Source organism: Halovibrio variabilis (genome assembly GCF_007991175.1).
In the GTDB taxonomy this organism is placed as follows: domain Bacteria; phylum Pseudomonadota; class Gammaproteobacteria; order Pseudomonadales; family Halomonadaceae; genus Vreelandella; species Vreelandella variabilis.
The window spans coordinates 1-40,678 of sequence record NZ_BJXV01000025.1; the positions used below are offsets into that span (position 1 = coordinate 1).

Below are 40,678 nucleotides of genomic sequence, written 5' to 3' on the forward strand. Positions count from 1 at the left end.
TGAGCCGCTGGCAACCAGGACAGCTGTTGATTTAAGAATCATTGCCCGTTTGCTGTCATGGTTTCTCCCTCTCATTGCTAGTCACGGTCTTTTTGCCGCTCCATTGGAGCGGCTTTCTTTTTTTCTGCTCCCCGTTAATTCCCCCCAGTTTGCGCAAGCGGCCCGTTGGCTGGCGTAGCGATATTGCCGATGTGCGTTTTGGCGTCTACGTTTGATAAGGGATGCCTAAAGGCGTTTCTTGACATGCCTAACTAACGGAGGAGTTTGCCATGAGCGATTACCAAGATCTTTTCCCCACTCGTTTGGAACGCAAGCTAGGAATGTTCGAGCGCATCGACCCAGTGGTGTACGGGGATGAGTCCCAACTGGCCAATGGCCCATTGGATAGGTCGCAAATTGAGGAGTACGAGCGGAAGGGCTTCCTCTCGTTTGAAGGATTTTATGACGCCGACGATATGCAGGTTTTTCTTCAAGAGCTGCGGGAGTATGAGGATGATGCCGACCTTAAACTTTCCGAAGGCACTATTCTTGAACCGGGGCGTGAAGAAATACGCACCATTTTCGGTATCCACGATGTGTCAAAGCGCTTTCAGCGCCTGACCCGGGATCCCAGGCTATTGGCGATGGTTAAGCAACTGCTGGGCAGCGATGTGTATATCCATCAGTCGCGGATTAACTATAAGCCAGGCTTTAAAGGCAAAGGGTTTGAGTGGCACTCCGATTTTGAAACATGGCATAGCGAAGACGGCATGCCGCGTATGCGTGCGCTCAGTTGCTCTATCGTGCTCACCGACAACGGTGAGTTTAACGGGCCACTGATGCTGATTCCCGGTTCGCACCGTTACTTTATCCCCTGCGTGGGGCGCACGCCGGAAGACAACTATAAAGAGTCGCTTAAAAGCCAGGATGTAGGGGTGCCGCCAGCCAGCAGCCTCCGTGAGCTAATGTTGGAAAACGATATTGAAGCGCCGAAGGGTCCCGCTGGCTCGCTGGTGATTTTTGAATGCAATACCATGCATGGCTCCAACATCAATATGTCCTGCTGGCCGAGAAGCAATCTGTTTTTTGTTTACAACAGCGTTGAAAACACGCTCCACGACCCCTACTGCGGTAACCGGCCTAGGCCCGAGTTTCTGGCTAACCGTTCCGACTGGGAGCCCCTTGAGCCGATTGAGGAGTAACGAGAATGCGCATCGCCGTGTTTAGCGCTAAGCCTTATGATCGCACTTTTCTGACCCGCGCCAACGCGGCAGAGCGCCACTCGATCAGCTTCTTCGATGCGCGGCTAACCGTGGATACGGCGCCTTTGGCTAAGGGCTTTGACGGTGTATGCGCCTTCGTTAACGATAACCTTGAGGCGGCCGTCTTGCATCAGTTGCATGGCCATGGCACAACGCTAGTCGCGCTGCGTTCGGCGGGCTTTAATCATGTGGATTTGGCTGCTGCCGAGCGCTTGGGCATGACGGTGGTGCGAGTGCCCGCCTATTCACCCCATGCGGTGGCCGAGCATGCAGTGGCGCTGTTGCTAAGCCTTAATCGCCTGACCTATCGCGCTTACAACCGGGTGCGCGAGGGTAACTTCGCCCTGGATGGCCTGCTGGGCTTCGACCTTTACGGCAAAACCGTGGGCGTTATCGGCACCGGGCATATTGGGCTGATATTTGCCGATATTATGCACGGCTTTGGCTGCCAAATAGTCGCAAGCGACCCCTTTCCCAGTCCGGACGCTAAATCCTTTGTGGAGTACGTGCCGCTAGAGACATTGTATGCCCAGGCGGATATTATCTCGCTGCACTGTCCGTTGACCTCAGACACCGATCACTTGATTGATGCCCATGCCATCGCGCAAATGAAGCCGGGCGTGATGCTAATCAACACCGGCCGCGGGCGAGTGGTCGATACCCAAGCGGTCATTGCGGGTCTGAAAAGCGGCAAAATCGGCCGCTTAGGGTTAGATGTCTACGAAGAGGAAGAACAGCTGTTTTTCGAAGACCTCTCCCAGGGCGTGATCGACGATGATCAATTCATGCGCCTAACCACCTTCCACAACGTGCTAATCACCGGCCATCAAGCCTTCTTTACCGCCGAGGCGCTGACCAATATTGCCGAAACCACCCTGGCTAATATTGATGCTTTTGATCGTGGAGAAGGAACCATGCATCGTGTCGTTAACGCGACGCTGGACTAGTCGTCAGTCGCTTAGCACTCGTTTAACCTTATGGTGAGACCGCCATGCAGCTCTATTTAAATGCCTCTTCCCCCTATGCGCGCGTTGTCCGCGTGTGCCTGTATGAAAAGCATCTTATCGAGCGTACCGAGCTTTGCTGGTGCGACCCTTGGGCGGCGGATAGCGAGCTTTTACAGATTACCCCGCTAAGCCGCGTGCCGACACTGGTGACCGATGACGGTGAGGTGCTGACGGAGTCGCTTCTGATTGCCCACTATTTGGATGCCGTGGGTGAGGGGCCGTCTCTGATACCCAGTCAGACATTAGCGGAAACCCTAGCGCTGGCAGGGCTGGGGCAGGGCTTGATGGACGCCGCGTTCAACGTGGTGATTGGCCGCAAGCATGGCGGTAATGAAGTGGATACGACGCTGTTGGGGCAGCGCCGTTTAAAAGCCATCGAACGTTCTCTAGCCACACTCACTGCCCACCCCCGCGTGCTGGCGGGCAGTGCCCAGCGCACCCTGGGAGCGATTACCGTTGCCGTTGCGCTGGCTTATATCAGTTTTCGGCTACCGGCTTTTGACTGGCAAAACCGCTACCCAACGCTACATGAGTGGCAGGCGAAAGTGGTAGAGGGCGAAAGCTTTGCGATGACTGAATTTGAGTAGTGCCGGTTAATCGCTTCGCTGGTAAATCAAGTCCCAAACCCCATGGCCGAGTTTTTCGCCACGCGCTTCAAACTTGGTCAGCGGGCGAAACGCCGGGCGCGGCACGAACGGGGCGGTATCGGCGCTAGCGGTATTGGCATAACCAGGAGCGGCTTCCATAGTTTCTGCCATCCATTCGGCGTAGGCTTCCCAGTCGGTCGCGAGGTGGAAAGTGCCGCCGGGTTTTAAGCGCGTACGAATCAGCTCAACAAACGCGGGCTGCACGATGCGCCGCTTATGGTGCTTCTTCTTCGGCCAGGGGTCGGGGAAGAACAGCTGCAGCGTGGTCAGCGAGCCTTCGGGAAGGCAGTGCTCAAGTACGGCAAGCGCGTCTTCACGGTAAACGCGCAGGTTAGTCAGGCCGCGTTTATCGACTTCATCTAATAGCTTACCAACGCCAGGCGCGTGGACCTCGATGCCGATGAAGTCGGTATCCGGGTGGGTTTCAGCCTGCTCAATCAGCGAGTTGCCCATGCCAAAGCCAATCTCAACCACCCGCGGCGCCTGGCGGCCAAACAGGTCGTCCAGGTCTTGACGACCGTCGGCGATGGTGAGGCCAAAACGCGGCCAAACGTCTTCCAATCCACGGTTTTGGGCCGGGGTCATACGCCCTGCGCGAATCACATAGCTTTTAATCCCGCGGCGGTGCAGCGGTGCATCCTTCTCTTCGGGGCCGGTAGCGCTGCTTTCGGGCGCGTCGTGGCTTGCGGTTACGGCATCATTGGGTTCAGTCATGGGGTCTCGACTCAATTAACCGTTAATACGGCCAGCGAAAGGTGAAGAGGGGTCGGCCCCCTGGCGGCGTTGCATGCGGCCGGCCAAAAAGGCGTCGCGACCCGCCTCAACGGCGAGCTTCATGGCGTTGGCCATGCGTAGCGGGTCGCGGGCGTGGGCAATGGCGGTATTGAGCAGCACACCATCGCAGCCCAGTTCCATGGCCATGGCCGCGTCTGACGCCGTGCCAATGCCTGCATCCACCAGTACCGGTACGTTGCTCTGCTCAACAATGAGTCGAATATTGTAGGGGTTCTGAATGCCGTGGCCGGAGCCAATCAGCGAACCTAGCGGCATGATGGCGCAGCAACCCATGGCGTCTAATTCACGTGCCACAATAGGGTCGTCGCTAGTGTACACCATGACGTCAAAGCCGTCGGCGAGCAGCGTTTCGGCGGCTTTTAGCGTTTCCACCACGTTGGGGTAGAGCGTTGCTTCGTCGCCGAGTACTTCCAGCTTGACTAAGTTGTGGCCATCAAGCAGTTCGCGGGCCAAGCGACAAGTACGCACGGCGTCTTTAGCGGTATAGCAGCCGGCGGTATTGGGCAGCAGTGTATAGCGCTCGGGGGAGATGGCGTCGAGTAGATTGGGCGCCTCGGCGTCCTGACCTAAATTAGTCCGCCGTACCGCGAACGTCACGATGTCGGCACCGCTTTGGGCAATGGCGGCACCGGTTTCAGCAAAATCTTTGTACTTGCCTGTGCCAACCAGCAGGCGCGAGTGAAAGTCGCGTCCGGCAATGGTTAGCGGTGTATCGGCTAGCGGTACATGGGTTTGTTGGGTCATAGTGTTTCCTCTAGCCGCCGCCAATCGCGTGGACGACTTCCACGTGGTCGCCATCGACCAAGCGGGTGTCGGCGTGTTGGCTGCGGGGAACGATCTCTTCGTTTATCTCAACGGCAATACGGCGGCCGCTAAGGCCGAGCTGTTCAACCAAGTCAGCAACGGTGTGACCCGCCGTCAACGTATGCGGATCGCCGTTGAGGCGTATTTGTGTCGAGCCAGTTTGAGTAGACGTAGCTTGAGTAGAATTAGCTTGAATAGACATAGATAGCAGCGTCTCATTAATCGAGGCAATGTATATTCTATTATTGTAGCGGTTTCGCGCCTTTCAAGGTACGCCGTAGGCGTAAACAGTCCAACAGATGAAAGGCAATCGGGATCAGGAGAGCAGCGTGCAACGAACAGATAAAGTCTGGTGGTGTATCGCGGCGCTGTCGGGCGCCGTTATGGTGATGCTGGGGGCTTATGCCGCCCACGGTATGGCCGCGCGCGCAGCCGAGGCCATGGTGAGTGCCGTTGAAACCGGCGTGCGCTATCAGGCGTGGCACACGCTGGCTATCATGACCGTGCTGGTATGGCGACAAGTTCAGCCACTTGCCGGCCAGCGTTGGGTGCTGGCGCTATGGGCGCTCGGCATGGCGTGCTTCTCCGGTTCGCTCTACTTAATGGCGTTGGCGGGGCTGAGCCTGGGTATTGTCACGCCGATCGGCGGTGTATTGCTGATGGCCGGATGGTTGGCGCTGGGGGCAGTGGCACTTTTTGCGCGCTATCCGTCAAGCAACGTGGTCGGCGGATAGCGCTTTGACAAAGTCTAGCGCAGGCGCGGGGCGGTCAAACAGAAAACCCTGAAACAAGTGACAGCCCAGATTGACGAGCACTAGGCGCTGGTCGTCGGTTTCAACTCCTTCAGCAATAATCCCAAGCCCCAGGCTTTCGGCGAGCGCAATAATGGTGGCGGCGATGGGCTTGGCCTGCATGTCCAGGGTTAAATCGCGTACAAACGCGATGTCGATTTTGAGGGTGTCGAGGGGTAATAGTTTCAGGTAGGCAAGCGACGAGTAGCCGGTGCCGAAGTCATCAAGGGCAAAGCTAACGCCGAGATGGCGAAGCGTTTTCATCTTGTTGATGGTTCCCTCGGGGTCGCTGAGTAGTAGTGATTCGGTCAACTCCAGCGTTAAGCGCTCGGGCGGCGCGCCATACGCTGCCACTACCGTCATCACCTGGTCGGCAAAATCGGGTTGCTGAAACTGACGAACGCTGACGTTCAATGAAAGCTTCACATGCTGCAGCCGCGGGTCTTGGCGCCATTCGCCCAGCAGTCGGCAGCCTTCCTTCAAAACCCAGTCCCCCAGCGGGAGAATCAGTCCGGTTTGTTCGGCGAGGGGGATAAAGTGCCCCGGCGAAATCATGCCCCGCTCCGGATGTTGCCAGCGAACCAGCGCTTCGGCGCCAATTGTATTGCCTGCCTCGTTTACCTGCGCCTGGAGGTAGAGGCGCAGTTCATCATGGTCAATTGCGTGACGTAATTCGCGTTCGAGCGTTAAGCGCTCTTCTAGCTCATCTTCCTGGGCTTGTTGAAAGAACTGGGGGCGGCCATCGCCTAGCCGCTTGGCTTCCAGCAGGGCAAGATCGGCCCGTTTAAACAGCGGTGCGCTACTGTCATGTTCGCGGGGGCTGAATATCAACGCCCCCACGCTTAGCCGGCAGAGGTAGCGATGGCCTTGAAGCGAGTAGTCGGCGGTCAAGGCGGCTACTATCTTTTCGATAAGGGCGTGGGCTTCGTGCTGCGCGCTGGCTTCATGCGTGGATGAAAGCGTGCCCAGTAAGGCGAATTCGTTGCCGTCGAGCCGGGCGACATTGAGCCCGTTGGCTGCCCATTGCTGCAAGCGCTCGCCGAATTGGCGCAGAAGCTCATCGCCAATGTCTTGCCCCAGGCTGTCGTTAAGCACCTTAAAGCGGTCAATGTCCAACAGCGCCAATAGCGCCCGGTGCTGGTTGGCCTGGGGCGTTTGAGAGCAGGCGGCCAGGAGTTCCTGTAGGGCCTGCCGATTGGGAAGCCCCGTCAGTGTGTCATGGTAGGCCAAATAGCGGATCCGCTGTTGGGCTTGGTGCTCTTCGGAGCGGTCGCTGAGGAGCGCCACGTAATCGCGGACGTCGCTGTCGGCGTAGGTGACACGGCTAACGCTCAACCAGGCTGGAAACCCTTCGCCGTTGGCGCGTAGGGCGGTGATCATGCCGCGCCATTCGCCCTGTTTTGCCAATGCTTGGCGGATGTGCTGACTCAGTGCCTGGCTATCTTGAGCGTAGGCAAGCTGTGAAACCGACGTACCTATCAACGCCTCGCTGTTACTCCCCACTAGCCGCTCGAATGCCGCGTTACACAGGCGGATGCGTGCCCGGTCGTCGAGTAAAATCACGCAATCTTGTAGAGCGGAAACGACCTCAAGCAAACGGGTTTGGGTCATGTATTCATGGCGCTGGCTGTCATTCAGGCGGCGCTGTACCTGGGTCGCCACCAGGGCAAGCAGCGCTGTTAGCACAGCAACGCCGCCAATAGCAGCAATAAGCCAATGCGAGGCTGATGGTAAGGAAGACGTCGCGGCGCTGGGGTCAGGTACAAACCAGGCGGCTTGCATGGCAACGTAATGCATCCCACACACGGCGATGGAGACACACAGCGCGGCGATAAAGGCGCAGCTTCTAGATCGCTTTAGCCCCCATTCTTGCTGGCAGAGACGATAAGCATAAACACTGACAATACCTAAGCCAATCGCCCCCAATAGCGATACCCAAAAAAGCCCTAAGGCATGGTACAGCTCGGCGGGCATCCGCATCGCGGCCATGCCGCTGTAGTGCATTAGCCCAATGCCAGCCCCAAGGCTGACGCCCGCGAGCAGCAGCGCACGGTGGGAAGGCGTATCGCGGGAAAGCACCACCATGACGCTAAGGCTGCCTAAAATGGCGGGCACAATGGACAGCAAGGTAAGCAGCGGCGCATGGCTCACGGGAAAATCAAGCTGGTAGGCATGCATACCAATAAAGTGCATGCTCCAAACCCCCAGTCCCATTGAGCTGGCGCCCGCAAGCAGCCATACGCGACGCCACATCGGTCGCGACATCTTGCTGACCAGCTTGATGATATCCAAACCGGCGTAAGAAGCTGCTAGGGCCACTAGCCAGGAAACCAGCACCAGGGAGGCCTCATGCTCACCCTGAATGGCATTCAGGGTTTGGGGGTCGGGCAAAATATTGGATACGAGCATTAAAAATTGCCAGCCCTGATGGGAAGATGAGTAAACATTTTAGAATGGCGTTTAAAACGCTGACGATAACGCACCCAAAAATCCTAACACGGAAAACACTCCACTGGTGAAAATGTATTTTATCTATTTAAATCAATATCTTGTATATTTATTTAGGGTTTTTCTGGCAGCGCATAGCTAGAGGTGACATGCACCACGGGGCGCGTTGCGTCACTGGCTGAGAAGAGTTGTACTTCGCCCACGGCCATGCGACGGCCCAGCTTTATCAATTTGGCGTGGGCAATTATATCGTGATCGCCTGACGCTGCGCGTAGGAAATGGCAGTTGAAGTCGCTGGTCACGGCCATGGGTTCGGGGCCAATTTGCGCCAATATCGCCACATAAAGTGCCACATCCGCAAAGCCCATCATGGTAGGACCGGAAACCCGCGGGCCGGGGCGCAGGTGCTGGTGGCCGATAGCTAAGCGCAGGGTGGCGGTCATTTCCCCTATGCTTTCTATACTACCCATCCGCTGGGGAAAAACGTCGTCTAAAAAGTGCTCGATTTGCTCGGTGGTCATGACGGTCATGTTGTTATCCTATAAAAAAAGCCCCGAGGCAAAAGCCTCGAGGCTGATTAAACCATAAAATGAATTTGCTACGCCTTTTGCACCTTGGCCTTATGCACCTGGCGCCATTCGTGGAGTAGCGGCTCGGTGTAGCCGGAAGGCTGCACGCGGCCTTTGAAGATCAGGTCTGAGGCGGCTTTGAACGCGGTGGAGCCTGCAAAGTCGGCACTCATAGCGGTGTAGGTCGGGTCGCCTGCGTTCTGTTCATCAACCACTTTGGCCATGCGCTTGAGCGTTTCTTCCACCCGTGGGGCATCAACAATGCCGTGCAGCAGCCAGTTGGCAATGTGCTGGCTGGAGATACGCAGCGTGGCGCGGTCTTCCATCAAGCCCACGTCGTGGATGTCCGGCACTTTTGAGCAGCCCACGCCGTGCTCTACCCAGCGTACGACATAGCCCAAAATACCCTGGCAGTTGTTGTCCAGTTCCTGCTGCTTTTCGTCATCGGACCAGTTGGCGTTTTCCGCCACCGGCACGGTGAGTAGGTCGTCCAAAAAGTCAGGTTCGCCCAACTCTTCCAACTCACGCTGAACGTCCGTGACGTTAACTTGATGGTAGTGCAGTGCATGCAGCGCGGCGGCCGTCGGCGATGGTACCCAGGCGGTGTTGGCACCCGCTTTCGGGTGGCCGATTTTCTGCTCCAGCATGTTATGCATCAGGTCGGGCATGGCCCACATACCCTTGCCGATTTGCGCACGACCGCGCAGCCCGCAGGCAAGGCCCACCTGCACGTTGCTCTTCTCGTAGGCCTGAATCCACGCGGCGCTCTTCATATCCCCTTTACGCACCATGGGTCCCGCTTCCATCGCGGTATGCATTTCGTCGCCGGTGCGGTCGAGGAAGCCGGTATTGATAAACGCCACCCGTGAAGCCGCTTCGGCGATACACGCTTTGAGGTTAACGGTGGTGCGGCGCTCTTCGTCCATGATGCCCATTTTCAGGGTATCGCGGCTCATGCCCAGAATATCTTCAACACGGCTAAACAGTTCGTTGGCGAAGGCGACCTCTTTAGGTCCGTGCATCTTCGGCTTCACGATGTAAACAGAGCCGGTGCGCGAGTTGCGCGGCTGGTCAGCGTCTTTTTTCAGGTCGTGCAGCGCGAGTAGCGAGGTCACGACCGCATCCAGGATACCTTCCGGCAGCTCGTTTCCGCTTGCATCCAAGATCGCCGGTGTGGTCATTAAGTGACCTACATTACGCACGAACATCAGTGAACGACCGGGTAGCGTGACGCTGCTGCCATCGGTGGTTTGCCAGGTGCGGTCGGCGTTAAGTTGACGGGTAAACGTCTTGCCGCCTTTGTCGATCTTCTCTTCAAGATCACCTTTCATCAGGCCCAGCCAGTTGCTGTAAACACCGACCTTGTCTTCTGAATCAACGGCGGCAACCGAATCTTCGCAATCCATGATGGCGGTCAGCGCGGCCTCCACCACCACATCTTTAACGCCAGCCGGGTCGGTTTTACCGATGGAGTCGCTGGGGTCAATCTGGATTTCCAGGTGCAGGCCGTTGTTACCCAGAAGAATCGCTTCTGGTTTGGCGGCTTCGCCGCTAAAGCCAATCAGCTTGCCAGCATCCTGCAGGCCGGTTTCACGACCGCCTTCCAGGGTTACCACCAAATGCTCATCACGAATGGCGTAATTCACGGCATCACGGTGTGAACCAGTCGCCAGCGGCGCCGCGCGGTCAAGCACGCCACGGGCGTAGGCAATCACTTTGGCGCCGCGCTTCGGGTTGAAGCTGGTGCCTTTCTCGGCGCCATCGTCTTCGGAAATCGCATCGGTGCCATACAGGGCGTCATAAAGGCTGCCCCAGCGCGAGTTAGCCGCATTCAGCGCATAGCGGGCGTTACTCACCGGCACGACCAACTGAGGCCCCGCTTGAACGGCGACTTCGCGGTCAACGTTGGCAGTGGTCGCTTTGACGTTAGCCGGGGCTTCCGCCAGGTAGCCGATCTCTTTCAAGAAGCGGCGGTATCCCGGCATATCGGTGACCGGGCCAGGGTTTTCCCGGTGCCATACGTCGAGTTTTTCTTGCAGTGTGTCGCGTTCTTCTAGCAACTGGCGATTTTTGGGTGTCAAATCATGAAACAGGGCATCGACACCGGCCCAAAAGGTGTTTTCATCAATGCCCGTTCCCGGTAGCGCCTGCTCATTGATAAACCGATCTAAATCGCCTGCCACCTGTAGACGGTGGCGCGTGATACGCTCGCTCATGGGGTTTCTCCTGTGATGATGCTCGTGGGAAATAGAATTGCCGCGAGCCGAGTGAAATGTATTTATGGAAAATAATTCCACAGCTGGTCGGGCATGTAAACAGCGTAGACCCTAACGCGCTAAAATGCTCGACCAAATGACGAGTTAGGTGGTTGGGTACGCGACCCATCTGCCGCGTCTAGGTCAACGGAAAATGGCGTTACGGAGAAACTACGATGGGTGATTTCCAGCATCTGGAAGGCATATTCCGCCACGCCTCGGGCGAGAGCGCCCTAGTGAGGTTACTACCAGGTGATGCGCTGGCAGACGCCGTGCAAGGTTATTTCCGCCTCTATGGCCTAGAAGCGCTGTTCGTGGATACCCACGCCGTACACGCAGGTTTTATCGACACCGGGCGTTTTGCGTTGTGGTGCCAAGTGTGGAGCCCCCCACAGCCGCTAGGCACCGCCTTTGTGGTACACGGCTACTTTGATCACATGGGGTTATATCGCCACCTGCTCGAACGCTTGCTGGCCAAAGGCTGGCGGGTGGTGCTGTGGGATCTGCCTGGTCACGGTCTTTCCAGCGGGGCGCGTGCCGAAATAGACGATTTTGACGACTACCAGCACTGCCTTGCCCACCTACAGACAACCTTAAAGAGTGAAGGCATGGCGCCTGAGCCGTGGTTAGGGGTGGGACAGAGTACCGGCGGGGCGATTCTGGCCACCGATGCGCTCACCCGGCGCGAGGCGGCAGGCTGGTCAGGTTTGGTGTTGCTGGCGCCTCTGGTTCGCCCTTGGGGTTGGAGCCAAACAAGCTGGTTGCACCTGATCGCCAGTCCGTTTTTAAAGGAGTTACCGCGTAAATACCGGCCCAACTCGACTGATGAGCAGTTCAACACATTTTTACGTGAGGGCGACCCGCTGCAGCCTGAGCGCTTAAGCGTTGCCTGGGTGAGCGCAATGCGCCGCTGGATGCCGCGCCTGTTGGCGTTGCAACCCAACCCGCTAGCCACCTTGATCCTTCAGGGCGAAGAGGATCAGACCGTCGATTGGGAGTGGAATCTAGCCATTCTGGCCAAGAAGTTCCCCAACGCCGACATTCATCGCCACCCAGAAGCCCGCCACCACTTGGTCAACGAGGCCAGCCCTATCCGTGAAGAGTTGTTTGACGCGCTGGATAGGTTTGTCGATCAAATCAGTCAATCATCCAGCCCAGAATAGTAATAAAAATCCCCAGGCTTGATGATGCACCTCATCTAACGGCCCTCCCCGCTGCCTCTGAAAATCTCTATTTTCAAGTATAAGTTATTGAAAATATAAAGTATTTTACGGCGAATTAGCACGTAATTTATATATATTAACATTATGTAACTGAATGCTGGGCAAAATTCTGATCCCCGTTTGAAGGCTGCACGCCGCGTATTTTTTAGAAAATAAGATTTTTAAATACAGTATATTACGATCAATAGCTAATAAAAATTAGCCTTTATGGTGTTTTATCTATCCCTGCCCTGTGCGGCGTCTAATCGCCCAAAAGCTATCCTTTGGTAGCATGAAATCTACCTAGAGTGTTGCGAATCGTTTTATAAACGTGTAGAAAAGTAACTAGATTGTCTCGGCATAGAAATAAATTGCTTGTATACTGAGCTCATCAGCGAAAATTAATCTTTATTTATAATTATAAGCTACTGGTTATTAACGATTTATAGAGAAATTTTAGGCTACGCGAGTCCGCGTTCAGCAAGTTTGCAAATGTAATCTATTGTTAAGATTAAGTAAGCGTAAGCGGAATACGTCAGTGTAAGTGGAAATAGTGCATTAACGATTGGGTATTGGGCAGGTTCTAGGCAGGGTCAAAATGGGGAAGCCATCATGATGTTTTTTATCAAAACGTTATTCGGGTTAACAAGGCGCCACAAGCAGCTGATCCAGCTCTTTGTTGACACCTTGTTGATGGTGGGCAGCTTTATGTTGGCGATGCTGTTGCGATTAGATTCTCTAGCGTTTTTGGTAAATGATTCGGTGTGGTTGGCCTTGCCGGTGATGGTCCCCGTCAGCTTGTTCATTTTTATCCGCCTTGGTTTTTATCGTTCAATCGTGCGCTTCATGGATATTAAAGCATTGCAGGCGCTATCAGCAGGCGTTCTTGGGTCGGCATTAACGCTATATATCGTCAGCATGGTGTTGAGTCTCCCTGTACCAAGGTCAGTGCCTTTCATCTATGCAATGCTGGCCTTCATTACCATTGGCGGCATACGGCTGGCGCTACGGCTAATCTATCAGCGCGGCCAGCAGCTGCAAAAAACCCGGGTATTGATTTATGGCGCAGGTGCTGCCGGGCGTCAGTTGGTGGTTTCTCTGCGCCATGGGCGTGACTATGAACCGATAGGGTTTGTTGATTATGCGCCACTTTTGCAAGGTACTCATGTGCAGGGGTTAAGAGTTTACAGCCCTGAGGCGACACCAAAGCTAATTGAAAACTTTGGCGTAGAGAAGTTTCTGTTAGCTATTCCTGAGGCAACACGCGCAAGGCGACAAGAGGTCATCGAATCAATAGAACCGCTGTCGATACCGGTACAAACCATTCCCGATATGGCCGATATTGTTTCGGGCAAGGCCAAGTTCAATGAGCTGCGCGATGTGCGCGTTGAAGATTTACTCGGTCGTGATCCTGTCCCACCGGACCCAAAATTAATGGGTGCTAATATTACTCATAAAGCGGTCATGGTAACGGGGGCCGGTGGCTCAATTGGTAGCGAGCTCTGTCGACAGATTGTTCGGCTGCTTCCTGAACGGTTAATCATCGTTGATTCATCTGAATACTCTCTTTATAAGATCGATCAAGATCTTGCTCAATTGATTGAAAAGGACAAACTAAACGTTGAGGTTAAGCCTGCGTTGGTCTCAGTGCGCAATGGTGACGTTATATCCCGTCTGATTCGTACCTTTAAAATCGATACTATTTACCATGCTGCTGCTTATAAGCATGTACCTCTCGTTGAGTTTAATCCCGCAGAAGGAGTGCTTAATAACGTTTTTGGCACCCTGGCCGTCGCCAAGGCCGCGATAAAAGAAGGCGTTGAGTCTTTTGTGCTGGTCTCCACAGATAAGGCGGTTCGGCCAACGAATGTGATGGGAGCCAGCAAACGGATGGCCGAGCTGGTTTGCCAAGCCTGCGCAGATAAACAAACCGATACGCGTTTTTCGATGGTGCGTTTCGGCAACGTGCTGGGTTCCTCAGGCTCGGTGGTTCCTCTCTTTCGTCGGCAAATTGAGAAAGGGGGGCCTATCACCGTTACCCATCCTGATATTACCCGCTACTTCATGACCATTCCTGAAGCTGCACAATTGGTGATTCAAGCCGGTGGCATGGCAACAGGGGGGGATGTCTTTGTTCTGGATATGGGCAAGCCAGTTAAAATTGTAGAGCTTGCTACCCGGATGGTGAAACTGTCGGGATTGAGCTGTCGCTTTATGTCCGTTCCTACCGATGTAAAGACTATCGCCGTTCAAGCAAAAGAAATCCTTCTCGATAAAAAAGGCGAAATACTGATTCAATTCACCGGATTACGCCCAGGTGAAAAGTTATATGAGGAATTGTTAGCAACAGATAGTGCAACGCAAACGCGGCACCCCAGGATAATGACAGCGTCAGAAGGTTTTTTAGCATGGAGTGAGCTTGAGCCCGTGCTCTCTCATCTAGAGGCGGCATGCAAAAACCAGGATGCCGTGAAAATACGTGAACTACTGATTGCAGCGCCTACGGACTATCAGCCCCAGTCAGATATCGTGGATCATTTTTGGCTGTCTTCTCCCCTCCATCATTTAGCAAAAAAATCGTCTACTAATGCTTCTACTAATACTTCCGCTCATTCAAAAGACCTCGCTGACTGCGAGTTAAAAAGCACGGCAAGCCAGCCTGGAAAAATCAAGCTCTCTATGGAAGAGCTAGAGGCTATCCCGAAGGTGGGTTTAGTGATTGATAGTGTCAATGGCAGGCAAAGCTAGTGGACAGGCAATCGTTTTTTACGTGAGCAAGAACTGTGTGGCCGAGATAATCCAGCTGTGTCAGCAGGCAATGAATAAGTAACGTTAGATGGTTTTGGCGTCATCTGAGTGGATTAATAAATAACTGTTAATTTAGCCGGCCTCGAGGATGCGCCAATAATACCTCGGGGCGGTAGCGTGCCTAAAAATTATTAAGACAGCGTTATGAAGACAATGCTATTAAAACAATAAAAGGCGCCAAACGTACGGTAACAAACGACTGGGAATCGCCTCTTCAGAAAAGGAGCCGTCACGGTCTTTCGCTCAATTCACGCTCAGGTAGACGTTGTCATGAGAAAACAAACTATTTTCCGCTTACTGGTTGTAGCCTCACTTGCCTTACTGATAGCTGGGTGTTCAATAGCGCCGGGGGGGGATATTGACTACGATGCCCCAGAGCCACCTGACGTGATGCCGTTAGTGGATATCAAACCCATAACGCCTGAATTGATTTGGTCGCTGGAGGTTCAGCAAGACCAAGAGCGTGGAGTACACCCAGTTACCGATAAGTTGCGCAACGAAATTACCGATTACGAATATACGTTAGGGGTAGGCGATGTGCTGAGCATTGTGGTCTATGATCACCCTGAGTTAACCATTCCTACTGGCGGTGAGCGTAGTGCCGTAGAGGCAGGCAACATAGTACGCTCTGACGGTACTATCTTTTACCCATTCGTTGGCCGTGTACACGTTGAAGGAAAAACGACCGAAGAAGTGCGTGTTCAGTTGACACGAGGGCTTTCGGATTTCCTCACAGAGCCACAAATAGACGTGTTTATTGCGGCATTTAATTCTAAGCGTTTCCATGTCACGGGTGCCGTTGCCGCGCCCGGTTCAGTGCCAGTGACTAACGTACCTTTAACCATCCTGGATGCTATTAATGAAGTGGGAGGGCCGACAGATAATGCGTTTTGGCACGAAATGTTTTTATTCCGCAATGGCACAGAAGAAGAACTATCCCTTTATTCCCTGTTGAGTGAAGGGGACCAACGGCAAAATCGCTTGCTTAGAGACGGTGATTTATTGCATATCCCTAGCGCCGATAACCAAGGCGTTGCGATGTTAGGTCAAGTACGCTCACCCGGCAACCTGCGTATGAACCGTGAACGCTTGTCACTCACCGATGCATTATCGCGTGCCGGAGGTATCAATGAACAAACCGCTGAACCCTCCGGTATCTTTGTGCTACGCCGTAATGAGCCGGGCGCTGAAAAGCTGGCCACGGTTTATCAGCTAGACGTTAGCAATGCGATCGCCTTGGTGATGGCGAGTAATTTTCAGTTAGAGCCTAAAGATGTGGTCTATGTCACCACCGCACCTATCGCTCGCTGGAACCGCGTGATTAGCCTTCTCCTGCCCTCACTCAACCTACCGCGTGATCTGGGCAATAGCAGTAATGGTTTAAACGACCTACTTTAATATGCCAAAACGTATCCTAGTCGTGTGTACCGGTAATATCTGCCGCAGCCCGGTAGCTGCCGCCATGTTGCAGGAGGGGCTTGCTGACATTGACGTGATGTCGGCAGGCCTCGCCGCCGGGAAAGGGGGCGCAGACGAGCGGATCGCGGCGCTTGCAAAAGCAGATGGGTACGACCTCGGCCAGCATCAGGCGCGGTCGATAGACCGTAATCTACTCGCCAACGCCGACCTTATTCTTGTTATGAGCGCCAAGCAAAGGCAGGTAATCGCGCGTCAATGGCCTGAGATGTTGGGGAAAACGTTACTGTTTGGTATGTGGCGAACAGATAAACCAATTGATGATCGAGATATTCCTGATCCCCATCAGCGTAGCGATGAGGTCTGTCAGCTGGTTTATGACACGATCAAAACGGCAAGTTCAGTGTGGCGAGAAAAGCTTAAAAACACCGGCGGTACGAGCGTGTGGTAAATAATTTAAAGCTTTTTAATTATCCATTTTCATGCGCCTAACGGTGTGTGACTGAGAGTGTAGCGATAGAACCAATGTCAGACTCATCACAGAAGAGTAACCAGGAAGAGACAATAGATCTGAGCCGGCTGTTTGGTGCGCTTTTTCGCAGAAAGTGGCTAATCATTGTCGTTACCTTAATATTCGCTTTTATTGGCATTGTACATGGCATGCTGGCAACCCCTATTTATCGTGCCGATGCACTGGTTCAAGTCGAAAGGCGTAATACCATTAGCCCGTTCGGCAATGTGGATAATGTCACGGGTATGGGCGCTGAGGAGTTAAATACCTCAGCCGAGCTGCAAATCCTACAGTCACGGATGGTGTTGGGTCAGGTAGTCGACCGGGTAGGTAGCGATTCTGTTATTTCGCCGGTGGAGTTGCCCTTTATTGGTGGCTTTGTACTACGAAGAGGCATACCTCGCCCTGATTTTATGGCGGGTTATCCGTATGTATGGGGGGGCGAAAGTATCAACGTAGCCCGCTTTAATACCGATGATCTTCATCGAGGTCAGCGCTTTACCGTTGAACGAGGGCCCGACGATACCTACTACGTGATGCAAGGTGACCGCGCGGTAACGGGTAAGCTAGGACGCCCAGAAGTATTTTATGAGGGCGGCCTTGAACTTACTATCGAAAGCTTTGATGCTGCCGAAGGCGCGCAATATGTATTGACTCGTTATCCTCAAACATCAGCAATCCGAGCTATTGCGAATCGGCTGCAAGTAATGGAAATTGGTGGCGTTGGCACCACAACAGGGATGATTCGTTTATTGATGTTGGGCGACGATCCTAGAGAAATTACTCGTAGCTTAGACGCCGTTGCGCAGACCTTCTTAACCCAGAATATCGAGCGACAATCAGAGCAGGCGCAGCAAAGCCTTGAGTTTCTCCATGAGCAAGCGCCTGAGCTACGTGAACAGTTAGATTTGGCGGAGCAAAATCTAAACGATTACCGCGCCAATCTTGACAGCGTTGACCTTAGCAGTGAGGCCCAGGCGGCTATCCAGCGTTATATCGAGTTGGATACGCGCCTTGACGAGCTGGAATTTCAAGAAGCCGAGTTGGCGCAACGCTTCACCCCCAGCCACCCCAACTATCAAGCACTGCTTCGTCAGCGGCGCCAAATTGAACGTGACTTACAGGAACTCAACGCCAGGGTGAATGAACTGCCCGCTGCCCAACAGGAAGTCTTGAGACGCACCCGTGATGTAGAAGTCACTCAAGCTATATACGTTAATATTCTCAACAAAATACAAGAGCTTGAAGTAGCTCGGGCAGGTACTATTGGCAATATTCGTATCATTGATGACGCCGTGCTCAGTGGGCAAATTGCGCCTAATTCAGCACGGATTCTTATCCTCTATACGGTTTTAGGGATGCTGCTGATTACTGGCTATGTGTTACTGAAAGAGCTTTTAAAGCGGGGGGTTGAATCTTCAGATCAGATAGAAAGCATCGGCCTAACGGTGTACGCCTCCGTACCGCAGTCTTCAGCGCAGCGAAAACTCAACCGAGCACTAAAACGGCGTGGACAAAAAACATCGAAAAATGTGGTGGGAGGGGTTCTTGCTCAGAGGAATCCGATGGATCTGTCCCTTGAGTCGCTAAGAGGCTTACGTACCAGCCTGCACTTTACCATGATGGATGGGCGTAATAACCGCGTCATGTTGACGGGCCCAAGCCCCGGGGTAGGCAAAAGTTTTGTCAGTATTAATTTGGGCGCTATCTCGGCGATGGCAGGCAAGAAAGTCCTGATTATCGATGCTGATCTTCGCAAAGGTAACTTGCATCACGCCTTCGGCCAAGCAAGCGCGGGTGGCTTGGTTGAGTTTCTCAGTGGCGAACTAACGCTTGAGGATATTATTAAGCCAACAGGTGTCGCCAATTATGATGTTATTACGCGAGGCGTAGTGGCTAGCAATCCTTCTGAACTGCTCATGCGACCAGGTTTTGAGCATGCGCTGGAAGACCTTAGCGAAATGTATGACATGGTGATTGTCGATACGCCGCCGGTGCTTGCCGTTACCGACGCCTGCGTGGCAGGGAAGCATTGTGGCACCACGCTATTGGTAGCCAGGTTCGATAAGAACTCGGTGCGTGAAATACGCATGGCCAAGAAACGCTTAGAAGGCAGCGGGCTTGAAATTCAAGGCGCTATTTTGAACGGTGTTAAAATCGCCCCAAGGGGTGCGTCGGGTTATTATGGCTACGGCACTTACAAATATCAGTAGGTTAAGCCAAGCATTCAAAGAGAGATAGTGATGAAAATTCTTGTGACCGGCGCGGCAGGTTTTATTGGCTTTCATACGGCCAGCCGTCTACTCGAAAGGGGGGATGAGGTTGTTGGTTTTGATAGCCTCAACGATTATTACGATGTTGATCTTAAACAGCATCGTCTTGAACAGCTACACCGTTTATCTGACAAGACCGGTACTTACTTCCACTTTATCCGCGATAATTTAGCGGATCAAAAAGCGGTAACAGACTGTTTTAAAGAGTATACGTTTGATCGGGTTATTCATTTGGCGGCGCAAGCGGGAGTACGTTATTCGATTGAAAATCCACACAGCTACGTGGAAAGTAACATCGTTGCGTTTACCAATGTGCTTGAGGCCTGCCGCTACGCAAAAACGCCGCATCTAACTTACGCAAGCACAAGTTCTGTTTATGGCGCCAACACCCGCATGCCATTTTCTGAACACCATGGCGCCAATCATCCACTGCAGTTTTATGCAGCGACTAAAAAAGCCAATGAAATGATGGCGCATAGCTACAGCCATTTGTTTGGATTACCCACTACCGGGCTTCGCTTCTTTACCGTTTATGGCCCATGGGGCCGCCCAGACATGGCGCTGTTCAAATTCACCAAAAGTATGTTGGCAGATGAGCCAATTACGGTGTTCAACCATGGCAACCATACCCGTGATTTTACCTACGTGGATGACATCGTCGAGGGAGTGATTCGAGCTAGCGACCAGATTGCTGAGCCCAATGCCGACTGGAATAGCGATGATCCGGATCCTGCCACCAGTAATGCACCATATCGTCTGTTCAATATTGGCAATAATAACCCTGTGAAGCTGAGTGCTTACATTGAGGCGCTTGAGCAAGCGCTAGACAAAACGGCCAAGCAGGATTTATTACCCCTTCAGCCAGGTGATGTGCCAGATACCTATGCCGATAGCAGTGAATTGCAAAATGCCGTTGATTACCAACCCACAACGTCGGTAAAAGAGGGCGTGGCTAACTTTGTCGCTTGGTATCGTGAATATTATCAAGTGTGATTGCAGCAAGGCACAGTATCCACGTAGTTGTGAGACATCCAATGAATAGAAAAGGAATGGCATGAACGTCACGGTGTTTGGAACAGGGTATGTAGGTCTGGTGCAGGGCGCCATTTTGGCTGATGTAGGCCACCATGTTGTGTGCGTCGATGTAGATGCCGAAAAGGTCGAGCGGTTGACCCAAGGGCACATTCCTATTTACGAACCTGGCTTAGAGTCCCTTGTTCGTGAGAATTTTGCATCGGGGCGTTTAGAGTTCACTACCGATTCAGAGGCTGGCGTCAAGCACGGCCAAGTTCAGTTTATTGCTGTAGGAACGCCACCGGACGAAGATGGCTCTGCTGATCTTAAATATGTGCTGGCGGTTGCACAAACCATCGCCGAGCATATGGACCGCAAACAGATCATCATCAATAAATCGACAGTGCCCGTTGGTACTGCCGACAAAGTGCGCGCATGTATCACTGAGAAGCTAGCTGATCGTGGGCAAGGTGATTTGCAATTTGATGTGGTGTCAAACCCAGAGTTTCTGAAAGAGGGTAGCGCTGTTGCCGACTGCCAGAAACCCGACAGAATCATCATTGGTACCGAGAACGAGGCCACCATTGAAGTGATGCGTGAGCTGTACGCGCCGTTCAATCGCAACCATGACAAAGTCATTATCATGGATGTGAGAAGTGCCGAGCTTACCAAGTACGCGGCAAACTGTATGCTGGCCACTAAAATCAGTTTTATGAACGAAATAGCCAACTTGTCTGAGCGGTTAGGCGCTGATATAGAAATGGTTCGTCAGGGGATCGGTTCAGATCCGCGTATTGGCTACCACTTCATCTACCCTGGGGTAGGCTATGGAGGCTCATGCTTTCCCAAAGATGTGCAGGCGCTTATTCGGGCCTCAGACAACATCGACTTCGATGCTAAAGTGCTTAAAGCCGTTGAGGCACGTAATTATGAACAGAAAACCACGCTGTTCGAGAAAATCGCACGCCACTACGATAACGATTTAGCGGGAAAAACCTTCGCCTTATGGGGGCTGTCGTTTAAACCCAGCACCGACGACATGCGCGAAGCACCCAGTCGCGTGCTGATGGAGGCACTGTGGCAGGCAGGAGCCAAAGTACAGGCCTACGACCCGGAAGCGATGGAGGAGACCCAGCGACTCTACGGCAACCGCGATGATCTGACGTTGTGCGGAACTAAGGAATCGGCTCTAAAGGGTGCCGATGCGCTAGTCATCGTAACCGAATGGCAGAGTTTCCGGGCGCCTGACTTTGCTGCGCTGTCACGCGAACTGCGCCAGCCAGTTATATTCGATGGTCGTAACATGTTCGAGCCCGTGCGCATGATCGACAAAGGCTTCACCTACTACTCGGTGGGTCGCCAGCCCGTTCAGCACGGCTGAACACATGTTCTGCCATGAGCTTTTCACCACGGCCTCTTCCTTACGGATAGCAGGAAATTCCTGATAACCCACTGCGCCGGTTTTATCTGTTCGGTAGTGCTTTTTCATAATCCATGGGGACAGCGCCTTTCCAATCTGACAGCGACGTTACACACGAAGTGACAGGCCCAAATAACAACTCTTCAACGCTAAGCAACTAAAAACCGACGGCTGCTAAAGACCTCCAGTTCCATCATGGGTAAGTGGGTACTCGGTAGCCTGTTTATAACTCTCACCATGGCGGTGCTGGCAGACAGAGCCGCCGTGGTTTTTCTGGGTTCCAACTGAAACGCTTTAAAACGAATATCGCCTTCTCCCTTAAGTGAATAATTAGATACATAAAAGTAAAGGGATTATTATAACGAATAACCGGTTCATTATTACTGGAATCGAAAGGGCTAGCGTTATGTTCACAAGTAATGTAGGTGATAACCACCAAATGAAAATTTTAATATTAGCAGGCACAGGTTCAATGGGAACCCATTTGACAAGCCTTCTTAGCAAACAAGGTCACGATGTTTTCGTAACATCCCGCTCCAAGCACGAAGATTCCAATCGCATTAAATATTTGCAAGGAAACGCGCGGGATATAGAGTTTTTGAATGAAATTCTGGAAAGTCCTTGGAGCGCGATAGTTGATTTTTTGAACTACAGGACAGAAGAATTTAAGTCACGAATGAATTTATTGCTTGAATCAACAGATCAGTATGTGTTTATAAGTTCTGCACGCGTTTATTCCCAATCCGACTCGCCCATCATAGAAGAAACACCGCGGTTACTGGATGTATCAACTGATGAAGCCTATCTCAAAACCGACGAATATGGCTTGGCTAAAGCCCGTCAAGAAAATCTCCTGCAGGATTCTGGTAGTCAAAACTGGACGGTAATTCGCCCAAGTATAACCTTCAGTGAAGATCGTTTGCAGTTAGGTGTACTCGAAAAAGAGGCTTGGCTGTATAGAGCTCTCCAAGGCCGTAGCATTGTGTTTTCAGACGATATTGTAAATAAAGTGACGACAATGACCTACGGATGGGATGTAGCACAAGGTATTGCATCGATAGTTGCCAACGACAAAGCTTTAGGTGAGATCTTCCATATCACGTCTCAAGAATCATTCAGGTGGCATGAAATCCTTTCTATATATATTAATACCTTGGAGAACCATCTTGGTAAACGGCCTCGTGTAGTTATGGCGGGGAAATCGCCCAACCTAAGATTTAGTAAATATCAACTGATTTATAGTCGTTATTTTGATAGAAGATTTGACAATCAAAAAATTAATAACTTTTTACCAGTGGACGATTTTCAAAATATAAAGGGTAGCTTGCAAAAATGCCTTGAGGAGTTCCTAAAAGAGCCGATATTCCGCCCTATCAATTGGAAACTTGAAGCAGTTAACGATCGTGTAGCAGGCGAATATACGCCGCTAAAAAAAATCCCTAGTCTTAAGGCTAAAATAGATTATTTGGAAGAGCGTTTTAATATTTCTTTTTTCCTAAAATGGCCTAAGAAAATCTACCGCCTTTCCCGTTAATAAATTTATTTAGTTGTCAATATTGATGCCCACAAATAGCGATAAAAATACTCGAATAGCAAAGAATGCTCTTTTTCTTTATCTACGTTCGATCATAGTACTCCTGATAGCTCTATACACCACCCGGGTAGTTTTAGCTACATTAGGCGTTGAAGATTATGGTATTTATTATGTTGTTGCGGGAGTAATAGCTTTATTCTCATCAATTTCCAGTTCATTGTCAGGGGCAATTAGCCGATTTCTGACATTTGAGCTTGGCCGTGGTGACGAAAGCCAATTAAAGAAAGTGTTTTCAACAGGTGTCCAAATACAAGTTATCTTGGCATTCATTATTGTTTCTCTGATTTTGAGTGTTGGTGCCTGGTTTCTGCGTAATAAGTTAAGCATTCCGCCTGAGCGTATCGAAGCAGCTCATTGGGTCTTGGTGTGTTCCGCTTTAAGTTTTGGTTTCGGGTTAATTAGTGTCAGTTATAATGCGCTAATTATTGCCCACGAACGCATGAAAGCTTATGCCTACATAAGCATTCTAAGTGTATTTCTAAAACTTGGGGCGGTATTGTTGCTCACCGTTACCGCGTATGACAGTTTGAAAGCTTATGCTGTTTATTTGCTTGGCGTTTCGTTGATTACCCAGGCGTGTTATTGGACGTATTGCCGGTCTCAGTTTAAAGAGAGCCGATTTAATTTTGTCTGGGACAAAGAGTTACTCAAGCATATGTTCGGCTTTTCCGGCTGGGCGTTTGCAAGTTATGCTGTCGGTATGTTGAATATCCAAGGCGTAAATATCCTAACCAACATTTACTTCGGTGTTACCCTTAACGCGGCGAGGGGTATAGCGTCACAGGTCGAAGGGGCTTTGAAACAGTTTATCGGTAATCTAACTGTTTCTGTAAATCCACAGATCACGAAATCCTACGCGATTGATGATAAAAACTATATGTTTCAACTAATCTGCGGTGGAAGTAAGTTCGCCTATTTCTTGGCGCTTCTATTTGTGATACCTCTTTTTATTGAGGCAGAAACTGTACTGACACTTTGGTTGGAGAATGTACCTGAGTATGCAACGGTTTTTGTACGTCTCACTCTATTGACGATGCTACCCCAAGTGCTTGGCGGTATTTTGTTCACCGCGGCAATGGCGACTGGGAATATTCGTAACTATTCAATTATCATCAATGGCGTTAGTATCCTAACGTTTATTTTTGCCTGGCTACTTTTTTGGCTGGGTTTTCCAGCTGAGGTAGCGTATCTGGTGCATTTATTTATTCGTATTATACTTGTAGTTTTGCGAGTTTTTTTGCTAAAAAGCATGATCTCTTTTAGTCCTTCACTGTACTTTAAAAGTGTTTTTATAAGAATAATGCCTGTTTCACTCTTGGCGTTTTTAGTTCCGCTGCTGGTGCTTTTTGTGCCGATACCTCAATCGTTTTTACGCGTGGTATTGGTGACGCTAGTCAGTGTTCCGGTGACACTCCTCGTAGTTTATTGTTTAGGGCTGACAAAAGATGAGCGCAGTTTTGCTATTGGAAAGCTTAAACAGTTAAAGACAAGGTTTTATAAAGGTTAATCAAGAATGAGTAAATTTTACACAGATGATCGTAACGTCCAGATTCTTGTCGCTCTGCTTAAAGCACACGGTATTCGTAAAATTGTTGCTTCTCCCGGAACAACTAACATGGCATTGGTGGGAAGTTGCCAACATGATCCTTGGTTCGAGATGTACTCTTGCGTAGATGAGCGTTCCGCTGCATACATGGCCTGTGGGCTGGCGGCGGAGTCCGAGGAACCCGTTGTGCTAACCTGTACTGGGGCAACGGCGTCACGTAATTATTTTCCGGGCCTGACCGAAGCCTATTATCGAAAATTACCTATACTAGCGATAACATTTTTCGACAGTTATCATGGGATTGGGAACCTGGTTCCTCAGATGATAGACAGAAGTGTTTCACCGAAAGACACTGTACGCTATAAGGTAGAGCTCCCTCCCGTAAAAGATGAAGCAGACTTTAAGTTCGCGGAATTGAAATTAAATACGGCAATTTTAGAGTTGCGGCGGAATGGAGGAAGGCCAGTTCATGTTAATTTGGAAAACTCCCGTAAAAAATTTACCACGAAAGAGCTTCCACCTGTTCGTATTATTAATCGAATAACACGCAAAAGCGCTTTCCCGGCAATCCCGTCTGAGGCCAAGCGTATTGCGGTGTATATCTGCTCTCACTCCTCGTGGACAGAGTCACAAATTGAAAGCCTTGACGCCTTTTGTCAGCGTAACAACGCTGTCGTTTTTTGCGATCATACCAGTGGCTATAAAGGCAAGTATCGCATGATGTTTTCACTTGTCGCGACCCAGGACAGGTACTTTTCGCCCCTTTGTCGCCCTGATTTGTTGATTCACATTGGGGAAATGTCAGGTGATTATACAATTTATGGCCGAATGAGTAGCGCAAAAGAAGTCTGGCGCGTGAATGAAGATGGTGAGGTTCGTGATACCTTCGGTAAGCTACGCTATATTTACGAGATGGATGAGCAGGATTTCTTCGATTACTATACAAAATATCCGGTATCAACCTTGGTTAACACGGATGAATACCTGCAGTCTTGCATATCTGAGCACATTAGAATATCTGATAAAATTCCAGAGTTGCCATTTTCCAATATTTGGATTGCCAAAACAGTTGCGCCAAGGATTCCCGAAAAGAGCTTTTTTCACTTTGGCGTCAGTAACACAATGCGTTCCTGGACGTTTTTTGATGTTCCTCGCTCGGTTTCTACGAATGCAAATGTCGGTGGGCGGGGTATAGATGGAATGCTTTCCAGCCTTATCGGTGCCTCATTGGTTAATTCGAATGCCCTTCATTTTGGCGTTCTCGGTGATCTGACTTTCTTTTACGATATGAACTCGCTAGGAAATCGCCACGTAGGTAAGAATTTAAGAATCCTGTTGGTAAATAATGGCCGGGGGACGGAATTTAGACTCTACATGCACCCGGGACAAAAAATGCTGGGTAATGAAGCCGATTCTTATGTGGCGGCAGCTGGGCATTTCGGTAACCAATCTCCGGATTTGGTAAAAAACTATGTAACCGCACTGGGCTTTGAATACCTTCATGCCTCAAATAAAACAGAATTTACTGCTGTGATTGACCGATTTTTAACGCCGGAAATTACGGACAAGCCTATGCTTCTAGAGGTATTCACAGATTCGCAGGATGAAAGTGATGCTTTAGAAACGTTGAGAAACCTTGAAGTTTTGAAGGTCACACAATCAAAAGATCTTACTAGACGGATTCTTGGTAAGCGTGGGGTTAAGGTATTGAAGAAGGTATTGGGTAAGTAATGAAAGTGCTATCCCCAAGAAACCCCCTTAGCCGCAAGAGCATGAGGGTATAGATTTTTTGAATTATAGATATCACTCGGTAACCAGAAACCAGGACATTAGGCAGCTAATTATGAACGCCCGCACTGAGGAGTGTTTAGTAATGAATGATCTGGGGATCGAAAAGGCTTTGCAGTCTCAGGTTGCGGTGTTGTGACACAGGAAGGTTGCGATAGGTGATAGAATTCACTGTAAAAAAAAGAAAAAGGCTTGGGTTCTAAACAAAAGAACAGGCCCAGCCAAAACGTTGACCCCGTTATGAAATGAAGTGGCAGCGGCTTAGGGCCGAGATGAGGGCCCTGTCGAATCAGGCATTTCTGAATGCAAAAACGAATGGCAAGTCATTAGATTATCTGTGGACTATGAAGCCGGTTTATTCCAGGTATTCTCGCCAAGTGCGTTCGTTTTCCCGTAGGGTGCTTTCTTTTGTAAAGCGTAGGCTTAAAGCATTGATTGAAACTCCATGAGACAGGCCGTTTAAATGGTTAGAAAAAAAGTAGCAATTCTTACCCAGCCCCTAGGCCACAACTACGGTGGCATACTCCAAGCCTACGCCCTGCAAACATACTTGAAAAAGTTGGGTTGTGAGGTAGAAACCCTGGACAGGCGAGCGCCAGAAGTTGAACAGGTATCTGTAAAACCTCATGTTCTCAATCTTGCCAGGTTACTGCTGGGTCGCATTAAATCGATACCTACCGCTAAAAAGCAGGCGAGGGTATTGGAGGAACTGGCTCGTTTTCGTGATGATCGGATAACTATGTCGTCAAAAATCACAGGTGATCAGGAGTTGCGGGAATATTACCGCGGCCGAAATTTTGACGCTTTTATCGTCGGCAGTGATCAGGTTTGGCGGCCACGTTATTCTCCATGTATTCCTAATTTTTTCCTGGATTTTCTGGATGACATCGAAAGCCCCGCAAAACGTATTGCTTACGCTGCATCGTTTGGGATAAACGAGTGGGAATACTCCAGTGAACTTACTGAAAAATGCAAAAGTTTGGCGCAAGAGTTTGATGCCATTTCTGTAAGGGAAAGTTCTGCTGTGGATTTATGCAAGGAAATGTTAGGTGTTTCTGCAGAATTTCTTGTTGATCCAACGCTGCTTTTGGAACCGGCCGAATATGAACCGCTAATTAACGAGTGTGGAGAAAACGCTAATGCTGGTTGCGTGCTTTCTTATGTACTTGATCCCGCCCCAGAGAAACACTCTATCGCAGCTAATGTAGGGAACTCGCTTGGTATTACGGTTTTCTCGATAAAACCTAAACACTCTGTTGCTCAAGTGCGCACGAAGGATTTTTATAAATGTAGGTTTCCAAGTGTGGAAAGTTGGCTTCAAGCTTTTCAAGGTGCCAACTTTATAGTAACTGATTCGTTTCACGGTGCTGTTTTTTCCATCCTTTTTAATAAGCCTTTTATTGCAGTTGGAAATCCCGTGAGAGGAATGGCAAGATTTGAATCTCTTCTTTCACAGTTTGGATTGTCTGACCGGCTGGTTGAGTCCCCCCTCGAAGTTACTCCAGAGTTGGTTCATAATAAAATTGAATGGGACTCTGTCAATATCCGCCGAGCTGCCTTGGCAAACATGGGTCACCAATTCCTTGCAACGCATCTTTTGGGTGAATGATTCGATGGCAGCTTTACCAAAAATATCAGTGATCGTACCCGTTTTTAATGCTGGTAACAAACTCGTTCCCAGCATTGAGTCACTGCTAAAGCAAACTTTAAACGACCTCGAAATCATCATAGTCAACGACGCTTCAACCGATAATTCGGGCGTAGTAATTGATCAGCTGGCTCAAGCCAATAACAATATTGTGCCAGTGCATTTCACTGAGAATAAAGGCGTACATGAGGCCCGGCTAGCCGGGCTGAAGAAATCTATTGCGCCATGGATCGGGTTTCTGGATGCAGATGATTTTGCCCGGCCCAATATGTTTGCGGTCCTGCATGCCACCGCGATTGATAAGGATGTTGATATTGTTATTTGTGGTTCCGACAGAGTTACGGAACAACGGAACGTGATGGCACCGAAATTGCAGTTTAAGAGTTCAGAGGAAGTTGATAAAGATGTTTTCAGACGGTTTTGCCAGTTTGAGTTTGGTACCGGGATGCTCTGGAATAAGCTATTCAAACGTTCAGTCATAGAGCCTTGGTTTGATATGCATTTTCCTTGGCGGCAGAATATAAATGAAGATCTTTTGCTCAATATTGGGTGTTTTTACCGTGCAAAATCTGTTTATCTTTGCAAAGAAATCCTTCATGAATACGTTTTGAATGAATCTAGCGTTACCTCAGTGACGACTAACGCTAAAGCCTATTTAAATACATATCGGGCAGCGGCTTTAGCGGTAAGCCTTTTTTCCGAGCTTGGTGATGAGGTGCTTTCTAAAGTGATTGATATGTACCGTACCCAGCTTTCGTGGATAGATTATCAGATCGTAGATGTACGCAGCATATTGTCTTATGAAGAAGAATTTAAAGAAGCTGTTGATTTGATTAACCGCGTTCGTCCCGCCGCGCTGGCGCTACTGGCGGCAAGACAACGCCCGCCCGTGATTGGAACTCGACTGGCTTTGAAATTACTTATTCAGAAAGGACTCTCAGTAGCAGGCTTCCGAGCTACGCAGCGTTAATTTCTTGGCGCAAACAGGATTGCCTGTATCTCGAAATTTCTAGAGCCAGTACCGGTATTTTTTCTAACTATAAATCTCCGCAGCACCTTCAAAAGCCAAGGCTTTTTCCGAAGAATAAGTTCGTCTTAAACTTTATTAGCACGCTAAGGACACTATGGTCTTGATGAATGCTGATTAGTTGCAAACTGCGTTTGCGGAGTAGGTGTAAGGTCTGCCATGACGTGCTCCCCCCTCTGTCAGCCGTGGAGGTTTTTTTAATGTGTTTTCCCTGGGCTCAACAGGCTCGCTCGGTGGCCTCATGAATGAACTGGGTTGATGGATTTGGATATTTTTATATGATTGACACATTAGCTATAGTAGCAGATTCTTTTAATATACCGTCTGAAACCTTCATTCGGTCGCATGTTCGCGATATCTCTCCAGGTCGGACAGTGTTGATTTGCCGTGATGGTCGGGGGAGCGAAGTACTTGGGCTGCCAGTGCTATCTGAAATACGAAGAGAGCCAGAGCCACGACATTTAGTTGATAGGCTCGCACGGGCGCTGCGGTCGCGCTATTACCGTTATTTAGATCCATGTCTGAGGGGTAACGACGAGCGCCAGGTGCGCGATTTTTTCCACCGACATGAGGTAACAGTTGTGCTTGCAGAGTATGGACCAAACGGTAGTCTTTTGCGGTTGGCCTGCAAACATGCACGGATTCCTCTTTACGTCCATTTTCATGGCTTTGATGCAACGAAGTACGCACGTACTAAGCACTGGCGGCGGCACTACCGGCGACTTTTTCAAGATGTGGCAGGAGTCATTGTCCCTTCAGAGTTCCTAGCGGGTCGGCTACGTGAACTAGGTTGCCCGGGAGAAAAGTTGCATGTGTCAGCCAATGGGATTTCTCCTGATGAATTTAACAAAAGCGTGCGTGAAACGGGACGAATCGTTTCGGTCGGGCGACTTGTAGAGAAAAAGGCACCACATCTGACGATTAGGGCGTTCGCCATAGTGCGGCAACAACAACCGCATAGCACGCTGGATATCGTAGGTGATGGCCCACTTTATGACGTATGTATTGAAGAGATCAGACGTCTGGGTCTTGAAGACAGCGTGCGCTTACGTGGTGCACAATCCCCTGATTACGTTAGAGCCTTGCTCAGTCGCGCGGAATTGCTCGTGCAGCATTCCGTAACAGCACGCGATGGGGACATGGAGTCTTTTGGTATCTCGCTAGTAGAGGCAATGGCAAGCAGCATTCCTGTTGTAACAACTAATCACAATGGTTTCTCTGAAACTGTTATTGATGGAGAGACAGGCTTCCTCGTCGAAGAAGGCGATGTAGAAGGGATGGCAGAGGCTATGCTCATTCTAATGAACGATCGCGTAAGGGCCGAAAGCATGGGACAGGCAGGTAGAGTCCGGGTAGAGACAAACTTTACTCAAGAGAAGACAGCTTCTCGACTACGCGTAATTATGGGGTTAGCACCCCAAAGCTGAACTATCAAGAGATACCTTAAATTCTGAATTTCTACTGATTGATCGAAAATCTGTGCCATAAATGTATAAAATTAAGTTAATGCGTTCTAAGGGTAATAAAGTGGGCGCATCCGGCACGGTGTTTGGGCAGAACGAAATCTGCTTCATAGGGTGACTCTGTCAGCGGGTGCTAGACAGCTCCGTCGGAATTTATGCTGCATTTATCCTTTAACGTCAGTTTTAAGTTTAGTGTCAGTTGTCACTAATTAGTAACGAGGTTCAGTTTATGGATTCGCCGCTAGTGTCAGTTATTATTCCCGTTTATAATGCTGAAAAATATATACACCAATGTATAAAAAGCGTGATGGATCAAAGTTATAAAAACATTGAAATTGTCACCATTAATGATGGTTCAAGTGATCGCTCATTGGAAGAACTGCTTCTGTTTAAAGATAAAATCGAAATAATTGACCAAAAGAATTTCGGGGCACCTGTTGCTAGAAATAAAGGACTACTTGTTTCAAAAGGAAAGTATGTTAAGTTTTTGGACTCTGATGATTACCTCGAGCCTGATGTTATAAGTGAGCAAGTGTCAATAGCTGAAAGCCATACTGACAATGATATTATTTACGGCGATTATTATATCTATCGTAACAACAGCAAGAAGCTAATTAAAACAGATATTAAATATGAAAATTCTACTGTAGGCCTCTTGTTAAAAGATATATTAACATCGACTCCACTTCACCGTAGAGAGCATATTGTCGATATAGGCGGTTTTGATGAACGTTTACCGAATGGGCAAGAATGGAACTTACACGTTAGGCTTGCAGCGCGCGGTTATAATTTTATCTATTGCAGTATGCCTGTTTATACTTACAGAGTAGATCATTCCAATGAAACAATAACAAACATAAGCACAAGAGATAGCTATAAAAAAGTGAAACTTGATATAGATAAAATTCTAACAGTGAAAAATGTGATAAACCATGATGCTGATACGTTGTCTGCAGTTTCAAAACGTTTTTGGTGGATTGGTAGGCACTGTTTAAGGCTTGGGTACTCAGATTTGGCTGAGCAGGCATTTTCTGAAGCACTAAAAGAAGCGTGCGATTATAAAAAATATTGGCCAATATCGTATAGAGCGCTAAATTTTTTTTTAGGCACCTCCTTGACCGAAACGGTTGTAAAGTTAAAGTATCTTAATTCAAAATAAGGGAATGGTCGCTGTGATTTTTTTACATTAAGTTATTGTTAACGAGTATCTAAGTATATTGTTAATTTGCAGTATTTAAAATTTTTAGTATATAAAAAGGCGCGGTTAGATAAATATTAATAATTAAAAGCTTTTTTATGCAGAAAACATGACTAGGTAGTGTTTAACTAAAAGTGCGGTTAATTTTTAACTAGCAGATATTGAGATTAATTTAATAGAGGTGGCATCTATGTTTTCTGTTATCATTCCTGTCTATAATAAAGGCGAGTATATTGAAAGAGCTATTAACTCTATAGATTTACAAAGCTGTGATTTGGTAAGTGAAATAATCGTTGTAAATGATGGTTCCAACGATAATAGTCGAGAAATCGTTAAAAAGTTACAGATTTTAGATAGTAGAATAGTCTTAATTGATCAGTTCAACCAAGGTGTTTCGTCGGCAAGAAATAAAGGTGTCGATAATTCGAACAATCCTTATGTATTATTTTTAGATGCGGATGATGAGTGGCGACCTAATTTTGTTTATACTATAAATAGCTTAATTAAACGTTTTCCCCACTGTAGCGTTTTTTCGACTGCGTATAGTATCGAGTTCCCTGATAAAAAGTTTAAGAATGTAACGTCTGAAGAGGTTTGCGATTCAAACGAAGGGAAAGAAATAAAGAGTTATTTCAAGTTTTCGGCGTTGGGTGCAAGTCCTGTTTGGACTTCAGCAGTGTGTGTATCTAAAGAAGCATTTGACAAAGTTGGCGGGTTTCCTGTTGGTATTACCCATGGCGAGGATAAAATTCTCTGGGGTAAGTTAGCATTAAAATTTAAATTCGCATGGTCTCCATATGTCGGAGCCATATACCACATGGGAACATTAAATCAGTCATCTGGAACATGGAATCCTAAAAAAGGACGCGAATATTTAGATTTTTTAACAGCTATATATCAAGAAGATTCATTCGTTAATCATGATGTTTTTTCAGCAATAGTGGGACAGCATAGGGTCATCTATAATAATTCTATTAGTAGAGGATATCTCCGTTCTGCCTTTAAAGAGCTTTATTGGCTCGTAAGGCATGATTCGTTGAAATCTATTCCTGAGCATATTGCTAGACTTGTTATACCAAATTATTTGATAATGAAGATAAAAAGCTTAATGTTGTCGTCAAATATACCCTGATACTTGGTCTTCATCTTCCTGCTTTAGAAAGCTTTATTGAGTTTTTGCAGAGTATAAAAATCTTATTGAATCATGAGAAGATTGGCTGATGCAAAACTAAGCGCTGGAAATCTTTTACGTGTTGAATGTAATATTGATAAGAGTTAATTAATGAAAATTTTACATATAATATCTTCCGCCGCCGCTGGAGGCGCTGAGGTTTATGCCAGGGATTTATCAATAGAAATGGCAAAGCGTGGGCATGATATTTTTATTGTTTTTCTTGACCGTGCATCTGAGGCAGGTCGAGACTTGTCTTTCGAAAATGCTTTTTTAAAACAGTTGCAGAAAAACAATATAAAATATGGATTTATTGGACAGAAGGCGAGAAGAAATCCAATAATAGGCATTTTTTCGCTACGGCACTTTGTTAAATCTTTTAACCCTGATGTTGTCCACTCCCATCTTTATTATGGAGCCGTATTTTCTTTATTTCTGAATGGTGTAAAGAGAGTTTATACACATCATAATATTCGACTCAGAGCGAATAAAAGTATATATAAATTACTCGACTTAAGGATAGATGCCTATATTGGCATTTGCGATGCCTGTAAACGATTACTAGAAGATGTGACAAAGGTGCCTGTTCACCACATAGATAATGGTGTTGATGAATCTCGAATTATAAAAAAAAGCCAGTATATAGAAAATAATCCTGTGAAGTTATTGTTTATAGGAAGGCTTTCTGACCAAAAGAATATAGGTTTATTGCTCGAAGCGGCTTCTTATGTTCGCGGAAGTGATTTTTTACTAATGATTGCTGGAGAAGGGGCATTATTGCCAGAACTAAAAGCGTTGTCAGAGAAGCTTGGAATTGCATCAAAAGTTCGCTTTTTAGGTAACGTGATAGACGTTAAAACTCTTCTAAATGAAAGTGATGTTTTTGTAATGTCATCTGCATGGGAGGGGCTTCCAATTGCTCAAATTGAAGCAACTCTGGCGGGTTTACCCGTTTTGGTGACTAATGTTGGAGGGTGTTCTGAAATAGTCAATAATGTCGGTAATGGAGTAGTAGTGAATGTCGATATTGGAGAATACTCGGTTGCACTGGAAGAACTTGTAAATGATTATTCTATACGTCTAAAATTCCATAACAATGCTATTAAGAATTCTTGGATCTATTCTATTACTACCTCTGTTGATAAGCATTTATCTGTTTATGATAGTCTCTGACGATGGTTGGCCACAATGACTGCTGATTTTTACGTATGGATTATTTTTTTGCTCGCTGCAGTTTACTGTATTGGTGTTTCTATTATTCACCGTTGGTTGTTATGGCCGCTAGTTTTAGCTTATCTTGCTAGATCCTTTCTTTTTTTTCTTTATTTTTTTAATATATTTAAACCCCCTGGTGCTGATACAGATGCCCTTCGTTTTACCCGAACAGCATTTGAGTGGTCACAGCTTAGTTGGCCAAATTTATTCTCACTAGATGTACTCTTTAGTTCGTTATTCTATTCATGGTTAGGCGCTATTATTATGAAATTAGTAGGCGTCTCAATTTATATTCTTCCGGTGATGAGTTTCTTATGTAGCTATGTTGTGGTCGCGACTACGAGCTTGATAGCTTATTACCTTTGGGGTAAACGTTCTGCTACTATTGTTGCATTTGTAATGGCGCTTTATCCCTTTGCTGCTTTCAACTCAATATTGGCATTGCGCGAAGAAGTCGCTATTATGTTTTTTGTGCTTGGTTTGTATTATTTCTTACGATGGGTTGGTGGTAAAAGTATACTTGGGCTAATGTCGGGATGTTTTTTCTTTGGTGTTGCTGTGCTTTTTCACCCTGGTTGGGTTGGTGCGTTTGTTGGTGTCGCCGCTTATCTCGCTTTCTTTCTTTATAAAGTGATTTTTAAATCAGATACTAAAAATGTTCCTTTTCATGATACGGTTAAGATTTTGCTATCTTCAGCAATGCTGGTTTCTTCATTAGTCATGGTTGCGGTGGGAGGTGGCGTTTCCCTAGGCAAAGGCGTTGAAATAGGCGCTGATGAGGGGGGCGGAATAGGTGAGGCAATTGAATCGAGATTTGAACGGCCTTCAAGAGGTGGGTCAGGGTATCCTGGCTTTCTTGTACAAGGTAACCCTTATACTCAACCTTGGCTTATTCCTGGTCGCATTATCTATTTTCATTTTTCACCATTCCCCTGGGATATTGGCAGTATACGCCAGTTGCTAGGTGTGATCTCTTCACTGCTCTATATGTTTTTGGCTTGGCGCGTTTACAAAGGGTGGAATACAATTAAATATCGTGAAGAGTGTTTGGCTATGTTATTTATCTTTGGCGCCCTAACATTTATTTATGCTATCGGCGTCACTAATATCGGTACTGCTATTCGCCATAAAACTAAACTCCTACCAATTTTTATTCTTCTCGCTGCTGCATCCTTTCATACCCTTTCGATTAAGATTAGGAGAACCTAGTTGATTGATATTCTAATTATTGCGGGTAATGCGCGCTCGCTTATTGCTAATCGCGGTGATCTTATTCAGGATATTAAGTCGCGAGGATGGTCCGTTGCGGCAGCGGTACCCAGTGCGGATTATCTTTCTGAAGTAGAGAATCTTGGTATTCCCATCTATCATTTTGCTATGGGCCGCACGGGTATGAACCCGTTACATGATATGAAGACGTTATTATCGTTACGTCAACTCATTAAAACCTGCAAGCCAGCAGCTGTATTTGGTTACAATATTAAACCGGTTATTTATGGCAGTCTTGCTGCAAAGTCTGCCGGTGTTCCGCGCATTTATTCAATGATTACCGGCCTTGGCCATGCGTTTACGGCCGATAAAAAGCAAAAGAAACATGTACGAATGATTGCCTCTTTTTTGTACCGTAGCGCATTGTTATTTAATAAAAAGGTCTTTTTTCAGAATCCCGACGATATACAGGAATTTTTAGACAGGGGCATTCTCAAGAATGCTACTAAAGTCGTTCGAGTATACGGCTCGGGTGTCAACCGGGAACAGTACCCTCCTGTCGCGTTACCTGACGGCAAGGTGACCTTCCTGTATATCGGACGGCTTCTGCGCGAAAAAGGCATTACAGAATTCTGCGAGGCCGCGACTCAGGTGAAAGCTGACTATCCTCAGGCTCAGTTTGTGGCAGTGGGGGGGCATGATCCAACACTTCCCCACGCATGTAGCAATAGTGACCTTGAGCGTTGGAAATCAGCCGGTGACGTTGAGTTTGTAGGTAACGTTTCAGATGTTCGGCCATGGATAGAGCAAGGCACGGTATTTGTTTTTCCTTCTTATTATCGCGAAGGCACCCCGCGTTGTGTGCTCGAGGCCATGAGTATGGGGCGCCCTATTATTACGACTGATTCACCTGGCTGTCGAGAGACGGTACTAAGAGGGGAAAACGGTATTCTAGTGCCACCACGTGATGCCGAAGCTGTCGCGACAGCTATGCAACGCTTTCTCAATAATCCTCAACTGGCTGCGCAAATGGGCGAAGCCAGTATACGTTTCGTCGAGGAGTATTATGATGTCCGCAAGGTGAATCGCACGATCATGGATACCATGGAGTTGACATGAATTTTATAGGCAAACGTTGCTGTGACGTATTCATAAGTTTTATAGCGTTAGTACTGCTCTCGCCATTGCTTTTAGCCGTTGCTTTATGGATTAAGCTCGATAGCAAAGGACCGGTGTTTTTCAGGCAGCAACGTGCCGGTCGTGAACAGCAACCCTTTTGTATTTTCAAGTTTCGTACCATGCTGCATCGGGCGCCGGATACCATTGACCAGCATCAAGAGCAGGTAGTGAGTGACAAGCACGACCCGCGTATTACGCGGGCGGGGCGCTTTATTCGCGCCACTAGCCTCGACGAACTCCCACAGCTGATCAATATTCTCAAAGGCGATATGAGCATTGTTGGCCCCAGGCCGGTGCTCATGGAACAAACTGAGGTGGTGCCGCCTGGCTATAAGAAGCGCTTCAACGTGCGCCCCGGTTTAACTGGGCTTGCCCAAGTGAGGGGGCGCCGTAGTCTTGGCTGGCTGGAGCAGTTGGCCCACGACGCCGAGTACGTGGATAACCAGCGCTTGGTGCTTGATCTCAAGATTTTGCTGCTGACGGTTAAGGTAGTGTTCATGGGCAGCGGGATCTACGGCGAAGCGGGACTTAACTGGCGTACCTACCGTGACCGCCTGAATGGTCAGCCGCCGCGGGACAGTGACGTTGAGGAGGCGATGCGATGAGCCAACTCAACTTTATGATGATTACTGCCAGTCCTGAGGTGGCGTCGTTCATTGAGCAGCACGGCGTGCCCCGAATCTTTATGGACCAGGAGGTGCTAGGCAAGGCGGAACGGCAGGGGCACCTAGACACGCATAAAGCGGCCCACTCGCTGCAGGAAATTGCGGCGGTTGCTGCGGTATTAAAGCGGGCAGAGCTGATGGTAAGGCTCAATCCGCTTAATGCGCTGACCCGTCAGGAAGTAGAAGGAGCGCTCGACAACGGCGCTCAGCGCCTGATGCTGCCGATGTTTTCGTCGCGAGCAGAGATAGAACAATTTATGGCCATGGTGAATGGCCGGGTGCCGGTGACCTTTTTAGCTGAGACAGCGGCTTCATTGGTGCGGCTGCCGGATTGGCTGGATTTGCTGACACCTGGAAGGGATGAAGTTCACATTGGTCTTAACGATCTCGCTTTGAACATGGGTCTTCGTTTTCTGTTTGAACCCATGGCTGCGCGTTTACTAGACCCTGCCGCCGCAACGCTTAATCAGGCCGGCGTAACGTGGGGTGTCGGCGGTATCGCGCGGATCGGGCAGGGCGAGCTGCCTGCCGAAACGGTGCTGGGGGAGCACGTTCGCCTTGGCTCGCAGTGGATCATTCTGTCACGAGCGTTCCACGCTGGGGCTGCGACATCCGCCGACCTGCTCGAAACACTCGATTTCCCAGCAGAGATGGCCAAGCTACGCCAAGCCGAGGCGTATTGGCGTAGCGCTGACGAGCCATTACTACTCGATAACCAGCGGCAATTTGCCGACTGTGCCTACCGGCTGGGCCGCCGGGGTGAAGCATGATGCCGCCTGACCCCATCAGGCGTGTGCTCTTTCTTCAGAAAGCCGAGTTGCTTGTACAGCAGCAGGCGCAGATTAGCGACACCTTGATGGCGGCACTGCCAGGCACTGAGCTTCTCTTTGCCGACAGCGTGGAGGCGGTGCCGTTGAATGCCGATATCGACATCGTCATCACGCCTACATTGCCGTGGTTACCTGAGGCGCTGGCTAGGCTTGCTTCTTATCGCTGGCTGCATTTTCTCTCCTCTGGGGTGGAGAAAATTTGGGCGATGGACTTCGACAAGACGCAGCCGTTGATGACCAAGAGCAGTGGCGTGCACGGTGCCCCGATCAGCGAGTACGTCATTGGCGCGATGCTCTACTTCACCAAGCAGTTTGGCCGCTTTCATGATCAGGCTAAGCAGGCGCATTGGCAGCGCCACTGGCTGGGGGAGCTGACGGGCAGCCAATTGACGGTGCTAGGGCTTGGGCATATCGGCCAATGCGTGGCCAAGCGCGCCAAAGCGTTTGATATGCAAGTGGTGGGTACTCAACGAACGCCCCGAGAAATACCCCACGTTGACCGTGTTGTGACCCTGCCGGAGATGGGCCCAGAACTGGCGCGCACGGATTTTCTGGTCGTGTGTCTGCCGTTGACTCAGGACACCCGTGGCGTGGTGAACGATAAGCAACTGGCCCAGCTGAAGCCTGGCGCAGTGCTGGTTGATATTTCACGGGGTGGCGTGGTGAATAGTGAAGCAGTGCTCAGAGCGTTGGATAACGGCACGCTGAAAGGCGCCGCCCTAGACGTCTTCGAGCAGCAACCGTTGCCGGTCGACTCGCCACTGTGGAAACGCAGCAACCTACTGATTACGCCGCATGTTTCAGGCACTACGCCCTACTATCTTGAACGAGCGTTAGCCGTTTTCACCGAGAACTTGCGCGCTTATCAGCAAGGCAAACCCTTCGTTACACCGGTGAGCATTGATGCTGGATATTAATATGCAAAAAGGTAAGATTTTGGTCACCGGCGGGGCGGGTTACATTGGCTCCCACGCGTCGCTGGTTCTACTCGAAGAAGGCTATGAGGTTGTTGTGCTGGACAACCTTATCAATGCATCCCAGGAGGCATTGCGGCGAGTTGAGCATATTGCCGGGCGGTCTTTGACGTTCATCAAGGGTGATGTCCGTGATCGTGCTTGCCTCGACCAGCTTTTCAGCGAGCACGATATCTACGCTGTGATTCATTTTGCAGGTTTAAAAGCCGTCGGTGAGAGCGTTGCGCAACCATTAGCCTATTACGATACCAATGTGGGCGGTTCGCTAACCCTTTGTCGAGCGATGGATGCAGCCGGGGTGTTTCGGCTAGTGTTCAGTTCGTCGGCGACGGTGTATGGGCCCGATGCGCCAGTGCCGTACCACGAGAGCATGCCGCGTGGCAGCACCTCCAACCCTTACGGCACCTCCAAATCAATAGTGGAAAAAACCCTTGAGGATATTTCCCACAGCGATAAACGTTGGTCCATTGTGCTGCTGCGCTACTTCAACCCCATTGGCGCGCACCCTTCTGGCCGCTTGGGAGAGGACCCGCAGGGTGTACCCAATAATCTGCTGCCGTTCATTGCACAGGTGGCAGTAGGGCGCAGGCAGACGCTGACGATTTTCGGCAACGATTACGCTACCGATGACGGCACCTGCGTGCGGGATTACCTTCATGTGATGGATCTAGCGGAGGGCCATGTGGGGGCCCTTGGCCGATTGAATTTGGCTGGACTGCATATTTACAACCTGGGAACGGGTAAGGGCGTATCGGTGCTGCAGATGGTCGAGGCATTTGAGCGCGTCAGCGAACGGCCGATTCCCTATCAATTCGCGCCGCGCCGCGATGGCGACCTAGCCGCCTTTTGGGCAGATGCGCAAAAGGCTGAGCAAGAGCTTGGATGGCGGGCCCGACGTGGCCTGGATGAGATGATTGCTGACACCTGGCGCTGGCAGTGTAAGAACCCCCAAGGATATTGCGCTAACGCTAAGGAAAGAGGCGCTAAGTCACCAGTAGAGCGATCTCAATGAGCCAGTGCAGTGCTCGATTTGCTCGATATGGCTATGGTATTACCATCATAGGCATCAGTGAAAACCCAAGATTTGGCCTTGATGTTCCTGAATGTGTTCATAGGAATTCAGATTCAGACAATCATTATAGCAGTGAGACGTGCTGACTACCTTGAGGAAGAAAATACTGCCTCGGTGTATAGGCAATAAAAATACAAAAGGAACAAAGGAACGTAGACATGGAAAATACTGATATGCGTAAGGCTTACGAGCGACCCACGCTAGTAAAGATAGGCTCAATGGAAGAAAAAACGGAGACATGGGGCGGATTTTGGAGATGGAAACGGCATATTGCTTCTACACTCTATGGCCATTATCACCCTGACTCTTCGCATGACGATAGCGTTCCTGAAATAAATCCTGATTCTTGATTTTTATTTAGCTTAGGATGTGGAGCAGCTATTTCCTAATATAAATACTTTGCATTAGATTTTCTTTAAACCTGCCGCTGTAATTGAGCGGCAGGATTTTAATTTCATTAAATACAAGTGATTAACAATGCGTTTTTATAGCTTGTGTACCTGTAAAAATGCATTTTTCAAAGCACTGATCAACGTTCAGTTCATGTATCGTTGCTGATGACAACCGCCTGTTAGAATTTGCTGAGGGAACCGTGATGGTTGAGAGATATGCTAACAAAACAGCAAACGATAGCCCTACAGTGCCACTAGAAAGGCGCGGTAAGCGCTCCGCCACTGATCAGCATTATTACTACCTCACTTATGGGCTCAAAATTTGTTCGACACTTGAACTGCCAGAGCTCCCTGAAATTGACCCATGCGAACACCCTGATGTATTGGTTACAACGCCGGGCGTTGTTGATCGGCTTGAAGAGGGTGCTTATCTAAATCAATGGTTAGAAGTTGGTGATGACAGTTGCCAGATAACGATAGAGGGGATTGCTCGCTATCGAATTGAA

At 49.1% G+C, this 40,678-nt stretch carries 34 protein-coding genes; 28 read left to right on the forward strand and 6 right to left on the reverse strand.

The annotated features are described in order from the left end of the window. Window positions 1-269: 269 nt before the first annotated feature. Genes thpD through HVA01_RS16330 form a run of 3 tightly spaced genes read left to right on the forward strand, consistent with a single transcriptional unit; the run spans window position 270 to window position 2,835 of the window. Entirely contained in the window at window positions 270-1,181 is a 912-nt protein-coding gene (gene thpD / locus HVA01_RS16320; protein WP_146876472.1) for an ectoine hydroxylase, read from the forward strand. A gap of 5 nt (window positions 1,182-1,186) precedes the next feature. Beyond that, entirely contained in the window at window positions 1,187-2,188 is a 1,002-nt protein-coding gene (locus HVA01_RS16325) for a 2-hydroxyacid dehydrogenase (protein ID WP_146876473.1), read from the forward strand. A gap of 44 nt (window positions 2,189-2,232) precedes the next feature. After that, the gene (locus tag HVA01_RS16330) at window positions 2,233-2,835 is read left to right on the forward strand and encodes a glutathione S-transferase N-terminal domain-containing protein (RefSeq protein WP_146876474.1); all 603 of its coding nucleotides are present in this window, start codon (window positions 2,233-2,235) and stop codon (window positions 2,833-2,835) included. 6 nt (window positions 2,836-2,841) lie between these two features. Here HVA01_RS16330 and trmB read toward each other — a convergent pair whose 3' ends face one another. The 3 genes from trmB to thiS are packed head-to-tail and all read right to left on the reverse strand — an operon-like array spanning window position 2,842 to window position 4,696. After that, window positions 2,842-3,609, reverse strand: coding sequence for a tRNA (guanosine(46)-N7)-methyltransferase TrmB (gene trmB / locus HVA01_RS16335; RefSeq protein ID WP_146876475.1), 768 nt, complete (start codon window positions 3,607-3,609; stop codon window positions 2,842-2,844). 15 nt (window positions 3,610-3,624) lie between these two features. Then, a complete protein-coding gene (locus tag HVA01_RS16340; RefSeq protein ID WP_146876476.1) occupies window positions 3,625-4,434 on the reverse strand; it encodes a thiazole synthase in 810 nt (269 codons plus the stop codon). Between the two features lie 10 nt (window positions 4,435-4,444). Beyond that, window positions 4,445-4,696, reverse strand: coding sequence for a sulfur carrier protein ThiS (gene thiS / locus HVA01_RS16345; RefSeq protein ID WP_146876477.1), 252 nt, complete (start codon window positions 4,694-4,696; stop codon window positions 4,445-4,447). 127 nt (window positions 4,697-4,823) lie between these two features. Between thiS and HVA01_RS16350 the strand changes: the two genes are divergently transcribed. Beyond that, window positions 4,824-5,228 carry a DUF423 domain-containing protein gene (locus HVA01_RS16350; RefSeq protein WP_146876478.1) on the forward strand — a complete coding sequence of 135 codons (405 nt, stop codon included), beginning with the start codon at window positions 4,824-4,826 and terminating at the stop codon, window positions 5,226-5,228. Here HVA01_RS16350 and HVA01_RS16355 read toward each other — a convergent pair. From HVA01_RS16355 to HVA01_RS16365, 3 genes are all read right to left on the reverse strand, one after another. Further along, window positions 5,205-7,694: an EAL domain-containing protein gene (locus tag HVA01_RS16355; protein WP_146876479.1), complete on the reverse strand. Its 2,490-nt coding sequence runs from the start codon at window positions 7,692-7,694 to the stop codon at window positions 5,205-5,207. The two genes, HVA01_RS16350 and HVA01_RS16355, sit on opposite strands and share 24 nt — an antisense overlap. Window positions 7,695-7,846: 152 nt before the next feature. Next, window positions 7,847-8,263 (reverse strand): PaaI family thioesterase, encoded by a 417-nt coding sequence (locus tag HVA01_RS16360; protein WP_146876480.1) that lies wholly within the window; start codon window positions 8,261-8,263, stop codon window positions 7,847-7,849. Between the two features lie 68 nt (window positions 8,264-8,331). Next, on the reverse strand, window positions 8,332-10,518 hold the full coding sequence (locus HVA01_RS16365) for a malate synthase G (RefSeq protein ID WP_146876481.1): 2,187 nt from the start codon (window positions 10,516-10,518) through the stop codon (window positions 8,332-8,334). Between the two features lie 215 nt (window positions 10,519-10,733). On the opposite strand from HVA01_RS16365, the gene HVA01_RS16370 reads away from it, so the two are divergent. The 24 genes from HVA01_RS16370 to HVA01_RS16485 form a co-directional block, all read left to right on the forward strand. Beyond that, a complete protein-coding gene (locus HVA01_RS16370; protein WP_146876482.1) occupies window positions 10,734-11,720 on the forward strand; it encodes an alpha/beta hydrolase in 987 nt (328 codons plus the stop codon). Between the two features lie 651 nt (window positions 11,721-12,371). Next, window positions 12,372-14,507 carry a polysaccharide biosynthesis protein gene (locus tag HVA01_RS16375; protein WP_146876483.1) on the forward strand — a complete coding sequence of 712 codons (2,136 nt, stop codon included), beginning with the start codon at window positions 12,372-12,374 and terminating at the stop codon, window positions 14,505-14,507. Between the two features lie 330 nt (window positions 14,508-14,837). Beyond that, window positions 14,838-15,965, forward strand: a complete 1,128-nt coding sequence (locus tag HVA01_RS16380) for a polysaccharide export protein (RefSeq protein WP_146876484.1) — start codon at window positions 14,838-14,840, stop codon at window positions 15,963-15,965. A 1-nt stretch (window position 15,966) separates the two neighbouring features. Next, window positions 15,967-16,434: an arsenate reductase/protein-tyrosine-phosphatase family protein gene (locus tag HVA01_RS16385; RefSeq protein ID WP_146876485.1), complete on the forward strand. Its 468-nt coding sequence runs from the start codon at window positions 15,967-15,969 to the stop codon at window positions 16,432-16,434. A gap of 74 nt (window positions 16,435-16,508) precedes the next feature. Continuing rightward, window positions 16,509-18,707 (forward strand): polysaccharide biosynthesis tyrosine autokinase, encoded by a 2,199-nt coding sequence (locus tag HVA01_RS16390; RefSeq protein WP_146876486.1) that lies wholly within the window; start codon window positions 16,509-16,511, stop codon window positions 18,705-18,707. A gap of 30 nt (window positions 18,708-18,737) precedes the next feature. Beyond that, entirely contained in the window at window positions 18,738-19,760 is a 1,023-nt protein-coding gene (locus HVA01_RS16395) for an NAD-dependent epimerase (RefSeq protein WP_146876487.1), read from the forward strand. 61 nt (window positions 19,761-19,821) lie between these two features. Continuing rightward, the gene (locus HVA01_RS16400; RefSeq protein ID WP_146876488.1) at window positions 19,822-21,162 is read left to right on the forward strand and encodes a UDP-glucose dehydrogenase family protein; all 1,341 of its coding nucleotides are present in this window, start codon (window positions 19,822-19,824) and stop codon (window positions 21,160-21,162) included. A gap of 445 nt (window positions 21,163-21,607) precedes the next feature. Then, the gene (locus HVA01_RS16405; RefSeq protein WP_218031567.1) at window positions 21,608-22,735 is read left to right on the forward strand and encodes an NAD-dependent epimerase/dehydratase family protein; all 1,128 of its coding nucleotides are present in this window, start codon (window positions 21,608-21,610) and stop codon (window positions 22,733-22,735) included. Between the two features lie 25 nt (window positions 22,736-22,760). Continuing rightward, window positions 22,761-24,302 (forward strand): oligosaccharide flippase family protein, encoded by a 1,542-nt coding sequence (locus HVA01_RS16410; protein WP_146876489.1) that lies wholly within the window; start codon window positions 22,761-22,763, stop codon window positions 24,300-24,302. 6 nt (window positions 24,303-24,308) lie between these two features. Next, window positions 24,309-26,072: a thiamine pyrophosphate-binding protein gene (locus HVA01_RS16415; RefSeq protein WP_146876490.1), complete on the forward strand. Its 1,764-nt coding sequence runs from the start codon at window positions 24,309-24,311 to the stop codon at window positions 26,070-26,072. 520 nt (window positions 26,073-26,592) lie between these two features. Further along, window positions 26,593-27,738, forward strand: coding sequence for a polysaccharide pyruvyl transferase family protein (locus HVA01_RS16420; RefSeq protein ID WP_146876491.1), 1,146 nt, complete (start codon window positions 26,593-26,595; stop codon window positions 27,736-27,738). Further along, window positions 27,731-28,747, forward strand: a complete 1,017-nt coding sequence (locus HVA01_RS16425; protein WP_146876492.1) for a glycosyltransferase family 2 protein — start codon at window positions 27,731-27,733, stop codon at window positions 28,745-28,747. The genes HVA01_RS16420 and HVA01_RS16425 overlap by 8 nt, the downstream gene beginning before the upstream one ends. 302 nt (window positions 28,748-29,049) lie before the next feature. Continuing rightward, window positions 29,050-30,231 carry a glycosyltransferase gene (locus HVA01_RS16430; RefSeq protein ID WP_146876493.1) on the forward strand — a complete coding sequence of 394 codons (1,182 nt, stop codon included), beginning with the start codon at window positions 29,050-29,052 and terminating at the stop codon, window positions 30,229-30,231. 265 nt (window positions 30,232-30,496) lie between these two features. Then, a complete protein-coding gene (locus HVA01_RS16435) occupies window positions 30,497-31,426 on the forward strand; it encodes a glycosyltransferase family 2 protein (protein WP_146876494.1) in 930 nt (309 codons plus the stop codon). A gap of 229 nt (window positions 31,427-31,655) precedes the next feature. After that, window positions 31,656-32,597: a glycosyltransferase family 2 protein gene (locus HVA01_RS16440; protein ID WP_146876495.1), complete on the forward strand. Its 942-nt coding sequence runs from the start codon at window positions 31,656-31,658 to the stop codon at window positions 32,595-32,597. A 150-nt stretch (window positions 32,598-32,747) separates the two neighbouring features. After that, window positions 32,748-33,809: a glycosyltransferase gene (locus HVA01_RS16445; protein ID WP_146876496.1), complete on the forward strand. Its 1,062-nt coding sequence runs from the start codon at window positions 32,748-32,750 to the stop codon at window positions 33,807-33,809. Window positions 33,810-33,824: 15 nt separating this feature from the next. Then, a complete protein-coding gene (locus HVA01_RS16450) occupies window positions 33,825-35,060 on the forward strand; it encodes an ArnT family glycosyltransferase (protein WP_146876497.1) in 1,236 nt (411 codons plus the stop codon). Beyond that, window positions 35,061-36,179 carry a glycosyltransferase family 4 protein gene (locus HVA01_RS16455; protein WP_146876498.1) on the forward strand — a complete coding sequence of 373 codons (1,119 nt, stop codon included), beginning with the start codon at window positions 35,061-35,063 and terminating at the stop codon, window positions 36,177-36,179. Beyond that, window positions 36,176-36,844 carry a sugar transferase gene (locus tag HVA01_RS16460; RefSeq protein WP_146876499.1) on the forward strand — a complete coding sequence of 223 codons (669 nt, stop codon included), beginning with the start codon at window positions 36,176-36,178 and terminating at the stop codon, window positions 36,842-36,844. The genes HVA01_RS16455 and HVA01_RS16460 overlap by 4 nt, the downstream gene beginning before the upstream one ends. Next, entirely contained in the window at window positions 36,841-37,674 is an 834-nt protein-coding gene (locus HVA01_RS16465; RefSeq protein ID WP_146876500.1) for an aldolase/citrate lyase family protein, read from the forward strand. Before HVA01_RS16460 ends, HVA01_RS16465 begins: the two co-directional genes overlap by 4 nt. Beyond that, window positions 37,671-38,651: a D-2-hydroxyacid dehydrogenase gene (locus HVA01_RS16470; RefSeq protein ID WP_218031568.1), complete on the forward strand. Its 981-nt coding sequence runs from the start codon at window positions 37,671-37,673 to the stop codon at window positions 38,649-38,651. Before HVA01_RS16465 ends, HVA01_RS16470 begins: the two co-directional genes overlap by 4 nt. Before the next feature lies 1 nt (window position 38,652). Continuing rightward, complete coding sequence (gene galE / locus HVA01_RS16475; RefSeq protein WP_146876501.1) at window positions 38,653-39,720, forward strand: UDP-glucose 4-epimerase GalE; 1,068 nt, start codon at window positions 38,653-38,655, stop codon at window positions 39,718-39,720. 218 nt (window positions 39,721-39,938) lie between these two features. Further along, window positions 39,939-40,130, forward strand: a complete 192-nt coding sequence (locus HVA01_RS16480) for a keywimysin-related RiPP (protein ID WP_146876502.1) — start codon at window positions 39,939-39,941, stop codon at window positions 40,128-40,130. A gap of 245 nt (window positions 40,131-40,375) precedes the next feature. Then, on the forward strand, window positions 40,376-40,678 hold a 303-nt coding region (locus HVA01_RS16485), incomplete at its 3' end, for a hypothetical protein (RefSeq protein ID WP_146876503.1).

Excerpts from the sequence above, each read along its gene's own strand:
- thpD (WP_146876472.1), top strand. The coding sequence starts at position 270 with ATGAGCGATTACCAAGATCTTTTCCCCACTCGTTTGGAACGCAAGCTA.
- HVA01_RS16325 (WP_146876473.1), top strand. The coding sequence starts at position 1,187 with ATGCGCATCGCCGTGTTTAGCGCTAAGCCTTATGATCGCACTTTTCTG.
- HVA01_RS16330 (WP_146876474.1), top strand. The coding sequence starts at position 2,233 with ATGCAGCTCTATTTAAATGCCTCTTCCCCCTATGCGCGCGTTGTCCGC.
- trmB (WP_146876475.1), bottom strand. The coding sequence starts at position 3,609 with ATGACTGAACCCAATGATGCCGTAACCGCAAGCCACGACGCGCCCGAA.
- HVA01_RS16340 (WP_146876476.1), bottom strand. The coding sequence starts at position 4,434 with ATGACCCAACAAACCCATGTACCGCTAGCCGATACACCGCTAACCATT.
- thiS (WP_146876477.1), bottom strand. The coding sequence starts at position 4,696 with ATGTCTATTCAAGCTAATTCTACTCAAGCTACGTCTACTCAAACTGGC.
- HVA01_RS16355 (WP_146876479.1), bottom strand. The coding sequence starts at position 7,694 with ATGCTCGTATCCAATATTTTGCCCGACCCCCAAACCCTGAATGCCATT.
- HVA01_RS16360 (WP_146876480.1), bottom strand. The coding sequence starts at position 8,263 with ATGACCGTCATGACCACCGAGCAAATCGAGCACTTTTTAGACGACGTT.
- HVA01_RS16365 (WP_146876481.1), bottom strand. The coding sequence starts at position 10,518 with ATGAGCGAGCGTATCACGCGCCACCGTCTACAGGTGGCAGGCGATTTA.
- HVA01_RS16370 (WP_146876482.1), top strand. The coding sequence starts at position 10,734 with ATGGGTGATTTCCAGCATCTGGAAGGCATATTCCGCCACGCCTCGGGC.
- HVA01_RS16375 (WP_146876483.1), top strand. The coding sequence starts at position 12,372 with ATGATGTTTTTTATCAAAACGTTATTCGGGTTAACAAGGCGCCACAAG.
- HVA01_RS16380 (WP_146876484.1), top strand. The coding sequence starts at position 14,838 with ATGAGAAAACAAACTATTTTCCGCTTACTGGTTGTAGCCTCACTTGCC.
- HVA01_RS16385 (WP_146876485.1), top strand. The coding sequence starts at position 15,967 with ATGCCAAAACGTATCCTAGTCGTGTGTACCGGTAATATCTGCCGCAGC.
- HVA01_RS16390 (WP_146876486.1), top strand. The coding sequence starts at position 16,509 with ATGTCAGACTCATCACAGAAGAGTAACCAGGAAGAGACAATAGATCTG.
- HVA01_RS16395 (WP_146876487.1), top strand. The coding sequence starts at position 18,738 with ATGAAAATTCTTGTGACCGGCGCGGCAGGTTTTATTGGCTTTCATACG.
- HVA01_RS16400 (WP_146876488.1), top strand. The coding sequence starts at position 19,822 with ATGAACGTCACGGTGTTTGGAACAGGGTATGTAGGTCTGGTGCAGGGC.
- HVA01_RS16405 (WP_218031567.1), top strand. The coding sequence starts at position 21,608 with ATGTTCACAAGTAATGTAGGTGATAACCACCAAATGAAAATTTTAATA.
- HVA01_RS16410 (WP_146876489.1), top strand. The coding sequence starts at position 22,761 with ATGCCCACAAATAGCGATAAAAATACTCGAATAGCAAAGAATGCTCTT.
- HVA01_RS16415 (WP_146876490.1), top strand. The coding sequence starts at position 24,309 with ATGAGTAAATTTTACACAGATGATCGTAACGTCCAGATTCTTGTCGCT.
- HVA01_RS16420 (WP_146876491.1), top strand. The coding sequence starts at position 26,593 with ATGGTTAGAAAAAAAGTAGCAATTCTTACCCAGCCCCTAGGCCACAAC.
- HVA01_RS16430 (WP_146876493.1), top strand. The coding sequence starts at position 29,050 with ATGAACTGGGTTGATGGATTTGGATATTTTTATATGATTGACACATTA.
- HVA01_RS16435 (WP_146876494.1), top strand. The coding sequence starts at position 30,497 with ATGGATTCGCCGCTAGTGTCAGTTATTATTCCCGTTTATAATGCTGAA.
- HVA01_RS16440 (WP_146876495.1), top strand. The coding sequence starts at position 31,656 with ATGTTTTCTGTTATCATTCCTGTCTATAATAAAGGCGAGTATATTGAA.
- HVA01_RS16445 (WP_146876496.1), top strand. The coding sequence starts at position 32,748 with ATGAAAATTTTACATATAATATCTTCCGCCGCCGCTGGAGGCGCTGAG.
- HVA01_RS16450 (WP_146876497.1), top strand. The coding sequence starts at position 33,825 with ATGACTGCTGATTTTTACGTATGGATTATTTTTTTGCTCGCTGCAGTT.
- HVA01_RS16460 (WP_146876499.1), top strand. The coding sequence starts at position 36,176 with ATGAATTTTATAGGCAAACGTTGCTGTGACGTATTCATAAGTTTTATA.
- HVA01_RS16465 (WP_146876500.1), top strand. The coding sequence starts at position 36,841 with ATGAGCCAACTCAACTTTATGATGATTACTGCCAGTCCTGAGGTGGCG.
- HVA01_RS16470 (WP_218031568.1), top strand. The coding sequence starts at position 37,671 with ATGATGCCGCCTGACCCCATCAGGCGTGTGCTCTTTCTTCAGAAAGCC.
- galE (WP_146876501.1), top strand. The coding sequence starts at position 38,653 with ATGCAAAAAGGTAAGATTTTGGTCACCGGCGGGGCGGGTTACATTGGC.
- HVA01_RS16480 (WP_146876502.1), top strand. The coding sequence starts at position 39,939 with ATGGAAAATACTGATATGCGTAAGGCTTACGAGCGACCCACGCTAGTA.